Annotated in this window: 54 protein-coding genes, 1 tRNA gene and 1 pseudogene (1 of these 56 running past the window's edge); 35 read left to right on the forward strand and 21 right to left on the reverse strand. The window is 71.9% G+C overall.

Annotation, left to right across the window (positions count from 1 at the left end; all coding sequences use genetic code 11):
- The first annotated feature begins 162 nt into the window (after positions 1-162).
- Together ACTT8P_RS01520 and ACTT8P_RS01525 are read left to right on the forward strand one after the other, a co-directional pair.
- Positions 163-915 carry an SDR family NAD(P)-dependent oxidoreductase gene (locus ACTT8P_RS01520; protein WP_442829643.1) on the forward strand — a complete coding sequence of 251 codons (753 nt, stop codon included), beginning with the start codon at positions 163-165 and terminating at the stop codon, positions 913-915.
- Positions 912-1,910: an amidohydrolase family protein gene (locus ACTT8P_RS01525; RefSeq protein WP_442829644.1), complete on the forward strand. Its 999-nt coding sequence runs from the start codon at positions 912-914 to the stop codon at positions 1,908-1,910. Before ACTT8P_RS01520 ends, ACTT8P_RS01525 begins: the two co-directional genes overlap by 4 nt.
- 42 nt (positions 1,911-1,952) lie before the next feature.
- On the opposite strand, the gene ACTT8P_RS01530 is transcribed toward ACTT8P_RS01525, so the two are convergent.
- Positions 1,953-2,516: a DinB family protein gene (locus ACTT8P_RS01530; RefSeq protein ID WP_442829645.1), complete on the reverse strand. Its 564-nt coding sequence runs from the start codon at positions 2,514-2,516 to the stop codon at positions 1,953-1,955.
- Positions 2,517-2,887: 371 nt separating this feature from the next.
- Here ACTT8P_RS01530 and ACTT8P_RS01535 point away from each other — a divergent pair, with 371 nt between their 5' ends.
- Positions 2,888-3,265 carry a peptidoglycan-binding domain-containing protein gene (locus ACTT8P_RS01535; RefSeq protein ID WP_442829646.1) on the forward strand — a complete coding sequence of 126 codons (378 nt, stop codon included), beginning with the start codon at positions 2,888-2,890 and terminating at the stop codon, positions 3,263-3,265.
- 93 nt (positions 3,266-3,358) lie between these two features.
- Here the strand turns inward: ACTT8P_RS01535 and ACTT8P_RS01540 are convergent, their stop codons facing one another.
- The 3 genes from ACTT8P_RS01540 to ACTT8P_RS01550 all read right to left on the reverse strand — a co-directional run bounded on the left by ACTT8P_RS01540 (position 3,359) and on the right by ACTT8P_RS01550 (position 5,907).
- Entirely contained in the window at positions 3,359-3,838 is a 480-nt protein-coding gene (locus ACTT8P_RS01540; protein ID WP_442829647.1) for a MarR family winged helix-turn-helix transcriptional regulator, read from the reverse strand.
- 12 nt (positions 3,839-3,850) lie between these two features.
- The gene (locus ACTT8P_RS01545) at positions 3,851-4,924 is read right to left on the reverse strand and encodes an alkene reductase (RefSeq protein WP_442829648.1); all 1,074 of its coding nucleotides are present in this window, start codon (positions 4,922-4,924) and stop codon (positions 3,851-3,853) included.
- A 62-nt stretch (positions 4,925-4,986) separates the two neighbouring features.
- Positions 4,987-5,907 (reverse strand): NADP-dependent oxidoreductase, encoded by a 921-nt coding sequence (locus tag ACTT8P_RS01550; protein ID WP_442829649.1) that lies wholly within the window; start codon positions 5,905-5,907, stop codon positions 4,987-4,989.
- A 157-nt stretch (positions 5,908-6,064) separates the two neighbouring features.
- Between ACTT8P_RS01550 and ACTT8P_RS01555 the strand changes: the two genes are divergently transcribed.
- The 3 genes from ACTT8P_RS01555 (at position 6,065) to ACTT8P_RS01565 (ending at position 8,328) form a co-directional block, all read left to right on the forward strand.
- On the forward strand, positions 6,065-6,826 hold the full coding sequence (locus ACTT8P_RS01555; protein WP_442829650.1) for a ZIP family metal transporter: 762 nt from the start codon (positions 6,065-6,067) through the stop codon (positions 6,824-6,826).
- Between the two features lie 171 nt (positions 6,827-6,997).
- The gene (locus tag ACTT8P_RS01560) at positions 6,998-7,582 is read left to right on the forward strand and encodes a sigma-70 family RNA polymerase sigma factor (protein WP_442829651.1); all 585 of its coding nucleotides are present in this window, start codon (positions 6,998-7,000) and stop codon (positions 7,580-7,582) included.
- Complete coding sequence (locus ACTT8P_RS01565) at positions 7,579-8,328, forward strand: anti-sigma factor (protein ID WP_442829652.1); 750 nt, start codon at positions 7,579-7,581, stop codon at positions 8,326-8,328. Before ACTT8P_RS01560 ends, ACTT8P_RS01565 begins: the two co-directional genes overlap by 4 nt.
- Positions 8,329-8,443: 115 nt before the next feature.
- On the opposite strand, the gene ACTT8P_RS01570 is transcribed toward ACTT8P_RS01565, so the two are convergent.
- The 3 genes and pseudogenes from ACTT8P_RS01570 to ACTT8P_RS01580 all read right to left on the reverse strand — a co-directional run.
- Positions 8,444-8,803, reverse strand: a complete 360-nt coding sequence (locus ACTT8P_RS01570; protein ID WP_442829653.1) for an STAS domain-containing protein — start codon at positions 8,801-8,803, stop codon at positions 8,444-8,446.
- An 88-nt stretch (positions 8,804-8,891) separates the two neighbouring features.
- On the reverse strand, positions 8,892-9,503 hold the full coding sequence (locus ACTT8P_RS01575; RefSeq protein WP_442829654.1) for an alpha/beta hydrolase: 612 nt from the start codon (positions 9,501-9,503) through the stop codon (positions 8,892-8,894).
- Positions 9,504-9,617: 114 nt separating this feature from the next.
- Positions 9,618-9,854, reverse strand: a pseudogene (locus ACTT8P_RS01580) (FAD-dependent oxidoreductase); the annotation flags it as partial.
- A 216-nt stretch (positions 9,855-10,070) separates the two neighbouring features.
- On the opposite strand from ACTT8P_RS01580, the gene ACTT8P_RS01585 reads away from it, so the two are divergent.
- Together ACTT8P_RS01585 and ACTT8P_RS01590 are read left to right on the forward strand one after the other, a co-directional pair.
- Complete coding sequence (locus ACTT8P_RS01585) at positions 10,071-11,660, forward strand: molybdopterin-dependent oxidoreductase (protein ID WP_442829655.1); 1,590 nt, start codon at positions 10,071-10,073, stop codon at positions 11,658-11,660.
- Between the two features lie 68 nt (positions 11,661-11,728).
- Positions 11,729-12,400, forward strand: coding sequence for a fasciclin domain-containing protein (locus ACTT8P_RS01590; RefSeq protein WP_442829656.1), 672 nt, complete (start codon positions 11,729-11,731; stop codon positions 12,398-12,400).
- Positions 12,401-12,479: 79 nt separating this feature from the next.
- On the opposite strand, the gene ACTT8P_RS01595 is transcribed toward ACTT8P_RS01590, so the two are convergent.
- The 3 genes from ACTT8P_RS01595 to ACTT8P_RS01605 all read right to left on the reverse strand — a co-directional run bounded on the left by ACTT8P_RS01595 (position 12,480) and on the right by ACTT8P_RS01605 (position 14,560).
- Positions 12,480-13,319, reverse strand: a complete 840-nt coding sequence (locus ACTT8P_RS01595) for a PIG-L family deacetylase (protein ID WP_442829657.1) — start codon at positions 13,317-13,319, stop codon at positions 12,480-12,482.
- A 358-nt stretch (positions 13,320-13,677) separates the two neighbouring features.
- A complete protein-coding gene (locus tag ACTT8P_RS01600) occupies positions 13,678-14,286 on the reverse strand; it encodes a hypothetical protein (protein WP_442829658.1) in 609 nt (202 codons plus the stop codon).
- A gap of 200 nt (positions 14,287-14,486) precedes the next feature.
- Positions 14,487-14,560, reverse strand: a tRNA-Gly gene (locus ACTT8P_RS01605).
- A gap of 248 nt (positions 14,561-14,808) precedes the next feature.
- Between ACTT8P_RS01605 and ACTT8P_RS01610 the strand changes: the two genes are divergently transcribed.
- From ACTT8P_RS01610 to ACTT8P_RS01620, 3 genes are all read left to right on the forward strand, one after another.
- Positions 14,809-15,009, forward strand: a complete 201-nt coding sequence (locus ACTT8P_RS01610) for a hypothetical protein (protein WP_442829659.1) — start codon at positions 14,809-14,811, stop codon at positions 15,007-15,009.
- A 75-nt stretch (positions 15,010-15,084) separates the two neighbouring features.
- Positions 15,085-15,660, forward strand: coding sequence for a dCTP deaminase (dcd, locus tag ACTT8P_RS01615; protein ID WP_361158297.1), 576 nt, complete (start codon positions 15,085-15,087; stop codon positions 15,658-15,660).
- A 27-nt stretch (positions 15,661-15,687) separates the two neighbouring features.
- Positions 15,688-16,197 carry a phosphoribosyltransferase gene (locus tag ACTT8P_RS01620; RefSeq protein ID WP_442829660.1) on the forward strand — a complete coding sequence of 170 codons (510 nt, stop codon included), beginning with the start codon at positions 15,688-15,690 and terminating at the stop codon, positions 16,195-16,197.
- Between the two features lie 248 nt (positions 16,198-16,445).
- Here the strand turns inward: ACTT8P_RS01620 and ACTT8P_RS01625 are convergent, their stop codons facing one another.
- The 5 genes from ACTT8P_RS01625 to ACTT8P_RS01645 form a co-directional block, all read right to left on the reverse strand.
- On the reverse strand, positions 16,446-17,885 hold the full coding sequence (locus tag ACTT8P_RS01625) for a recombinase family protein (RefSeq protein WP_442829661.1): 1,440 nt from the start codon (positions 17,883-17,885) through the stop codon (positions 16,446-16,448).
- A 206-nt stretch (positions 17,886-18,091) separates the two neighbouring features.
- Positions 18,092-19,123: a Yip1 family protein gene (locus ACTT8P_RS01630; RefSeq protein ID WP_442829662.1), complete on the reverse strand. Its 1,032-nt coding sequence runs from the start codon at positions 19,121-19,123 to the stop codon at positions 18,092-18,094.
- 62 nt (positions 19,124-19,185) lie between these two features.
- Complete coding sequence (locus tag ACTT8P_RS01635; protein WP_442829663.1) at positions 19,186-20,658, reverse strand: FG-GAP and VCBS repeat-containing protein; 1,473 nt, start codon at positions 20,656-20,658, stop codon at positions 19,186-19,188.
- 230 nt (positions 20,659-20,888) lie between these two features.
- Positions 20,889-21,140 (reverse strand): GntR family transcriptional regulator, encoded by a 252-nt coding sequence (locus ACTT8P_RS01640; protein WP_442829664.1) that lies wholly within the window; start codon positions 21,138-21,140, stop codon positions 20,889-20,891.
- Between the two features lie 56 nt (positions 21,141-21,196).
- Entirely contained in the window at positions 21,197-21,451 is a 255-nt protein-coding gene (locus tag ACTT8P_RS01645; RefSeq protein WP_442829665.1) for a GntR family transcriptional regulator, read from the reverse strand.
- 139 nt (positions 21,452-21,590) lie between these two features.
- Between ACTT8P_RS01645 and ACTT8P_RS01650 the strand changes: the two genes are divergently transcribed.
- Positions 21,591-21,872 carry a hypothetical protein gene (locus ACTT8P_RS01650; protein WP_442829666.1) on the forward strand — a complete coding sequence of 94 codons (282 nt, stop codon included), beginning with the start codon at positions 21,591-21,593 and terminating at the stop codon, positions 21,870-21,872.
- Positions 21,873-21,953: 81 nt separating this feature from the next.
- Here ACTT8P_RS01650 and ACTT8P_RS01655 read toward each other — a convergent pair whose 3' ends face one another.
- A complete protein-coding gene (locus ACTT8P_RS01655; RefSeq protein WP_442829667.1) occupies positions 21,954-24,245 on the reverse strand; it encodes a heterodisulfide reductase-related iron-sulfur binding cluster in 2,292 nt (763 codons plus the stop codon).
- Positions 24,246-24,517: 272 nt separating this feature from the next.
- On the opposite strand from ACTT8P_RS01655, the gene dnaK reads away from it, so the two are divergent.
- The 4 genes from dnaK to ACTT8P_RS01675 are packed head-to-tail and all read left to right on the forward strand — an operon-like array spanning position 24,518 to position 28,712.
- Positions 24,518-26,371, forward strand: coding sequence for a molecular chaperone DnaK (dnaK, locus tag ACTT8P_RS01660; protein ID WP_442829668.1), 1,854 nt, complete (start codon positions 24,518-24,520; stop codon positions 26,369-26,371).
- Positions 26,368-27,039, forward strand: a complete 672-nt coding sequence (gene grpE / locus ACTT8P_RS01665; RefSeq protein ID WP_442829669.1) for a nucleotide exchange factor GrpE — start codon at positions 26,368-26,370, stop codon at positions 27,037-27,039. The genes dnaK and grpE overlap by 4 nt, the downstream gene beginning before the upstream one ends.
- A gap of 33 nt (positions 27,040-27,072) precedes the next feature.
- The gene (dnaJ, locus tag ACTT8P_RS01670; RefSeq protein ID WP_442829670.1) at positions 27,073-28,254 is read left to right on the forward strand and encodes a molecular chaperone DnaJ; all 1,182 of its coding nucleotides are present in this window, start codon (positions 27,073-27,075) and stop codon (positions 28,252-28,254) included.
- Between the two features lie 5 nt (positions 28,255-28,259).
- The gene (locus tag ACTT8P_RS01675) at positions 28,260-28,712 is read left to right on the forward strand and encodes a heat shock protein transcriptional repressor HspR (RefSeq protein WP_442829671.1); all 453 of its coding nucleotides are present in this window, start codon (positions 28,260-28,262) and stop codon (positions 28,710-28,712) included.
- A 65-nt stretch (positions 28,713-28,777) separates the two neighbouring features.
- Here the strand turns inward: ACTT8P_RS01675 and ACTT8P_RS01680 are convergent, their stop codons facing one another.
- Positions 28,778-30,499, reverse strand: a complete 1,722-nt coding sequence (locus ACTT8P_RS01680) for a fibronectin type III domain-containing protein (protein WP_442829672.1) — start codon at positions 30,497-30,499, stop codon at positions 28,778-28,780.
- Between the two features lie 296 nt (positions 30,500-30,795).
- Here ACTT8P_RS01680 and ACTT8P_RS01685 point away from each other — a divergent pair, with 296 nt between their 5' ends.
- Positions 30,796-31,899 (forward strand): sugar ABC transporter substrate-binding protein, encoded by a 1,104-nt coding sequence (locus ACTT8P_RS01685; protein WP_442829673.1) that lies wholly within the window; start codon positions 30,796-30,798, stop codon positions 31,897-31,899.
- A 78-nt stretch (positions 31,900-31,977) separates the two neighbouring features.
- Positions 31,978-32,988 (forward strand): LuxR C-terminal-related transcriptional regulator, encoded by a 1,011-nt coding sequence (locus ACTT8P_RS01690; RefSeq protein WP_442829674.1) that lies wholly within the window; start codon positions 31,978-31,980, stop codon positions 32,986-32,988.
- Here ACTT8P_RS01690 and ACTT8P_RS01695 read toward each other — a convergent pair.
- Both ACTT8P_RS01695 and ACTT8P_RS01700 read right to left on the reverse strand, forming a co-directional pair.
- Positions 32,969-33,952: a helix-turn-helix transcriptional regulator gene (locus tag ACTT8P_RS01695; RefSeq protein ID WP_442829675.1), complete on the reverse strand. Its 984-nt coding sequence runs from the start codon at positions 33,950-33,952 to the stop codon at positions 32,969-32,971. The genes ACTT8P_RS01690 and ACTT8P_RS01695 overlap by 20 nt on opposite strands.
- Positions 33,953-33,972: 20 nt before the next feature.
- On the reverse strand, positions 33,973-34,917 hold the full coding sequence (locus ACTT8P_RS01700) for a helix-turn-helix transcriptional regulator (RefSeq protein ID WP_442829676.1): 945 nt from the start codon (positions 34,915-34,917) through the stop codon (positions 33,973-33,975).
- Positions 34,918-35,297: 380 nt separating this feature from the next.
- On the opposite strand from ACTT8P_RS01700, the gene ACTT8P_RS01705 reads away from it, so the two are divergent.
- Complete coding sequence (locus ACTT8P_RS01705) at positions 35,298-35,633, forward strand: hypothetical protein (RefSeq protein ID WP_442829677.1); 336 nt, start codon at positions 35,298-35,300, stop codon at positions 35,631-35,633.
- 163 nt (positions 35,634-35,796) lie between these two features.
- Here the strand turns inward: ACTT8P_RS01705 and ACTT8P_RS01710 are convergent, their stop codons facing one another.
- Entirely contained in the window at positions 35,797-36,168 is a 372-nt protein-coding gene (locus tag ACTT8P_RS01710; RefSeq protein ID WP_442829678.1) for a pyridoxamine 5'-phosphate oxidase family protein, read from the reverse strand.
- Positions 36,169-36,320: 152 nt separating this feature from the next.
- On the opposite strand from ACTT8P_RS01710, the gene clpB reads away from it, so the two are divergent.
- From clpB to ACTT8P_RS01725, 3 genes are all read left to right on the forward strand, one after another.
- On the forward strand, positions 36,321-38,918 hold the full coding sequence (gene clpB / locus ACTT8P_RS01715; RefSeq protein WP_442829679.1) for an ATP-dependent chaperone ClpB: 2,598 nt from the start codon (positions 36,321-36,323) through the stop codon (positions 38,916-38,918).
- A gap of 104 nt (positions 38,919-39,022) precedes the next feature.
- Entirely contained in the window at positions 39,023-39,553 is a 531-nt protein-coding gene (locus ACTT8P_RS01720) for a YbjN domain-containing protein (RefSeq protein WP_442829680.1), read from the forward strand.
- 188 nt (positions 39,554-39,741) lie between these two features.
- The gene (locus ACTT8P_RS01725) at positions 39,742-41,850 is read left to right on the forward strand and encodes an acyltransferase family protein (RefSeq protein ID WP_442829681.1); all 2,109 of its coding nucleotides are present in this window, start codon (positions 39,742-39,744) and stop codon (positions 41,848-41,850) included.
- Here ACTT8P_RS01725 and ACTT8P_RS01730 read toward each other — a convergent pair.
- Entirely contained in the window at positions 41,840-43,021 is a 1,182-nt protein-coding gene (locus ACTT8P_RS01730; protein WP_442829682.1) for a pyridoxal phosphate-dependent aminotransferase, read from the reverse strand. The two genes, ACTT8P_RS01725 and ACTT8P_RS01730, sit on opposite strands and share 11 nt — an antisense overlap.
- A gap of 158 nt (positions 43,022-43,179) precedes the next feature.
- Between ACTT8P_RS01730 and ACTT8P_RS01735 the strand changes: the two genes are divergently transcribed.
- From ACTT8P_RS01735 to ACTT8P_RS01795, 13 genes are all read left to right on the forward strand, one after another.
- Positions 43,180-43,641: a pyridoxamine 5'-phosphate oxidase family protein gene (locus ACTT8P_RS01735; RefSeq protein ID WP_442829683.1), complete on the forward strand. Its 462-nt coding sequence runs from the start codon at positions 43,180-43,182 to the stop codon at positions 43,639-43,641.
- Between the two features lie 915 nt (positions 43,642-44,556).
- Positions 44,557-45,138, forward strand: coding sequence for a DUF2617 family protein (locus ACTT8P_RS01740; RefSeq protein WP_442829684.1), 582 nt, complete (start codon positions 44,557-44,559; stop codon positions 45,136-45,138).
- Positions 45,139-45,217: 79 nt separating this feature from the next.
- On the forward strand, positions 45,218-46,828 hold the full coding sequence (locus ACTT8P_RS01745; protein WP_442829685.1) for a polyamine aminopropyltransferase: 1,611 nt from the start codon (positions 45,218-45,220) through the stop codon (positions 46,826-46,828).
- A gap of 207 nt (positions 46,829-47,035) precedes the next feature.
- Positions 47,036-47,878 carry an SRPBCC domain-containing protein gene (locus tag ACTT8P_RS01750; protein ID WP_442829686.1) on the forward strand — a complete coding sequence of 281 codons (843 nt, stop codon included), beginning with the start codon at positions 47,036-47,038 and terminating at the stop codon, positions 47,876-47,878.
- A gap of 56 nt (positions 47,879-47,934) precedes the next feature.
- Positions 47,935-48,723 carry an aldose epimerase family protein gene (locus tag ACTT8P_RS01755; protein ID WP_442829687.1) on the forward strand — a complete coding sequence of 263 codons (789 nt, stop codon included), beginning with the start codon at positions 47,935-47,937 and terminating at the stop codon, positions 48,721-48,723.
- A gap of 20 nt (positions 48,724-48,743) precedes the next feature.
- Positions 48,744-49,292, forward strand: coding sequence for an orotate phosphoribosyltransferase (gene pyrE, locus ACTT8P_RS01760; protein WP_442829688.1), 549 nt, complete (start codon positions 48,744-48,746; stop codon positions 49,290-49,292).
- A gap of 111 nt (positions 49,293-49,403) precedes the next feature.
- The gene (gene fbaA, locus ACTT8P_RS01765) at positions 49,404-50,435 is read left to right on the forward strand and encodes a class II fructose-bisphosphate aldolase (RefSeq protein WP_442829689.1); all 1,032 of its coding nucleotides are present in this window, start codon (positions 49,404-49,406) and stop codon (positions 50,433-50,435) included.
- Positions 50,436-50,561: 126 nt separating this feature from the next.
- Positions 50,562-50,975: a DUF3151 domain-containing protein gene (locus tag ACTT8P_RS01770; protein ID WP_442829690.1), complete on the forward strand. Its 414-nt coding sequence runs from the start codon at positions 50,562-50,564 to the stop codon at positions 50,973-50,975.
- 154 nt (positions 50,976-51,129) lie between these two features.
- Positions 51,130-51,948 (forward strand): tryptophan 2,3-dioxygenase family protein, encoded by an 819-nt coding sequence (locus tag ACTT8P_RS01775; protein ID WP_442829691.1) that lies wholly within the window; start codon positions 51,130-51,132, stop codon positions 51,946-51,948.
- Between the two features lie 186 nt (positions 51,949-52,134).
- The gene (locus ACTT8P_RS01780; protein ID WP_442829692.1) at positions 52,135-52,995 is read left to right on the forward strand and encodes an alpha/beta hydrolase; all 861 of its coding nucleotides are present in this window, start codon (positions 52,135-52,137) and stop codon (positions 52,993-52,995) included.
- A 165-nt stretch (positions 52,996-53,160) separates the two neighbouring features.
- Entirely contained in the window at positions 53,161-54,114 is a 954-nt protein-coding gene (locus ACTT8P_RS01785) for an alpha/beta hydrolase (protein ID WP_442829693.1), read from the forward strand.
- Complete coding sequence (locus tag ACTT8P_RS01790; RefSeq protein ID WP_442829694.1) at positions 54,107-55,252, forward strand: acyltransferase family protein; 1,146 nt, start codon at positions 54,107-54,109, stop codon at positions 55,250-55,252. Before ACTT8P_RS01785 ends, ACTT8P_RS01790 begins: the two co-directional genes overlap by 8 nt.
- Positions 55,249-55,334, forward strand: the start of a protein-coding gene (locus tag ACTT8P_RS01795) for a sensor histidine kinase (RefSeq protein WP_442829695.1). It continues 1,207 nt past the right edge of the window; only the first 86 of its 1,293 coding nucleotides appear in the window; it begins with the start codon at positions 55,249-55,251; its stop codon lies beyond the right edge, outside the window. Before ACTT8P_RS01790 ends, ACTT8P_RS01795 begins: the two co-directional genes overlap by 4 nt.

Consider the following 55,334-nt stretch of genomic DNA (forward strand, 5'->3'; position numbering starts at 1 on the left):
GCAACGTGAGCTAGTCACCGCACGTGAGCCAGTCACCGCAACGTGAGCTAGTCACCGCACGTGAGCCAGTCACCGCAACGTGAGCTAGTCACCGCACGTGAGCCAGTCACCGCACGCGTGGCCACCGCAGTACCACCGCAGTGATCGCATCGAGAGGTCATCATGAACGCATTCGCAGGAAAAGCCGCACTCGTCACGGGCGCCGGCAGCGGCATCGGCCGCGCCACGGCCATCGAACTGGCCCGGCAGGGCGCCGCCGTCACGGTCACCGACATCGACGAGGCCACGGCCGTCGAGACCACCGAGACGATCAGGAAGGCCGGCGGCCGGGCGCAGGCACTCCGCGTCGACATCGCCGACGAGGACGACGTGCGGACGGCCGTCGAGCGCACGGTCGCGGCCTACGGCGGTCTCGACCTCGCCGTGAACAACGCCGGCCTGGACTCGCACCACCGCAGGCTGGACGAGATGACCCCGGCCGAGTTCGAGCGCGTCGTCCGGGTCAACCTGACCGGCACCTTCCTCTGCATGAAGTACGAGCTGCCCGCGCTGCGCGCCCGCGGCGGCGGCGCGATCGTCAACGTGGCCTCCAACGGCGGCCTGTACGCGATCCCCACCGCCCCCGCCTACGTGGCCGCCAAGCACGGCGTCGTCGGCCTCACCAAGGTCGCCGCCGTGGACTACGCGCCGCAGGGCATCCGGGTCAACGCCGTCTGCCCGGGTCCGACCCGCACCCCCGGCTTCGAACGGGTGGCGGCCGGCACCGACATGATCGCCATGCAGTCGGCGATGACCCCGCTCGGCCGGATGGCCACCTCCGAGGAGGCCGCCGCGGCCGCGGTCTGGCTCGGCTCGGACGCCGCGTCCTACGTCACCGGCGTCGCGCTGTCGGTCGACGGCGGGCGGCGGGCATGAGGATCGTCGCGGTCGAGGAGCACCTGGCCACCGAGGCGTTCCTGCGCGTCGCGCACGGCCTGGAGGTCGGGCCGGACGACGCGACCGAGATGCACGGCATGCGCACGATGGAGCGCGCGCCCGCGTTCCGCGCCCGGCTCGTCGACCTCGACGCCCGGCTGCGGGAGATGGACGCGCTGGGCCAGGACATGGCGGTACTGAGCCTGAATCCGCCCGGGGTGCAGCCGTACCCGGCGACCGACGCGGTGCCGCTGGCCCGGGACTTCAACGACGCGCTGGCCGCGATCGTACGGCGGCACCCGGGCCGCTTCGGCGCACTGGCCGCGGTGGCACCCCAGGACCCGGCCGCCGCGGCCGGCGAGATCGAACGGGCGACGGGACCGCTCGGCCTCAACGGCATCATGATCAACTCGCACACCGGCGGCCGCTACCTGGACGAGCCGGAGTTCGCCCCGCTGCTGGCGGCGGCCGAGGCGAGCCGGGCGCCGGTCTACCTGCACCCACGGGTGCCGAGCATGCTGGCCGCCTACCGGCCCTACGGGCTGCTCGGGGCGGTCTGGGGCTACCAGGCCGAGGCCGGCCTGCACGCCATGCGGCTGATCCTCAGCGGCACGCTGGACCGCCATCCGGGCCTGACCCTCGTCCTCGGCCACCTCGGCGAGGGCATCCCGTACTGGCTGCGCCGCATCGACAACCGGCAGGCGTTCGCCGCCGCGACGGCGGGCGCGGCCACCCCGATGCCACGGCTGTCGCTGACCCCGAGCGAGTACTTCCGGCGCAACTTCGTGCTCACCACGAGCGGCATCGACGACCCGGACGTACTGGGCCTGGCCCTGCGCGCGGTGGGCGAGGACCGCGTGATGTTCGCGATCGACTCCCCGTACGAGGACCCGAAGGCGGCCGTCGACTTCCTGCGGAACACCCCGCTGACCGACGCCCGGCGCACGGCCATCGCCCACCGCACGGCCGACCGGGTGTTCGGCCTCGCCGGGTGAGGTCCGGGCCGGCGAGGTGCCGGCCCCGCGGCCGCCGGGCCGTCACCCCATGCTCTTGGCTCCGTCGAGGGACTCGCGGATGATGTCGGCGTGACCGGCGTGCTGGGCCGTCTCGGCGACGATGTGCAGCAGGACCCGGCGGGCCGACCACCGCGCGTCGGAGTCGAACCACGGCGCCTTGGGCAGCGGCCAGCCGGCGTCCAGGTCGGGCAGGGTGGCCACCAGTTCGTCGGTACGGCGGGCCACGTCCGCGTAGTCGGCCAGCACCCCGGCCAGCGTCTCCTCGGGCAGCAGCCGGAATCCGTCCTGCCGACGCGCCCAGTCGGCCTCGGTCATCGCCGTGAAGTCGGGCATGGCCGAGGGGCCGTGCAGGATGAAGCCGCCCCAGCCCCGTTCGACCTCCGTGACGTGCTTGATCAGACCGCCCAGACACAACTCGCCGGCGGTGGTCCGCTGCCGGGCCTGCTCGTCGGTGAGGTCCCGGGCGGGGAAGCGCAGGAAGTGCCGCTGCTTGGCCAGTGCCTCCAGCAGGTCGGCGCGCTCCCCGCTGACAGCCGGGCGCCCGCCCAGGTCGGGCCCGCGGCCGGTCGACTCGTCGCCACTCATGGTCTTCGCCTCTCGATGGTCCTGCTCGGTCGGTCAGCACCACGCTAGAGACGATCGAGGTCAGATCTTGTCCTACTTCAATCTTGTCCTACTTCCGTCCTACTCCCGTCCTACTTCCGTCCCGTCCCGTCCCACTCCCGTCGCGCGTCCGGTGCTCGCGCCGGGCAACCCGGGGTACCGGCCATTCCGCCTGCGGAGTTCTGCCTGCTGGCCGGCGCACGCATGAGAAGGACGAGGGAAGGGGGGCAGCTCATACGGCGGTCATGAGCACGGACGGACGGGCTGGAAGACACCTATTGCGGCACATCGGGCCTTGTTAGCTTTACCTCGCAATGCATGGACATGACCAATCTATGCAGTTGGGAGACACTGTGAGGTTCGTCCGACGCTCCGCCGCATCACTCGCTGTCGGTGCCCTGATCTTCACCGGGGCCACCGCACTGACCAGCGGTTCCGCTTCCGCCGCGGCCGCCACCCCGGCGGTCGAGGCGGCTCCGGCCGCCTACTACTGCGGCTACCACGGCGCCGTCACCCCGCCCACCATCTCCGTCGGGAGCACCGGCAACGCCGTGCGCGAGGCCCAGTGTCTGCTGATCTTCTGGGGCTTCTCCGTGGGTTCCACCGGCGTCGACGGTCAGTTCGGCAACAACACCAGGGCCGGTGTCGTGGACTTCCAGCGCACCTGCGGCATCTCCGCCGACGGCATCGTCGGCCCGGTCACCTGGAACAGGCTGCGCAACGGCTGCTGACTGTCGCCGGCGCCCCGCCCGGACCGGAATTCCCGGTCCGGGCGGTCCCCCTTTTCCGAAACCCACGGGCCGGTCAGGACCCGCTGTTCGCGGTCACGGCCCGGATCGACCGCCCGGATCGACTGCCCGGATCGACTGCCCGATCGCGTACGCGGACGCGGTGAACGCCTCGATCTGCTCCGCCGTGAGACCGCGTACCGAGATCTCCTCCAGCGTGCGCCACATGTCGGCGATCGGCTCGCGCAGGGCGCGGCCCGCGTCGGTCAGCCGGACCACCATGACGCGCCGGTCGTGGGGCGACGGCTCCCGGGTGAGGAGTCCGGCGTCCTGCATGCGGCGCAGCGACTTGGAGACGGTGGAGTGGTCCAGGCCGACGGCTTCCAGCAGTTCGGACTGGGTCTGCCCGTCGCGGTCGAAGAGCTGCATCAGCAGCAGTTCCTGGCCCGGATGCAGGTTCATGGCGCGCAGCATGGCGGCGGCGTGGCCGCGGTGGGCGCGGGCGAGCTGGAAGACGGCGTAGCTGAGACGTCCGTCGCGGGCCGTGCTCGGGGGCCTGAACACGGGGTCGGTCATCGCTGCTCCTCATCAGGCGGCGTGGGTCGGGTAGTCGGTGTAGCCGGTCGCGCCGCCGCTGTAGAAGGTGGCCGGGTCCGGGGTGTTCAGCGGCGCTCCGGAGCGTATCCGGTCGACCAGGTCGGGGTTGGCCAGGGCGGCCGCGCCGACGGTGACGACGTCGGCCCGGCCGTCGGCGACGTCCTTGGCCCGGACGGCCAGGTCGGCGCCGGCGCGGTTCAGCACCAGCGTGCCCGGCCACAGCGCCCGCAGGGCGTCCAGCAACTGCTCGTCGCCGCTGTGGATCAGGTGCAGGTAGGCGAGGTCCAGCGGGGCGAGGGCGCGTACCAGGGCCGGGTACAGCTCGTGCGGGTCGTCCTCGCGGATGTCGTCGTACGGGTTGCCGGGGGACAGCCGGATGCCGGTGCGGCCGGCGCCGATCTCGTCCGCGACGGCGGTGGCGACCTCGACGGCGAACCGGATGCGGTTGCCGACCGGGCCGCCGTAGCGGTCGGTGCGCGTGTTGGTGTTGCCGGACAGGAACTGGTGGAGGAGGTAGCCGTTGGCGCCGTGGATCTCCACGCCGTCCGCCCCGGCGGCGACCGCGTTCGCGGCGGCGCGCCGGAAGTCCCCGACGGTCGCGGCGATCTCCGCGGCCGACAGCGCCCGGGGCCGGGGCATCTCCCGCGGTCCGGACGCGGTGAACATCACGCCCGCCGGACGCACCGGTGAGGGCGCCACCGGCTGCCGTCCGTGCGGGGTGTTGGCGGGGTGCGCGATCCGTCCCACGTGCATCAGCTGTACGACGACCTGTCCGCCGGCGGCGTGCACCGCGTCGGTGACCTCGCGCCAGCCGGCCACCTGCGCCGGGGAGTGGATCCCGGGCGTCAGGAGGTAACCCTGCCCGTCGGCGGAGGGCTGGGTGCCCTCGGTGACGATCAGGGCGTGGGCGGCGCGCTGGGCGTAGTACTCGGCGTTCAGCTCCGTCGGCACGCCTTCCGCGGTACTGCGGCCGCGTGTCATCGGGGCCGTGGCCAGCCGGTGCGGCAGCCGGAGCTCCCCGGCGCGGGCGGGCCGCCACAGGGCGTCCAGGTCGGTGCTGGGCATGGGGCGTCCTTTTCAAGCAGGGAAGGGGAGGGGGTTCAAGCAGGGAGAGGGCGGGGGCGGGATCAGCCGGCGTCCACGACCAGGACGATCTTGCCGCGGCCGTGCCCGGCGTCACTGGCCTGCTGCGCCTTCGCCGCGTCGGCGAGCGGGAAGGTCGCGCCGACCGTGGTCACCAGCGCACCGGTCGCGGCCTGCTGGGCGAGTTCGGCCAGCCGGGCGGCCGAGCGGCGCTGCGGGCCCTCGGCGAAGACGACGCCGAGTTCGCGGGCGCGGAAGTCGGCGGTGGTGACGATCCGGTCGGTGGTGCCGCGCAGGGCGATGGAGTCCTCCAGCGCGCCCTTGCCCGCGGCGTCGAACACGGCGTCCACGCCGTTCGGGGCGAGCGCGCGGACCCGCTCGACGAGACCCGCCCCGTAGACCAGCGCGGTGGCGCCGAGCGAGGTGACGTACTCCTGGTTGGCCGGGCCCGCGGTACCGATGACGCGGGCGCCCCGGGCGACGGCGAGCTGGACGGCGACGGTGCCGAGCGCGCCGGACGCGCCGTGGATCAGCAGGGTCTCGCCGGCCTTGACGTCGAGCAGGTCCAGGACCCGGTCGGCACCGTCGCTCGCCACCGGCAGCGCGGCGGCGTGCGTCCAGTCCAGACCGGCCGGCTTGGCGGCGAGGACGGTCTCGGTGGCCAGCGCGTACTGGGCGTAGGAACCGGTGTCGGACCAGCCCAGCACCGCGTCGCCGGCCTTCAGCCGCTCGACGCCTTCGCCGACGGCGTCGACGACCCCGGCGATCTCCCCGCCGGGTACCGCGGGCAGGGTGGTGGGGAAGATCGCCTCCATGCCCCCGGAACGGATCTTGCCGTCCACCGGGTTGACGCCGACCGCCCGGACCCGCACCCGGACCTGGCCGGGACCGGGCCGGGGTACCTCGATCTCCGCCTCGTGCAGGACTTCGGTGCCGCCGAACGTGTCGAAAACGATGGCCTTCATGACTGAGGTCTCCTTCGTGAGCCGAGCTGCCCACCCCGTTTAGGTGGCCAGCCACATGAAAGCTAGCACCTATTGTGTGGCTAGCCAAGTATTCCGAGTGGTCCTCGCTGAGTGACCCCGCCGAGTGATCCCCACCGGTCCGGGTACCGGTGCCGTCATGGGTGACGTGGTGCAGGCGGGGCTGTGGGGACTGGTGGCGGGTTCGGCGCTGCTGTTGGGCGCCGGACTCGGCTACGGGCTGCGCGTGCCCCAGAAGGTGATCGCCTCCGTGATGGCCTTCGGGGCCGGGGTGCTGCTGTCGGCGGTCTCCTTCGAACTGGTCGGTGAGGCGTACGACCAGGCCGGACTCGGGCCGGCCGCCATCGGCACCCTCGCCGGCGCCGCCGCCTACACCCTGGGCAACATGTGGCTGGCCCGGCGCGGTGCCCGGCATCGCAAGCGGTCCGGCAGCCGGTCGGGCGAGGTGCAGCCGTCGGAGAGCGAGCAGGGCGGTTCCGGGGCGGCGCTGGCGCTGGGGGCGCTGCTGGACGGGGTCCCGGAGTCCGCGGTCATCGGGGTGAGCCTGCTGGACGGCGGGGCGGTGAGCCTGGTGACGGTCGCGGCCGTGTTCATCAGCAACGTGCCCGAGGGACTGTCGAGTTCGGCGGGGATGAAACGGGCGGGGCGCGGCAAGGCGTACGTCTTCGGCGTGTGGGCGGCGATCGCGGCCGCCAGCACCGTCTCCGCCGTACTGGGCTACACGGTCATCGGCGCGTTCTCCCCGGCCGTCATCGCGGCCGTGACGGCGGTGGCCGCCGGCGCGATCCTCGCGATGATCGCCGACACCATGATCCCCGAGGCGTTCGAGGACGCCCATCTGGCGATCGGGATGATCACGGTGTGCGGCTTCCTGGTGTCCTTCGCCCTGTCCCACAGCTGACCGGCCCGTGGGCCGGCATCACGTGGGCAGAAAGCAGCGGTCAAGAGCAATCCTCCAGGATCTCAGGTCCGGATTCCCGGTGTGACGCATGGCGAGGAATGCCTCGGACCGCTGGTCGTGCCACGCGGGACCGTGGCCGTGGGCCGTCTGGCTCGGACAAGGACGGATCTGGTGGAAGAACCCGTGTTCATCGGCCGCGCCCCGGCGCGACAGCCGGACCTGCAAGCGCTGATGGGATCGGTGGCCTGCGGGGACGGCGATGCCTTCGCGGCGCTGTACGACGCCGTCGCGGCCCCCGTGCTGGGGGTGGTCCGCGCGGTGCTGCGTGACGTGGCGCAGTCCGAGGAGGTCGCCCAGGAGGTGCTGGTGGAGGTCTGGCGCACCGCGCCCCGCTACCGGCCCGAGCGCGGCACCGTCATCAACTGGGTCCTCACCCTCGCCCACCGGCGGGCCATCGACCGGGTCCGCTCGGCGGAGGCGTCCGCGGCCCGGGACCACCGGGCGGCGCTGCTGGACCGGGTGCCCGAGTACGACGAGGTGACCGAGCAGGTCGAGCACCGGCTGGAGCGTGAGCAGGTACGCCGCTGCCTGCGGACCCTGACGGACCTCCAGCGCCAGTCCGTCACGCTCGCCTACTACCGGGGGCTCACGTACCGGGAGGTGGCGGCCCAGCTGTCCGTTCCGCTGGGAACGGTCAAGACCCGTCTGCGCGACGGGCTGATCCGGTTGCGTGACTGCCTGGGAGTGAGCGCATGACCGCCACCGACGCCGATCTGCACACCCTCACCGGTGCCTACGCCCTGCACGCCCTGTCGGACGAGGAACGCGCCCGGTTCGAACGGCACCTGGGCGCCTGCCGGTCCTGCGCGCAGGAGGTGGCCGAGTTCACCGCCACCGCCGCACGGCTCGCGGGGGCGGTCGCCGTGGCCCCCCGTTCCGGCCTGAAGCAGGAGGTCCTGGACCGTGTCGCCACGGTCCGGCAGGTGCCGCCGCCCACCCGCCTGCCCCGGCCGGCCGGGGCGTTCCGGCGCCGGCTGCCCCGGCTGGCGCTGGCCGCCTGCCTGGTCCTGGCCGCGGGGCTCGGCGGGGTCGCCGGGTGGGAGCACGACCGGGCACAGGACGCCGCGACCGAGGCCCGGCAGGTGCGGCAGCGCACGGACGAGCTGATCGCCGTACTCGGCGCACCCGACGCCGTCACCCGGCGCGTCCCGCTGGACGGCGGGGCGCACGCCAGGGTCGTCGTCTCCGCCGCCCGGGACCGGGCGGTCCTGGTGGCGTCCGGCATGGCGGACCCGCCCGGCGGCAAGGTGTACCAGCTCTGGTACGACGTGGGCGGCACCATGCGGTCGGCGGGCCTGCTGGACGCCGACCGCGCCGAACAGGCCGTCGTGCTGGCCGGCTCCGCGAACTCCGCCTCGGCCGTGGGCATCACCGTGGAACCGGCGGGCGGCTCGCCCCGGCCCACCAGCACGCCGCTGGCCCTGGTGGCCCTGCCCGCCTGAGCACGGTCGTCGTCCCGCGCCCCGGCGACCGTTGCCGGGCACCCGTCCGGGCGGGGCCGGTCCGTCGGCCGGCCCCGCCATCGGGGCCGGCCGGCCCCGCCATCGGTGTCAGGCGTCAGGTGCCACCGGCTCCGATCCCGGCTTCGGCCTCGGCGACACCGTCGTACACGCGCAGCACGGTGTCCAGACCGGTCAGTTGCAGCATCCGTACCAGGTAGGGCGGCACCCGGGCCAGCACCAGCGCGGCCCCGACCGCGTCCGCCTGACGCCAGGCCCGGATCAGGACGCTCAGGCCGGCCGAGTCGCAGAACGACACCGCGGACAGGTCCAGCACCACGTCCCGCCGGCCACGGGCGATCTCCTCCCCGATGCGGCCGTGGAAGAACGGCGCGGTCCGGTAGTCCATCGGGCCGCCGACCTGGACAGACAGGCAGGTGCCCGACGACGCGGTCCGGACTGAGGGTTCCTCGGTCATCACACTCTCCCAACCGTCTCGGCGGGCGACGCGACCGGTCGCCACGACGAGCGCATTCGGCTCCTCGGGCCGCTCACCCCGGCACGGATCACAGGGTGAGCGGCCATGTCGACAAGGCGGTGCGGGCGGATATGACGGCGGGCACCGGCTCGCTCGGGGTGTCCGGCGGCGCGCCCGCCGGCATCGGCGGTATCGCTTCGGAGCGCAGGACACCGCAGACGGCCGCGGCGGTGAGCCGGTGCCAGGTGCCGGCGCCGCGCAGCATGGTGTGCCGCCTGTGCGGCACGGCGACGCCGCGGCACGCCACCCCCTCCGCCCGGGCCCGGCGCACGAGGCGCCAGGTCTCTTCGGCGTCGGTGACGGTGTCCGCCGGGTCGTGCAGCAGCACCACCCGGCGGCCGGCGGGCTGGGCGACGGGTTCTCCGGGCGGGCACCACGGGGCCAGGCCGATCACGGCCCGCACCAGCGGATGGCCGGCCACCCGCAGGGCCGCTCTGCCGCCCATGGAGTGCCCGATCAGTACCGTCGGCAGGCCCGGACGCGAGGCGGCCAGCTCGTCCAGGGCCCGGCGCGCGTCGTGGGCCGGGCCGGCCCGGGAGCCGTTCCAGCCGCGGTGGCGGTAGCGCACCCGCGCGACCAGCAGTCCGCCGGGCAGTCCCGGGGACGCCGCCGCGCGGACGGCCCGGACCACGGGTGCCATGCGCAGGGCGGGGAGGTTCAGCCGGGGCGGCGGGGGGCGCGGGCAGGGCGGCCGTACGGGCCGCGCGGCCGCCGGTCCGGGAGGAGGTGGAGGAACTCACTTCATGCCTTCGTACAGCCCGTGGTGGTCCAGGAACCGGAACAGGTAGCGGGCCGGGTAGCGCATCGCCGTCCCCGGCGGACAGGACCACACCGCCGACACCAGCGGGACGACGAAGTGCGAGACGAAGTACTGCCCGCCGGGCCGGTCGTCGGCCTCGTACAGCACGACCTCGGAGGACCGCCGCAGCACATGGGCGGCGGTGAGGCCGGCCACCCCGGCGCCGATGACGGCCACTCGTCCGCGTACCACTGTGCAGTTTCCCTTCGGCCGGGTGCTGTCCGTAGTGCCGGTCGAGGCCGGCACGGGTAGTCCGAAGCGGGACGCGCACCGGATTGGTCCGGTCACCCGATGACCTGGCCGCGCGGGCTCCTACGGAGCCGACCAAGCCGCGGATTGGTCCGGAAAAAACTCGATTCACCACCGTTCCGGGCCAATCCGGCCGCCGGCGGGGGCCGGATTACCCCCGTGAGCGACGAAGAGCGGGAGACACGGAAGCCGGCCCGGGCGGTACGGCTCGCCCTGGGCGGGCTGAGCGGTCTGCTGGCCGGATGCGCGGCGCTCGCCGTCGCGGAACTGGTCGCGGCGGCGGTGCGCCCCGAGGCCGGACCGGTCGTCGCGGTCGGCGGCGCGGCCATCGACCGCACGCCGGTCGCGGTGAAGGACTGGGCGATCCGGTCCTTCGGCACCCACGACAAGCTGGTCCTCCAGCTCGGCATCCTCGCCGTGCTGGCGCTGTTCGCCCTGGCTCTCGGCATGCTCGCCACCCGGCACCGGCGGCCGGGCGCGGCCGGTGTGCTGGTCTTCGGCGCGGCCGGCGCGGTGGCGGCCACCGGGCGCCCGGACTCCACGAGTCTCGCCGACGCCGTGCCCTCGGTGGCCGGGGCGGTCGCCGGGGCCGCACTCCTGTACTTCCTGGCCGGCCGCCTGCCGGCTCCGCACCGTGCGTCCGGGACGCCGGGACGGGACTGGGACCGGCGCGCATTCGTCATCGCGGCGACCGCCGCCGCGGCCGCCTCGGCGGGAGCCGGCGCGCTCGGCCGGGCCCTGAACGGTTCGAGCGGCCGGGACGCGGTCGCCTCCCGCGACGCTCTGGACCTGCCGGCCCCGGACTCACCCGCCCCCGCCGTACCCAAGGGGGCACAGCTGCGCGTCGCGGGGGTCAGCTCCTTCCGCACACCGAACAAGGACTTCTACCGGGTGGACACCGCGCTGGTGGTCCCCAAGGTGGACGCCACGGCCTGGCGGCTGCGGGTCCACGGCACCGGCGTACGCCGCCCGGTGACGCTGTCCTTCGCCGACCTGCTGCGCCGGAAGCCGGTCGAGCGGGACATCACCCTCACCTGCGTCTCCAACGAGGTCGGCGGCCCCTACGTCGGCACCGCCCGCTGGATCGGCGTACGCCTGGCCGACCTGCTGGCCGACTGCGGTGTCGTACCGCCGTCCCGGGGCGGACCCGCCGACCAGCTCGTCGCCCGCTCCGTGGACGGCATGACCATCGGCAGCCCGGTCGAGGACGTCATGGACGGCCGCGACGCCCTGCTCGCCGTCGGCATGAACGGCGAACCGCTCCCCTTCGCCCACGGCTTCCCGGTCCGCATGGTCGTCCCCGGCCTGTACGGATACGTCTCCGCCTGCAAATGGATCCAGGACCTCGAACTGACCACCTTCGACAGCTACGACGCCTACTGGGTCAAGCGCGACTGGGCCCGCGAGGCCCCGGTCAAGACCCAGTCCCGGATCGACACCCCGAAGCCCTTCGCCCGCCCGAAGACGGGGACGGTCATGGTGGCCGGGGTCGCCTGGGCCCAGCACCGCGGCATCGACAAGGTCGAGATCCGCGTCGACGACGGCCCCTGGCAGGACGCCACCCTCGCCGCCGAGGACAGCCGCGACACCTGGCGCCAGTGGTCCTACGCGTGGCGGGCCGGCCAGGGCGGCCACACCCTCACCGTGCGCGCCACCGACCGCACCGGCCGGACCCAGACCGAGAAACGCACCCGGACCGTCCCCGACGGCGCCAGCGGCTGGCACTCGGTCGTGGTGACCGTCGAGTGACCCCTACTTCCTGACCCCTTACCCCCTGTTCAGGCGGCAACTGCCGCCCTCACTCCAGGAGAAACATCATGATGCAGACCCGTATGCCTGGTATGCGCCGTATCGCCCTGACCGCCGCCGCGGCGGCCGTGCTGCCGCTCGCGCTCAGCGCGTGTTCCGACGACGGCGGCGACTCGGCCTCGTCGGATTCCAGCAGCAAGGCGTCCGCCGCCGCCACGGCGTCGGACGACTCCATGGCCGGCTCCGGCAGCACCGACTCGGCCATGAGCGAGCCGTTCGGCCCCGCCTGCTCCTCCGTGCCGAAGGACGGCGCGGGCTCCTTCGACGGCATGGCCCAGGACCCGGTGGCCACCGCCGCGTCCAACAACCCGGCGCTGTCCACCCTGGTCACCGCCGTCAAGAAGGCCGGCCTGGTCGACACCCTCAACAACGCCGAGAACATCACCGTGTTCGCGCCGACCAACGACGCCTTCGCCAAGATCCCGAAGGCCGACCTGGACAAGGTCCTCAACGACAAGGCCCAGCTCACCAAGATCCTGACCTACCACGTCGTGGGGCAGAAGCTGGCCCCCGAGGACCTGGCGGACGGCTCCTTCGACACCCTGGAGAAGTCGAAGGTCATGACCTCCGGCTCCGACGAGGACTACACCGTCAACGACTCCGCCAAGGTGGTCTGCGGCAACGTCAAGACCGCCAACGCCAACGTCTACATCATCGACAGCGTCCTGATGCCGTCCTGATGCCGTCCTGACGCCGTCCTGATGCCGGAAAACTGACGGCCCGGCCGGACCGGTGGAGCACCCCGCCGGCCGGGCCGGATCAGCGCAGCCCGGCGAAGAGATCGTTCTCGGGCAGCGCCGCACCGGTGGCGTCCTGGACCCGTACGAAGGTCTCCACGCCCATCAGCTCGCCGAAGCTCTCCTTGCCCATCCCGAGGAAGAAGATGTTCTCGCCCTGACTGGCGTGCGCGGCCAGCGCGTCGAACTTCTGGCCGCTGAACCCGGTGGTGTCCACCCACGTGGTGATCTCGTCGTCGGGGAGGCCGATCTCGGCCGTCGCGGCGGCCTCGGCCGGGTCCGGCTCCGGCAGGTCCGGGTGCAACTCGCGGATGATCTCGCCGAAGCGCCGCATCGTCGAGCGGGGCATCGTGGTCCAGTACACCTTCGGTGTCAGCGCGGGCCCGGTCATCTCCAGCGCCGCCATCGTGATGCGGTGGGCCTGGATGTGGTCGGGGTGGCCGTAGAAGCCGTTCTCGTCGTAGGTGACGACGACGTCAGGCCGGTAGTGCCGCATGAGTTCCGCGAGCCGGGCCGCGCCTTCCCGCACAGGGGTCTGCCAGAAGGACCCGGGGGCGTCGTTGCTCGGCCAGCCCACCATCCCGGAGTCGGCATAGCCCAGCATCTCCAGATCACTGATCTTCAGGACGCCGCAGCTCTCCTCCAGCTCCTGACGGCGCATCGAGGCGACCGCCGCCGGATCGTGTCCGGGCTCGCCCGGTTTGACACCCCCCGGTCCGTCACCGCAACCGCCGTCGGTACACGTCACGAGCACCGTGCGGATGCCTTCCGCCGCGTACCGCGCGAGGACCCCTCCGGTACCGGTGGCCTCGTCGTCGGGGTGGGCGTGCACAGCCATGAGCGTCAAGGGCCGGTCAGTCATGAAACAGTCCTCCTGCGGAGAGCCCAGTTCTCGGTGATGGGGGGCGCCCCCCGGTCGGTGCAACCGCGCCGGACGCGCCGGCTGTTCCCGGCCCGGCCAGGGAATCGAGCCATGACCGACGAAGAGCAGGGACGACGGGGAGACGATCGCCGACAGCACCGACCAGCCGGCCGTCGGCCAGGACCTCACCCCGGCCCCCGGACGATGAGCCGGTACGCCACGACACCCGCCCCCGGCCTGCCCAGCAGGTCGCGGAGGCGCTCGCGTGGGCGTCCGGCTGCCTTCACTCCGCGATCGTCTTTCACCCCGCGCCGGCGCTTCGGCGTTCTCTCAGCCGAAACCGGGAGACAACGTCCCCTCAGATGGTGGGGGTGTCGTCAACAACCGGCCGGTGAATCTCGATGACCGGCTTCCACCCCGCGGAGAACTCGATGAAGTCCGCCCGAGTGGGATAGGTGTCGATCGCGCGACGATCACGCTTGGGGCTGTCGCTCGCCTTGCGGCCCCGGGGGATCTGCTCCTCGAAGATGTCGACCTTCACGTCGGGAACCTCCTTGAGGCCCTGGCGCCAGATCTGCACGACGTCGGCGCCGAACGCCTGCCGGGCCGCGGCGTAAAGGGCCGTGAGGGCCCCCTTGTCCCCACCGGGGACGAACAGCGCCAGGTCCAGTACGACACCGGAGGACTGGAGGACCTCGATGGTCACCGAGTCCTTCTCGGCGGCCACGTATATCCCGGCTCCATTTTCGTCGTCGGGAAGGCAGGTGACCTCTTCCTGGAATACGGTTCGCGCTGTGACCGAGCCGCCCTCGAAATCGTCGCCGGGCTTGGTCAGAAAAGCGGGGACATAGCAGTCGGGAAGCTTGAGTTCTGCCGTGTCGGCGGAGACGAATACCCTGTCCTTGACACCGAGCTTCGTCACCTCTTCCAGTGAGAGGCGGCGAGCGGTGATCTTCTCCGTGTTCACGATTTCCCTTTCAGGTTGCACTGTCCCTCCGAACAATTACGCTACCACGAAAGCCCGAAGTCAACTGCCCAGTAATCACCCAGGTGTTGGGGATCAGCCGGCGGTTGCATTACGGCAGGTATCGCCCATATGGCCTTCGCGGAAAGAGGCCCGACGCCAGACAGCAAAAAGGCCCGGGTCGACGACCTGGGCCTTCTTCATGGAGCGGGTGACGAGAATCGAACTCGCGCTCTCAGCTTGGGAAGCTGATGTTCTACCATTAAACTACACCCGCGTAAGCGTCACGGAGCCGGTGGGGACCGGCGTCCGGATGCTCGGTCACTCTACCTCATGCCAGGCTCCCGGTGTTCGGGCCGTGCGTTTTCGGGGGGTCTTCGTGGGGTGGGACGGGGCTGCGGAGGGCTGGAGTCGGGGCGTACGGTGGGGGTGTTGGAGAGGGGTCGGGCGGGGCGGAGTGCCGCCTGGAGAGTCGTTCCTTTCATCCCGTACTGTGGCTTTTGTCGTCGATGTCGTCAGGTAGACATGATCAGACGCGGCTCTTGGGGAAGGGACTTGAAGGACTTGATGGAGCGCACCGTCGTCCGCTGTGCCGATGGGCACGTGTTCAGCACCTCTTCGTTCCCGATGCAGCAGGCCGAGCGGCTCGGTCCCGGGCGGCTCGTCCGGTGTCCGAGGTGTGCGCGGCTGCGCAGCGTCGTGCCGGTGAGCTACGAGAAGCGGTAACGGAAGAAGCCGCAGCACACGGCGCGTGGGGTGGCCGATTGCGGTCGCTTCGCGCGCCTTGCGTATCCTCGGGGCGTGCTTCTCTCAGACAAGGACATCCGGGCCGAGATCGACGCCGGGCGGGTACGGATCGACCCCTACGACGATTCGATGGTGCAGCCGTCCAGTGTTGACGTACGTCTCGACCGGTTCTTCCGGGTGTTCGAGAATCACCGCTATCCCCACATCGACCCGTCGGTCGAGCAGGTGGATCTGACCAGGCTGGTCGAGCCGGACGGGGACGAACCGTTCATCCTGCATCCCGGTGAGTTCGTGCTGGCCAGTACGTACGAGGTCATCTCGCTGCCCGACGACCTCGCCTCGCGGCTGGAGGGGAAGTCCTCGCTCGGGCGGCTCGGGCTGGTCACGCACTCCACCGCCGGGTTCATCGACCCGGGGTTCTCCGGGCACGTGACGCTGGAGCTGAGCAATCTCGCCACGCTGCCGATCAAGCTGTGGCCCGGCATGAAGATCGGGCAGCTGTGCATGTTCCGGCTCAGTTCGCCGGCCGAGTACCCGTACGGCAGTGAGCGGTACGGGTCGCGTTATCAAGGGCAGCGGGGGCCGACCGCCTCCCGCTCCTTCCTCAATTTTCATCGGACCCAGGTGTGAGCGCGGACAAAGGTAGCGGACAAAGATATGAGTGACGTTCGGGAGAATCTCAGCTACGAGCAGTTCGGTGTCGCCGTGCGGGAGCTCGCGCAGGCGGTGGCGGACGACGGGTTCGAGCCGGACGTCGTACTGTCCATCGCCCGGGGCGGGGTGTTCGTGGCGGGCGGACTGGCGTACGCGCTCGACTGCAAGAACATCCATCTGGTGAATGTGGAGTTCTACACGGGGGTGGGGACGACCTTGGAGATGCCGGTCATGCTGGCGCCGGTCCCCAACGCCATCGACTTCTCCGACAAGAAGGTCCTCATCGCCGACGACGTCGCTGACACCGGCAAGACGTTGAAGCTGGTGCGGGACTTCTGCCTGGACACCGTCGCCGAGGTGCGCAGTGCGGTGATCTACGAGAAGACCCAGTCGCTGGTGAAGTGCGAGTACGTGTGGAAGCGGACCGACGAGTGGATTAATTTTCCCTGGTCCGTTTTGCCTCCATGCCGTAAGTCCGGCACGCCGATCACGCCTTCGAAAGATGCTCTGTGAGCCACTTCGGACACTGACCCGTACTGGCCGCACTCGCAATGGTCGGCAGGAGTGTCGGAGCGGGCAAGCACCTCGGGGACCTTCGCGGGTCCGCCCGTCTTGGGTTGCCCAGTCGCCGACGTATCCAGTGCCCCAGCTGGCTTCTGTCACATCCCGGTGCGAGGTTCCCCCGAGCAATGGGGGAACCTCGAGTGAGCAGCGTCAAACAGAGGACGGCCCCAGACTCATGATGTCTGGGGCCGTCCTGGTCAGTCCCGCCAGACGGGTTCGATCAGGTCAGGATTGAAGATCCGCTTGCCGCGCCCGGCCGGGTGGATCACCACAGCCGACAGGCTGTGCAGGATGATCTCTTGTTGCCGCTCGATGGGAAGCTCCCTCAACTCCTCACGGCTCCTGATCCCCTCGCTGACGGACTCAGCTCGCTTGATCTCTCGCTGGAAGCGGCCACGTTCCAGCTTCAGTTCGTCCCGTCGGCGCTCCAGATCCGGCAGGAGCTGAAGTAGCGAGGACATGGTGATCTCGCGGTTGTTCGCGGCCGTGGTCAGGGCCTTGATGTCGTCCGACACGGCCTTGAACTCGGCCACCCTGGGCCACTCCGCAGACGTAGGGCTGCCATCCTCAGCCGCCCTCCTGCGCTGCTCCTCCAGGACGAGGTCAATGATCAGGTTCTCCATGGGTTCCCCGACCCGTCCGACCTTGCCGCAACCGCCGTTCACGACGGAGCACTGATAGCTGTACTTCGACGCCTTCGATCCGGGCTTCCACAGTCGGTTGCTCTGACCCCTGATCTTGTTGTGGCACAGCCCGCAGCGGGCGATACCGGAGAGCAGATACTTGCGCGCGACCGGCCTACCGGCGGCAGGGTTGGCCTGCTTCCGCTCGGCAACGGCGGCGCAGACCGCTTCCCACTCCTCCGGCGTGTTGATCGTGTTCCACTCGCCGATCACGGGTTCCCCACTGTCGTTGAGCAGGATCTCACCGTGATAGGTGCGGTAGCCGCACAGTCGGGGGCTGGTCACCATCAGTTCGACGTGGTGGTGTGCCATCCGCTTGGTTCCCTCGCGCGGTCGGCCGATCCCCTCTTCCTGCCACCGCTTGCGGATGGTGCCGATGCGCACTCCGGCCAGGATCTCCTTCTGTGCCTCACGGATGTGCCGTGCCGCCTCGGGGTCGACGCTGTTCGGGTCGTCCTTCTTCCACCCGTACGGCGACGGGCCGCCGCTCGACTTCCCGTTCATCGCCAGTTCGAGGTGCTTGCGCTTGATGCGGCGGGCGGTGTCGTGTGACGACTTGTTGGCGAAGGCCACCATCACGCGGGCCATGGTCCGTCCGTCCGCCGACGACAGGTCGATGTCGTTCGTGACGGTGACGAACGTCAGACGCTTCCGGGTCTCGAAGACCTCGATCAGACGTTCAAGATCCTTCGGCTGCCGGGCCAGCCTGTCCAGGTCGTAGGACACCACGCCGTCGATGAGCCCGGCCGCCAGATCAGACAGCATCAGCTCGAATTCGGGGCGGCGGACGTTCCGTTTGTACGCGGAGACGTCGTTGTCCTCGTAGATCCTCGCCACGCTCAGTCCGCGCAGGTCGGCCAGTCGTTCGCAGTCCTGCCGCTGACGGGTGACGCCGAGGCCGTCGCCCTCGTCGTCTCGTGAGATCCGGGTGTAGATGGCCACCTTGCGTGCCACGCTTGGTTCCTCCCCCACCCCGGCGGGCCTCTGCCGGAGTGAAGCAAGGTTACTACCCTCATACAGGTCACTGAGCTTGGTCCGTCGAGCCGCCGGTGGTCAAGCGGGCCGGGCAGGTGCTCGACGCCTGAGCGGAAGCGAGAGCAAGGGGCTCCCCGCAGTGCGGGGAGCCCCTTTCGCGTTCAGGCGGTGCGTGCGTGCGTCCGTCAGAACGTGCCCAGCTTCACGATCGACAGCAGGGCGACCAGCTGGATCGCGGACGCGCCCAGCGCCTTCGGCCAGGGCAGGTCGTGCGAGCGGCTGACCATCAGGGTGAGCAGCGCGCCGGCCGCGACCCAGGTGATCCAGCCGAGGATCTGGACGAACGGCGCGTCGCCGCCCGCGAACATGGCGACGATCAGACGCGGCGCGTCCGTCAGCGACATGATCAGCATGGAGAGGCCGACCGTGGGCTGCCACGCCCCGTCGCCGCCGAGCTGACGGGCCAGGGTGTGGGTGACCACGCCCAGGATGAAGGCGGAGAGGACCATCGCGACGGCCGTCACCAGCACGATCGGGATGGCGTTCGACAGCGTCGCGTTGATCGCGTCCTCGCGGGCGCCGTCGAAGCCGAACACCGCGATCATGCCGTAGACGAAGGTCACGATCAGGGCGGGGCCCCACATCGTGTAGTCCCGCATCTGCAGGAAGGTCTGGTTGGGGGCGGTGACGACGCCCTTCAGCAGGTCCTTCCAGCGCAGCCGGGGGCCGACCGGGCCGGGCGGCGGGGTGGCCGAACCGGCGCGGTAGGTGCCGCCCTGGGTGTACGGGTCGTCGCCGACCGAGAACGCCTGGGTGTGGCCGGGGTTGTTGGCGGCGTACGGGTCGTGCGGCGCGGCGCCGGGCGGGCCGCCCCGCGGGTAGCCGGCGTCGTCGCCGAAGTACTCCGGCTCGCCGTGCCCGCCGGGTGCCTGGCCGCCGTAGCCGCCGCCGTTCGGCTGCGGCCACTGCCCGCCGCCGGCGCCGCCGGTGTACGGCGGCTGCGGTGGGTACGGCTGCGGCGCCGGGGGATAGCCGTACGGCTGTCCCTGCGGCGTCTGCTGCCCGTGCGGGGGGTGTTGCGGTCGCGTCTGAGGAGCGCCGTTGTCCCGGCCGCGTCCGATCCTGAATCCAGCCACGCTTCCGAACGTACCTGGTCCCGCTGAGTGACGTGCCGGGCCCGGGCTTGTGGACCCGGCTTTGCGGCCGAGCTGTGACATCCCTTACGGGATCGGACCGCATCCCCTTAAGGGGGCGGCCCGATCCCGTAAGGGGCGGTCCGTCAGTCCGCGAAGTTGGCGCCGAAGTACGGCGTTCCGGTCGTCGAGACGCCGGAGGTGCTCGGCGAGACGGTGCGGGAGCCGGAGGTGGTGATCTTCGTGCCGTTGGAGGGCAGGTAGACCAGCGCGCCGTTGCCGGCGTTCTCCTCGGAGCTGACGACGAGGTCGGCGCGGCCGTCGCCGGTGACGTCGTCGAGCTTGAGGTCGGTGCCGAAGTAGTCATTGCTCTCGTTGGCGCCGGGGACGCCCGCGGTGTTCTGGGAGAAGGACTGGGCGCCGGAGGCGGTGTTCAGCCCGGCGGCGGTGCCGTAGAGGACGGTGACCGTGCCGGTGTTGACGGCGCTGCCGATGTTCTCGCCGGCCACGCCGATGGCCAGGTCGAGGAAGCCGTCGGCGTTGATGTCGCCGAGGTCCAGCTCGTAGCCGAAGAAGTCGTTGCCCTCGGCGGCGCCGGGGACGTTGCCGGTGTTCTGGGTGATGCCGGTGACGGAACCGGGGCCGGCGGCCGCGCCGTACGTCACCCAGACCTTGCCGCCGTTGGCGGAGTCCGGGACCGCGGTGCCGTCCTCGGTCTTCGTGTTCCAGTAGGCGCCGCTGACGATGTCGCCGTAGCCGTCGGCGTCGATGTCGCCGATCGCGGTGATGACGCCGGGCTTGAGGGGCTGCGCGGCGGACGCCGTCAGGCCGGTCGCGGAGCCGGGGAGGTAGTAGTTGCGGTTCCAGCCGTACTCGGTGGCCGTCTCGTAGCCGTCGACGACCAGGTCGGTGCGGTGGTCGCCGTTGATGTCGCCGGTGGTGAGGTTGAGCGGGCCCATCGCCTCGGTGCTGAGGATCGGGGGTTCGACGGTGTACTTGCCGCCGGGCTTGCCGGTGCTGCTGATGCCGCCCTTGAGGACGTACACGGTGGCGTTGTCGCTGCCTACGGCCAGGTCGGCCCTGCCGTCGCCGTCGAAGTCGCCGGCCGCGAGGTTCTTGCCCCAGTAGTCGTGCGCGGAGGCCGCCGGGTCGGCGACGGCGGCGCCCTTGCCGGTGATGCCGGACTTGGAGCCCCACAGGATGGTGACGCTGCCGCCGTCCTTGTCGTTGCCGACGTCCTCGCCGGGGGAGCCGACGGCGACGTCGTCGTAGCCGTCGCCGTTGAAGTCGGCGTAGGCGCTCTCCGCGCCGAACATGTCGCCCGTCTCGGCGCCGCCGGGGGTGCCGGTGGTGTTCTGGCTGATGGTGTGGCGCTTGGCGGACGAGACGCCGGTGGCCGTGCCGTAGAGGACGACGAACTGGCCGGCGCTCTTCTTGCCGGCGACGTGGGCGCCGCTGGCGGAGAAGGCGACGTCGCCGCGGCCGTCGCCGTTGAAGTCGGCCTGTGGGACGACGGTGGCGTCCGCGGCGGTGGCCGTCACGGCGACGGCACTGAGCAGCCCGCCGGTCAGCGCGGCGGCGGTGGCGGTCGCGAGGGCGAGCCGCAGGGGTCTGTGCACGCGGGGTCTCCTGCTGCATGCGGATGCCGGTCGGCATCGCGTCGGTTGAGTGCCGGTTGCGGTGATTTCGCCGGGAGTTGGGGGCGGGTTCACCGGCAAGCCGGCGTTCAGGAGACCTTCGGTGGGGCGGGAGGGTTGTACGTGTGTTCGGGGCCGGCTTCGGGCGGGTGGCCGGTTCGGTCAGGTGCGGAGCGGGGGGTCAGGGGGGTGGGTGCGGTCGAGGGCAGGGGTCATTCGGTGGGCGTCTCGTCTTTGCGCCGGGAGACGAAGGAACCGAGGCCGGGTTCGGTGTAGGTCAGCCCTTCCTCGCGCAGCGCGCGCAGCACCTTGTGTGCCGTCGCGTTGGCGATGCCGAACTCCGCCGTCAGTTGCACCACCGAGGGCACTCGGGTGCGTGGGGCGTAGGTGCCGTCCGTGATGCGACTGCGGATGACCTTGGCGACCTGGCGCCAACGGGGGATGTCGGGAGCGAATTCGATCACAGCAGCCAGCATGTCCATGGAGTACCTGGCATGCCTGGGACAGTCGAAGACGGGGCTCAATCGGTTGACGTGTCGCCTGCTTGTTCGGCGACGAACGAGCCGAGACCTACCTCGGCGCGGATGAGGCCCGCCGCTTTGAGGTGACTCAGAGCCTTCTGTGCCGTCGAGGCGGCGATGCCGAACTCGGCGGACAGTTCAACGACCGAGGGGACACGGGAGCCCACGGGGTACTGACCTTCGGCGATGCGGCTTGTGATCGCCGCGGCGACCTGACGCCAGACGGGCCGGGTGCGGTCGAGGTCGGGAGTCATGCGGTTGACGCTAAAACCCTGCGGTCTACCGTGCGACCGCAGTAGACTTCGGTAGACCGCAGGCCCGCAAGCCCCGGCGACGGATCGCAGCCGTCCCGGGGCGTGGCCACCAGCCGCCCACTCACTCGGAGCTGATGACATGACCGACCATATCCGCCTGCTCCCCTGGACGGCCGCCGAAGGCGGCAAGGCCTGTTACCTCATCACCGACCAGGGGGGCGGCACCGTGTCCCGGCTGGCGGACGTCACCGAGGCCGTGCAGTTGGAGATGGGGGAGCGGCTGCTCGTGCACGCGCGCGGGATGCTGCCCAGCGCTCCGGACGGGGAGCTGCGGTATCTCGCCGTGCGGCTGGGCGAGTCCCTCAATGACGCCCTGCGGGTCGCCGAGAGCCGGGGGCAGCGGCTGGAGCTGCTCAACTGAGCGGGCTCTGAACAGGCCGACGCCCCGTGTCATCCGTTTGCGGCGGACACGGGGCGTCGGCGGCAGCCGAAGGGCCGGGAGTTACTTCACCGGCTCCGGTTCCGGCGTCGGCTCCGATTCCGCCTCGCCCGCCGGGTCGGCCGGGGTCCGCACCGAGTCCAGCAGGAGCTGGGCGACGTCGACCACCTGGATCGACTCCTTCGCCTTGCCGCCCGCGGCGGAGCCGCTGTCGGATTCAGCCTTCTTGCCGTTGATCGAGTCCGTGAGCATGACCAGGCAGAACGGGCAGGCCGTCGAGACGATGTCCGGGTTGACGGACAGGGCCTCGTCCACGCGCTCGTTGTTGATGCGCTTGCCGATCCGCTCCTCCATCCACATCCGCGCGCCACCGGCACCGCAGCAGAAGCCGCGCTCCTTGTGCCGGTGCATCTCCTCGTTGCGGATGCCCGGCACCGCGGCGATGATCTCGCGCGGCGGCGTGTAGATCTTGTTGTGCCGGCCCAGGTAGCAGGGGTCGTGGTACGTGATGATGCCCTCGACCGGCGTCACCGGGACCAGCTTGCCCTCGTCCACCAGGTGCTGGAGCAGCTGGGTGTGGTGGATGACCTCGTAGTCGCCGCCGAGCTGCGGGTACTCGTTGCCGAGCGTGTTCAGGCAGTGCGGGCAGGTGGCGACGATCTTCTTCGCCGACTTGGGCTTCCTGGTCTCCGGGGACTCGTCGTCCTCACCGAAGGCCATGTTCAGCGAGGCGACGTTCTCCATGCCCAGTTCCTGGAACAGCGGCTCGTTGCCCAGGCGCCGCGCCGAGTCACCCGTGCACTTCTCGTCGCCGCCCATGATCGCGAACTTCACGCCCGCCATGTGGAGCAGCTCCGCGAACGCCTTCGTGGTCTTCTTCGCGCGGTCCTCCAGGGCGCCGGCGCAGCCGACCCAGTAGAGGTACTCGACCTCGGTGAGGTCCTCGATGTCCTTGCCGACGACCGGGACCTCGAAGTCGACCTCCTTGGTCCACTCCAGGCGCTGCTTCTTCGCCAGCCCCCAGGGGTTGCCCTTCTTCTCCAGGTTCTTGAGCATCGTGCCCGCCTCGGACGGGAACGACGACTCGATCATCACCTGGTAGCGGCGCATGTCGACGATGTGGTCGACGTGCTCGATGTCCACCGGGCACTGCTCGACACAGGCGCCGCAGGTGGTGCAGGACCACAGCACGTCCGGGTCGATGACGCCGTTCTCCTCGAGGGTGCCGATCAGCGGGCGCTCGGCCTCCGCGAGAGCCGCGGCCGGCACGGCGGCGAGCGCCTCCTCGGACGCCTTCTCCTCGCCCTCCATCGACTTGCCGCCACCCGCCAGCAGGTACGGCGCCTTGGCGTGCGCGTGGTCCCGCAGGGACATGATCAGCAGCTTCGGGGAGAGCGGCTTGCCCGTGTTCCAGGCCGGGCACTGCGACTGGCAGCGGCCGCACTCCGTGCAGGTGGAGAAGTCGAGCAGACCCTTCCAGGAGAAGTGCTCGACCTGCGAGACGCCGAAGACGTCGTCCTCGCCGGGGTCGGTGAAGTCGATCGGCTTGCCGCTGGACGTCATCGGCAGCAGGGCACCCAGCGAAGTCCCGCCGTCCGCCTTCCGCTTGAAGAAGATGTTCGGGAAGGCCAGGAACCGGTGCCAGGCCACGCCCATGTCGGTCTTCAGGGCGACCGTGATCATCCAGATGAAGGAGGTCGCGATCTTCAGGCCGGCGAAGAAGTAGGTGAGGTTCTGGAGGGTGGACAGGTCCATGCCCTCCAGCCAGGACACCACCGGGTACGAGATGAAGAACGACGCCTCGTAGCCGTCCACATGGTGCTGGGCGCCCTCCAGCGCGTGCAGCATGAAGATGCAGACGCCGACGATCAGGATGACCGCCTCGACGAAGTACGCCTGGCCGAAGTTGGAGCCGGCGAAGCGGGACTTGCGGCCCGGCTTGCGCGGGTGGGACAGCTGCCGGATGCCGATCAGGACCAGGATGCCGAGCACGGTCATCGTGCCGATGAACTCGACGAAGACGTTGTACGGTGCCCAGTCGCCCAGGATCGGCAGCAGCCAGTCGGCCTGGAAGAGCTGGCCGATCGCGTTGACGATCGTCAGCAGCAGGGAGAAGAAGCCCACCGCCACGAACCAGTGCGCGACGCCGACCACGCCCCAGCGGTTCATCCGGGTGTGCCCGAGGAACTCCCTGACCACCGTGAGGGTGCGCTGCCCGGGGGCGTCGGTGCGCGTGCCGGCCGGCACCGGCTGGCCCAGTCGCATATAGGTGACGATCTGCAGGACGGCGCGGGCGAACAGTGCCACGCCGACCACGATCAGGACCAGCGACACGATGATCGCGGCGAGTTGCATTTCGGGGCTCCTCGGGCCTGCGAGGTTTCGAGGGGGGCGGTATTACTGAGCGGTAGCTTATGCAGTCTGTATGAGGGTACCCCCCATTCTCCGCCGCACTGTAGTCGGCCGTGTCGTGATCTGTGTCGCTGAGGCGACCCTGACCGTCGACGCGTCGTTGCGCGTAAGGGGCGGATAAGAGTTGAGTCGACTCGGCTCATGTCTGTTGACCCGGCGGACGTCGTCGTGCACACTTGAGCCTGTTCCACTCAAGTCAGCTGGAGGAAATCACCATGGCACGTGCGGTCGGCATCGACCTGGGCACGACTAACTCCGTCGTCAGCGTTCTTGAAGGCGGCGAGCCCACCGTCATCACCAACGCAGAGGGCGCCAGGACCACGCCGTCCGTCGTCGCCTTCGCCAAGAACGGCGAAGTCCTCGTCGGCGAGGTGGCCAAGCGCCAGGCGGTCACGAACGTCGACAGGACCATCCGGTCGGTCAAGCGCCACATGGGCACCGACTGGAAGATCAACCTGGACGGCAAAGACTTCAACCCGCAGCAGATCAGCGCCTTCGTGCTGCAGAAGCTGAAGCGGGACGCCGAGGCGTACCTGGGCGAGAAGGTCACCGACGCGGTCATCACCGTCCCGGCGTACTTCAACGACTCGGAGCGGCAGGCGACGAAGGAGGCCGGCGAGATCGCCGGTCTGAACGTCCTGCGCATCGTCAACGAGCCGACCGCCGCCGCGCTGGCGTACGGCCTCGACAAGGACGACCAGACGATCCTGGTCTTCGACCTCGGTGGCGGCACCTTCGACGTGTCGCTGCTGGAGATCGGCGACGGCGTCGTCGAGGTGAAGGCCACCAACGGTGACAACCACCTCGGTGGTGACGACTGGGACCAGCGCGTCGTCGACTACCTGGTCAAGCAGTTCCAGTCCGGTCACGGCGTGGACCTGAGCAAGGACAAGATGGCGCTCCAGCGCCTGCGCGAGGCCGCCGAGAAGGCGAAGATCGAGCTGTCCTCGTCCACCGAGACCTCGATCAACCTGCCCTACATCACGGCCTCCGCCGAGGGCCCGCTGCACCTGGACGAGAAGCTCACCCGGGCCCAGTTCCAGCAGCTGACCGCGGACCTGCTGGAGCGCTGCAAGACGCCGTTCCACAACGTGATCAAGGACGCGGGCATCCAGCTCAGCGAGATCGACCACGTCGTTCTCGTCGGCGGCTCCACCCGGATGCCGGCCGTCGCCGAGCTGGTCCGCGAGCTGACCGGCGGCAAGGACGCCAACAAGGGCGTCAACCCGGACGAGGTCGTCGCGATCGGCGCCGCCCTCCAGGCCGGTGTGCTCAAGGGCGAGGTCAAGGACGTCCTGCTGCTCGACGTCACCCCGCTGTCCCTCGGCATCGAGACCAAGGGCGGCATCATGACCAAGCTGATCGAGCGGAACACGACGATCCCGACCAAGCGGTCCGAGATCTTCACCACCGCCGAGGACAACCAGCCGTCCGTGCAGATCCAGGTCTACCAGGGCGAGCGCGAGATCGCGGCGTACAACAAGAAGCTCGGGATGTTCGAGCTGACCGGGCTGCCGCCGGCGCCGCGCGGCGTCCCGCAGATCGAGGTCTCCTTCGACATCGACGCCAACGGCATCATGCACGTGACCGCGAAGGACCTGGGCACGGGCAAGGAGCAGAAGATGACCGTCACCGGTGGCTCCTCGCTGCCGAAGGACGAGGTCAACCGGATGCGCGAAGAGGCCGAGAAGTACGCGGAGGAGGACCACGCCCGCCGCGAGGCCGCCGAGACCCGCAACCAGGGCGAGCAGCTCGTCTACCAGACCGAGAAGTTCCTCAAGGACAACGAGGACAAGGTCCCCGGTGACGTCAAGACCGAGGTGGAGACCGCCGTCGGCGAGCTGAAGGAGAAGCTCAAGGGCGAGGACACCGCCGAGATCCGCACCGCCACCGAGAAGGTCGCGGCCGTCTCGCAGAAGCTCGGCCAGGCCATGTACGCCGACGCCCAGGGCGCGCAGGCGGCCGGCGGCGAGGCGCCGGGCGGCGCCGGTGCCGGTCAGTCCAAGGCCGACGACGACGTCGTGGACGCCGAGATCGTCGACGACGAGCGCAAGGACGGTGCCGCGTGACGGAGGAGACCCCGGGTTTTGACGAGAAGCCCGACGTCCCCTCCGGCGCCACCTCCGAAGACGCCGAGCCGAAGGCCGCCCCCTCCTCCTCGGAGGCGGGGGCGGCCCCGGCCGGGGACGCGAGCCAGAACGCGGGCCTGGTGGCCCAGCTGGACCAGGTGCGCACCGCGCTGGGCGAGCGCACCGCCGACCTCCAGCGGCTCCAGGCCGAGTACCAGAACTACCGCCGCCGGGTCGAGCGGGACCGGGTCGCCGTCAAGGAGGTCGCCACCGCGAACCTGCTGACCGAGCTGCTCCCCGTCCTCGACGACATCGGCCGGGCCCGGGAACACGGCGAACTGGTCGGCGGTTTCAAGGGCGTCGGCGAGTCGCTGGAGGCGGTCGCCACCAAGCTGGGCCTTCAGCAGTTCGGCAAGGAGGGCGAGCCCTTCGACCCGACCATCCACGAGGCCCTGATGCACAGTTACGCGCCGGACGTCACCGAGACGACCTGCGTGGCGATCCTCCAGCCCGGGTACCGGATCGGCGAGCGCACCATCCGCCCCGCGCGGGTGGCCGTCGCCGAGCCCCAGCCCGGGGCGCAGACGGTCAAGCCGGCCGAGGAGAACACCGAGCCGACGGCGGACGCCGCCGAGGACAAGGAGAGCGGTGGCCCGGACGAGGGCTGAGCTTGTGAGCGGCAGGAAGGAGGGACGTCGGGGATGAGCACCAAGGACTTCATCGAGAAGGACTACTACAAGGTCCTCGGCGTCCCCAAGGACGCCACCGACGCCGAGATCAAGAAGGCGTACCGGAAACTCGCCCGCGAGAACCACCCGGACGCCAACAAGGGCAACGCCAAGGCGGAGGAACGCTTCAAGGAGATCTCCGAGGCGAACGACATCCTCGGCGACCCCAAGAAGCGCAAGGAGTACGACGAGGCACGCGCGCTCTTCGGCAACGGGGGCTTCCGCCCGGGGCCGGGAGCGGGCGGCGGCACCTTCAACTTCGACCTGGGCGACCTCTTCGGAGGCGGCGCGCAGGGCGGCGGACAGGGGGCCGGCGGCTTCGGCGGCGGCATCGGTGACGTCTTCGGGGGCCTGTTCAACCGGGGCACCGCGGGCGGCACCCGGACCCAGCCCAGGCGCGGCCAGGACATCGAGTCCGAGGTCACGCTGAGCTTCACGGAGGCCATCGAGGGCGCGACCGTGCCGCTCAGGATGTCCTCGCAGGCGCCCTGCAAGGCGTGTTCGGGCACCGGCGACAAGAACGGCACGCCCCGGGTGTGCCCGACCTGCGTCGGCACCGGCCAGGTGACCCGGGGTTCGGGCGGCGGGTTCTCGCTGACCGACCCCTGCCCGGACTGCAAGGGCCGCGGTCTGATCGCGGAGCACCCCTGCGACGTCTGCAAGGGCTCCGGACGCGCCAAGTCCTCCCGGACCATGCAGGTCCGCATCCCGGCCGGGGTCTCCGACGGGCAGCGCATCCGGCTGCGCGGCAAGGGCACGCCGGGCGAGCGCGGCGGTCCGGCGGGCGACCTGTACGTGGTGGTGCACGTCAAGGACCACTCCGTCTTCGGCCGCAAGGGCGACAACCTCACGGTCACCGTGCCGGTGACGTACGCGGAGGCGGCGCTCGGCGGGGAGGTCAGGGTGCCCACCCTGGGCGGCCCGCCGGTCACGCTGAAGCTGCCGGCCGGCACGCCCAACGGGCGGACCATGCGGGCCCGCGGCAAGGGCGCGGTCCGCAAGGACGGCACCCGCGGCGATCTGCTGGTCACCGTCGAGGTGAGTGTTCCGAAGGACCTGACGGGGAAGGCTCGTGAGGCACTGGAGGCGTATCGCGAGGCGACCGCGGACGAGGATCCGCGGGCGGAGCTGTTCGAGGCCGCGAAGGGAGCTTGACGGAGATGGACGGTCGTCGACGCAATCCGTATGAACTGACCGAGGAAACCCCGGTCTACGTCATCTCGGTGGCGGCCCAGCTGTCCGGCCTGCACCCGCAGACCCTGCGTCAGTACGACCGTCTGGGCCTGGTCTCCCCGGACCGCACCGCCGGCCGGGGCCGGCGCTACTCGGCCCGGGACATCGAACTGCTGCGCACGGTGCAGCAGTTGTCGCAGGACGAGGGCATCAACCTGGCCGGCATCAAACGCATCATCGAACTGGAGAACCAGGTCGCGGCGCTCCAGGCCCGGGTGGCCGAGATGGAGGCCGCCCTGGACGGCGCGGCGGCGGCGATGCGGCAGCGCGAGGCCGCGGTGCACGCCTCCTACCGCCGGGACCTGGTCCCGTACCAGGAGGTCCAGCAGACCAGCGCGCTGGTGGTGTGGCGGCCCAAGGGCCGGCAGTCGTCGGACTGACCGCGCGTGAACGCCAAGAAGCCGGGCCCGCCTGAACAGGTGGGCCCGGCTTCTCTCATGCGGGGTCAGGGTGCGGTGACCGCCCAGTCGCCCGCCGGCACGGACTCCGTGCCGTCCGCGGCGACCGCGGTGACCCAGTAGTACGACGTGGTGCCGCGCCGGGCCCCGGTGTCGAAGTACCGGACGGCGCCCGCGCCGAGGTCGGCGATCTTCTCGTACGCCGAGGCGGCCGGGTTCCAGCGGTAGACGCGGTAGCCGCCCGCCTGCTCGGGCGCCGACTCGCCGAGCCCGTACCACTCCAGCAGATTGCCCTCGTCGCCCTCGGCGCCGGTGGCGGTGAGGGTCAGCGGGGAGCCGTCCGGGGTGGCGGTGGCGGGTGTGGTGTCCAGCTCGGTCGCGGTGACGACCTGCGCCTCGCCGGTCCACTGGAAGGCCGAGTTGCCGGCGGTGTCGACGGCGTCCACGACGAAGCAGGACTCCTCGCCGTCCGGGAGGGTGGTGTAGTCGTAGGAGGTGGTGTCGGCGAAGACGTAGTAGCCGGCGCTCAGGGAGCAGATCCGCTCGCCCTCGTCGCCGAGCAGTTCACCGCGGCGGACCACGTAACGGGCCAGGTCGGGGGTGGGGTTGGCGTCCCAGCTGAGCCGGAAGCCGTACTCGGTCGCGGTCGCGGTCACCCCGGTGACGGCGGACGGCGGGGTGAGGTCACGGCGCTTGCCGCTCACGGCGGCGGAGCGCGCGGACTCGTTGCCGGCCGGGTCGAGGGCGGTCACCCGGTAGAAGTAGGTGGTGCCCTCGACGGCCGAGGTGTCCAGGTGGGAGACCTGGCCGGTGACGGTCGCGAGCCGGGCGTAGGTGCCGTCGGCGCTCGCCGCGCGGTACACCCGGTAGGAGGCGGCGTCGGCGACCGCGCTCCAGGTCAGGCGCAGACCGGTCGCCTCCGAGGCGGTGACCGGCGCGGCGGGCGCGGCGGGCGCGGTCGTGTCGGCGGTGGTGACGCCCTGGTCGGCCGTGCCCGCCGACTCGTTGCCCGCCTTGTCGTAGGCGCGGAGCTCGTAGTAGTACGTCTCGCCGGTCTTCGGCAGGGTGCTGTCCGTGTACGACGTCGAGGTGGTCGTGGCGAGCGGCTTGGTGGCGTACGAGGTGCCCTTCAGGCGGCGGTAGACGCGGTAGCCGGCGAGGTCCATCTCCTTGTTCTTCGTCCAGGTGGCCTTCGCCTTGCCGGTGGCCTTGTCGTAGGTGACCGACGCCCCGGTGGGGGTGAGCGGCTTGGCCTTGTCGGCCGAGGACGAAGTGCGGGGCGCGTAGGAGAACGCGACGTTCGCCTTGCCGGTCCAGTTGACGAAGTCGATCCGCAGGGTGTGCTTGCCCTTGGGGATGGTGACGTTGGCCGTCTTCTTCTGCGTGGACGACACGTTCTTCCACACGTCGACCTTGCGGGTGCCGTCGAGATAGACCCGGATGCCGTCCTGGGTGGCGGCGGTGAAGGCGAACGGGCCGCCGGAGCCGAAGTCCCGGGTCACCGACCAGCGGACGCCGAAGTTGTTGGCCGGCAGGCCGGCGGCGGGGGCGCCGGTGCCCCAGTTCTGGTCGATCACCGAGTCGCAGTCGGTCTTCTTCGCGGTCCCGGCGAACGTGGTGTTCGCGAAGAACTGCCGCTTGAAGACGGGGGAGGCGCAGCTGACGGCTGCGGAGGCGGGCGCGGCGGCGACGGTGAGCAGTCCGCCCGCGGTGGCGAGCACGACGGCGGCCGAGGCGGCGGCCGTGGTCGTGCGACTGGCTGAGTTCATTCGGTCCTCTGCTCGAAAACAGCGGAGGCGAGGAGCAGCCTCCGTGATCACGACTCGTGAGGATTGGAGTTGGTTGTACGGATCTTGTGCGGCCGGTTGCGGAGGCCCGACGGCCTTTGTGTGAAGGAAAGTTGAGGGAATGATCACTGACACTTCATGCCGGGTGCGCAGTGTGATGTTGCGATCTCGTTAAGTGGTATCGCTTGACGGCCGGGTAGGACTGCGCGTTGTCTTTTCAGTCACCTGGGTCGCAATGCGGCCACCGCGTCCGGAAGGCACCAGAAGTGATCTCCTGCATGCGTCGTATCGCCATATCCGTGGCGACGTCCACGATGACCGTTTCGCTGACGGCCTGCGGAGCGCTGAACGTGTCGGGCGGCAGCGACGACGCCAGCCCGACCAAGGGCGACGACCTCACGGTCGGTCTGCTGCTCCCGGAGAAGGACAACACCCGTTACGAGCAGTTCGACCACCCCATCTTCAAGAAGAAGGTGGACGAGCTGACCGGCGGCCGGGGCACGGTGGAGTACGCCAACGCCGACGCGAGCGCCGGCAAGCAGGCCCAGCAGCTGCAGCGGATGGTCGACGACGGGGTCGACGTCATCGTGCTGGACGCGGTCGACTCGCACGCCATCGCGAGCGGAGTGAAGAAGGCCAAGGCGGCGGGCATCCCGGTGATCGCATACGACCGGCTGGCCGAGGGGCCGATCGACGCGTACATCTCGTTCGACAACGAACTGGTGGGGGAAGTGCAGGGCCGCTCCCTCCTCGAGGCGCTCGGCAGCGACTCCGCCACCAGCACCATCGTCATGATGAACGGCTCCTCCACCGACCCCAACGCCCGCCAGTTCAAGGCCGGCGCGCTGACCGAACTGGCCGGGAACGTAGTGGTCGGCGCCCAGTACGACACCAAGGACTGGAAGCCGGAGAACGCCGAGCAGAACATGACCGAGGCGATCGACAAGCTCGGCGTGGACCAGATCGCCGGGGTCTACTCCGCCAACGACGGCATGGCGGGCGGCGTCATCAAGGCGCTCAAGGCGGCCGGCGTCACCGAGCTGCCGCCGGTCACCGGGCAGGACGCCGACCTGGACGCGGTGCGCCGGATCGTCACCGGCGAGCAGTACATGAGCGTGTACAAGTCCTACCCGCAGGAGGCGGAGAACGCCGCCGAGATGGCGGTGGCCCGGGTGCAGGGCAAGGACATCCAGTTCGACGCGCTCACCACCGACAAGGTGGACAGCCCCACCGACCAGGACATTCCCGCCCAGTTGGTCACCGTCGTCGCCCTGACCAAGAAGAACATCAAGCAGACCGTCATCACCGACGGCATCTACCAGGTCTCCGACATCTGCACCGCCGCGTACCAGGACGCCTGCGCGCGGGCCGGTCTGAAGTAGGCCGCTTGTTGCACAGCCGGTCCCGGCCGCGCATAGTTGCGCTGCGGAAGGGCGCGGGACGCGGGGGTGGGCTGGGCGATGGCCGGGCACGGGACGGACGGGCATCCACACGGTGCTGACCGACTGTGCGAGGCCGGGGACCACGTGTACGCCCAAGCGGTGCGGCGGGGCCGGGTGCCGCGCCGGGACGCCGAGGCGGTGCCCTGTCTGCTGGACCTGGCGCTGCTGCACCCCGACCCCGACGACATGGACTGGCTGGTGCCGACCGCGCCGCGGGAGGTCATGTCCCGGCTGCTGCGCGAGGTGTACGACGAGGTCAGCGCCGGGCAGCGGCGGATGGGCGCGGCGGTCGCCGCCTTCGAGCGGTACGCCGGTCTGGGCGCGGAGCGCCGGCCGGTGGCGGCCGAGGGCACGGCGGCGATCCGGGTGCTGGACGGGCTGGGCCGGATCCAAGCGGCGATGGACGAGGCGACGCGGGCCTGCACGACGGAGGTGCTGACCGTGCAGCCCGGCGGCATCCGGCGCGAGCACGAACTCTCCGAGGGGCTGCACCGGGCGCTGGCGCTGCGCGGGCGCGGGGTGCGGATGCGGGACCTGTACACGCATGTCGCCCGGCACGGGCAGGGGCTGCTGCACTACATGGAGCTGATGGGCGACGCGGTGGAGGCGCGGACGCTGGACGAGGTGATCGACCGGCTGATCCTGTTCGACCGCACGGTGGCCTTCGTACCCGCCAACGCGGAGCGCACGATGGCCCTTGAGCTGCGCCACCCGGCGCTGGTGGAGTACCTCGTCACCGTCTTCGAACGGCTGTGGCGGCTCGCGCTGCCGATCACCGCGCCGCTGCCGGACACCGGCATCGAGGGCATCTCGCACCGCGAGCGGTCCATCGCGGCGCTGCTGGCCGAGGGCCACCAGGACGCGGTGATCGCGGAGCGGCTGGGGATCAGCGTACGGACCTGCCGGGCGCACATCGCCCGGCTGTCGGAGACGCTGGGCGCGGCGAGCCGTACCCAGCTGGGCGTGCGGCTGGCCCAGGCGGGACTGGACGGGCCGCAGCCGCCGCCGGTCAGTCCGCCCGGTCCATGATTCCCGACCGGGCGATGAGATAGCCGAGCTGGGCCCGGCTCTCGCTGCCGAGCGTGGCGGACAGCTTGGCGATGTGCTCCCGCGCGGTCCGCACGTTCAGCCCGAGCCGCTCGGCGACGACGGCGTCGGTGTGCCCCTCCACCAGCAGCGCGGCGATGGCCCGCTGCCGGGGGGTGACACCGTCCAGGGTGGGCGGCTGCACGGCGTTCGGGTACATGGGGGTGGCCAGGCGCCAGAGGCGGTCGAAGACGGTGGCGAAGTAGGAGACGAGGGCGGGGTGGCGGATCTCCAGGGCGAGGGTGCGGTCGGCGTTGGCGGGGATGTAGACCACCGTGCGGTCCAGCAGGATCAGGCGTTCGGTGACCTCGTCCAGGGTGCGGGCCTGTACGTCGCCGGTGAGCCGCTCGTAGCGGGCCAGGACGGTGGGGGCGTACCGCAGGGTGTGCTGGTACAGGGTGCGGATGCGGCCGCCGCGGTCGAGGAAGGCCTGGTCGCGTGCCAGGGCGGGTTCGTGCACCTGGGGCGGCGGGCCGATGTGCGCGGTGTGCGGCTGGATGGTGAGGACCTCGTCGGTGGCGTCGGCCATGGCCTCGCCGACGGTCCGGTCGATGCGCTCCTTGCCGCTGAGCATTCTCAGGACCGGGGTGCCCTCGCCGGCCGAGTCCGGGTGGCCCAGCCGCAGCAGCGGGGCGAAGGTCTCCGCCAGCCGCTCCTCCCGCCGCCGCTCGTGCGCGACGCGCGTCTCGGCGGCGCGCAGCAGCCGGTGCAGGGCGACGGCCGGGGCCACGGGCTCCAGCCGGTCCGGGGCCTCGACGGCCGGGGACAGCAGACCGGTGTCGATCAGACAGGGGGCCGCCTCGGCCGCCGCGGCGGGGACCTGGCCGTCGTGCAGCGCGCGGGTGTACAGGTCCAGGCCGGCCGGACAGAGTTCTTCGCCCCCGTGGTCGTGTGCCGTCGCCCTCACGCGTGACTGCCCCCTCGGCGTCAGTGGTCCTGGTTCAGTATCCCGGACTGGGCTATGAGATAGCCGAGCTGGGCCCGGCTCCCGCTGCCCAGGGCCTGGGCGAGCTTGGCTATGTGGGCGCGGCAGGTGCGTACGTTCATGCCGAGCCGCCGGGCGATCGCCTCGTCGACGTGGCCCTCCACCAGGAGCTTGGCGATGGAGTGCTGGATCTCGGTGATGCCGTCGGGGGCGGTCTCGTAGGGGGCGCCGGTGCTCAGCGGCACGGCGCGGGCCCACATGAACTCGAAGACCTTGATGAGGTAGCGGACGAGACCGGGGTGGCGCAGCTCCAGCGCGACCTGGCGGTCGTCCCGGGTGGGGATGAAGGCGACCGTCTCGTCGCAGATGATGAGGCGTTCCACCAGTTCGTCGATGGTGCGGTACTCGACCTTGCCCTCGGAGAACTGGGAGACGTAGCCGAGGGTCTCGGGACTGTAGCGGGCGGTGTGCTGGTACAGGGTCCTGATCCGCACCCCGCGTTCGATCAGCGGCCGGTCGCGCTCCAGCCCTTGCAGGAGGGTGTGTTCCAGCCGCCGGCTGGAGGGCTGGACGGTGAGCATCTCGCCCTGGCACTCGGCGGTGGCCAGGTCCAGCGCCGAGTTGATCCGGTCCAGCCCTTCCAGCACCGTGATGGAGTGGGTGCGGGAGGTGGTCTGCGCGCTGAGCGCCATGAAGGGTTCGAAGGTCTCGGCCATCGCGACCGACAGCCGCCGGCGCTCGGCGATCTCCCGCTCGATGGGATTGAGCCGCTGGGCCAGGGCGATGGACGGCGGCACCGGGCGCAGCCAGCCCGGATCGTCCGGGTCGGGGTGGAGCAGGCCGTCCTCGATCAGGCACGGGGCGTGTTCGGCCTCTTCACGTGCGACGCGGCCCGAGCGCAGAGCGGTCGCGTAGAGCCGGGCGCCCTCCTCGCACAGTTCGGACATCGCATGGGGATGTGATGCTTTAGTCCGATTCGATATCAAATCTCCACCCCCCAGGGTCCTGAACATGCAGGAACATGATGCACTGATTGTGTGGCCATGACGTGCCCGAATGAGCCATCGTCTTGTTCGACGGGGGAAGAGGGGACCTTCAAGTGAGGACGAAGCCGACTATGCGAAAGAGAATGCTTCGCTCGGTGCTTGTCGCCGCCTTCTCCGCCGTTGTGGCCATGGGGGCAGCCAGTGGCCTCGTGGGCGCGAGCAGCGATGCCAAGGTGGCGGACAGTACCTGGGGAATGGCTCACTCCACTGTTGCCGTGGGCGACGGCGCGGCTGTCACCACCGCTGCGCTCGGTGAAGCCGACAGCACGTGGGGATGACCGATGACCACTCCACCGGACGACCGCTCGTTCCGTCGTGAGATGGCCACCGCCTACCGGTCCGGCTGGCACTTCATCGACCTGGTCACCGCCATCCCCCACAGCGGTGACTCGCTGATGGTGACCGTGTTCGGCGAACCGGTCGTCGTCACCCGGGACGAGGACGACGACGTGCGGGCGTACCGGTGTCTGCGGCGGCCCCGGGGGGCGCCGCAGCCGGTCCGGTGTGCCATCCGGTACGGAATGATCTTTGTGAACCTTGATCAGCGGGACCACCGGCTCGTGCCGTCGGAGGACTCCGATCTGAGGACCATCTCTGCCACCCCCCGCAGTGCCTGACGCGATTCCCCCGTCGTAAAAGATCGCTCAGGTGCTTCCCCCGGCAGCGGCGTCACCGTGACCTGAACACGGTGACGCCGCTGCAGTTTTTCATGGTTTTCCGGGGCCATCGCCCCGTTTCGGCCGACCTGGCCCGGCGGCGGCCCCCCGCCCGTGCGGCCCCTCACCCGTGCCCCAGCGCCCGCTCCACCGTGATCTCGATGACCACCCGGGTCGGATTCGGCCGCGGTGGCCGGTACCGCTCCGTGTACCGCCGCACCGCCTCGGCGACCTCCTCGGGCCCGGTGCGGACGACGGCCCGCCCCTCCAGCGTGGCCCACCGCCCGCCGTCCACCTGGCAGACGGCGGCCCGCACCCCCGCCGCCCCGCCCGCCAGCACGTACCGCGCCTTCGCGCTCGCCCGGTCCGTGATCACCCGGACCAGCCGGGCCGCCGGATCGTAGGTCGCCCCCACCGGCACCACGTGCGGGGAGCCGTCCGGCCGCAGCGTGGTCAGGGTGCACAGGTGCCGTTCCCGCCAGAAGTCGAGGTCCATGGAACGGGAACCTATACGGGGGGTCGGGTACTCGTTCCGGTTGGCATCGCCGCCAGTCCCCCGAACGCCCCTTGAGTGGAATAGACTCAACTTTACGTATGTTGCTTCAGTCAGGACCTTGCTGAGTCAGTCGCCAGGAGGAGAACCCGAACGTGGACGCCGAGCTGACCAACCGGAGCCGGGACGCGATCAACGCGGCCAGCAACCGGGCCGTGACCGAGGGACACCCGGACCTCACCCCCGCCCACCTGCTCCTGGCCCTGCTCCAGGGTCAGGAGAACGAGAACATCACCGACCTGCTCACCGCCGTCGACGCCGACCAGGTCGCCGTCCGCACCGGCGCCGAGCGGGTGCTGGCCTCGCTGCCCAGCGTGACCGGGTCCACGGTCGCCCCGCCGCAGCCCAGCCGTGAGATGCTCGCGGTCGTCGCCGACGCCCAGACGCGGGCCACGGACCTCGGCGACGAGTACCTCTCCACCGAACACCTCCTGATCGGCATCGCCGCCAAGGGCGGTGCGGCCGGTGAGGTGCTCAAGGAGCAGGGGGCCACCGCGAAGAAGCTTCAGGAGGCCTTCCAGAAGGCGAGGGGAGGGCGCCGGGTGACCACCGCGGACCCGGAGGGCCAGTACAAGGCGCTGGAGAAGTTCGGCACCGACTTCACGGCCGCCGCGCGTGAGGGCAAGCTCGACCCGGTCATCGGCCGGGACACCGAGATCCGCCGCGTGGTGCAGGTGCTGTCCCGCCGTACCAAGAACAACCCGGTGCTGATCGGTGAGCCGGGCGTCGGCAAGACCGCCGTCGTCGAAGGGCTCGCCCAGCGCATCGTCAAGGGCGACGTGCCCGAGTCGCTGAAGAACAAGCGGCTGGTCGCGCTGGACCTCGGCGCGATGGTGGCGGGCGCGAAGTACCGCGGTGAGTTCGAGGAGCGGCTGAAGACCGTACTGGCCGAGATCAAGGACTCGGACGGTCAGATCATCACTTTCATCGACGAGCTGCACACCGTCGTGGGGGCCGGCGCGGGCGGCGACTCCGCGATGGACGCGGGCAACATGCTCAAGCCGATGCTGGCCCGCGGCGAGCTGCGGATGGTCGGCGCGACCACGCTGGACGAGTACCGCGAGCGGATCGAGAAGGACCCGGCGCTGGAGCGCCGCTTCCAGCAGGTGCTGGTGGCGGAGCCGTCCGTCGAGGACTCCATCGCGATCCTGCGCGGCCTCAAGGGCCGCTACGAGGCCCACCACAAGGTGCAGATCGCGGACAGCGCGCTGGTGGCCGCCGCCACCCTCTCCGACCGGTACATCACCTCCCGCTTCCTGCCCGACAAGGCCATCGACCTGGTCGACGAGGCGGCCTCCCGGCTGCGCATGGAGATCGACTCGTCCCCGGTCGAGATCGACGAACTCCAGCGCGCCGTGGACCGGCTGAAGATGGAGGAGCTGGCCATCGGCCGGGAGACCGACGCCGCCTCCCTCCAGCGGCTGGAGAAGCTGCGCCGCGACCTCGCCGACAAGGAGGAGGAACTGCGCGGCCTCACCGCCCGCTGGGAGAAGGAGAAGCAGTCCCTCAACCGGGTCGGCGAGCTGAAGGAGAAGCTCGACGAACTGCGCGGGCAGGCCGAACGCGCCCAGCGCGACGGCGACTTCGACTCCGCCTCCAAGCTGCTGTACGGCGAGATCCCGAACGTGGAGCGGGACCTGGAGGCCGCCTCCGCCGCCGAGGAGGAGGTCGCCCGGGACACGATGGTCAAGGAGGAGGTCGGCGCCGACGACATCGCCGACGTCGTCGCCTCCTGGACCGGCATCCCGGCCGGCCGCCTGCTGGAGGGCGAGACGCAGAAGCTGCTGCGCATGGAGGACGAGCTGGGCAAGCGGCTCATCGGCCAGACGCAGGCGGTCCGCGCGGTCTCCGACGCGGTACGCCGCTCCCGGGCCGGCATCGCCGACCCCGACCGCCCCACCGGCTCCTTCCTCTTCCTCGGCCCGACCGGCGTCGGCAAGACCGAACTGGCCAAGGCGCTCGCCGACTTCCTCTTCGACGACGAGCGGGCGATGGTCCGCATCGACATGTCCGAGTACAGCGAGAAGCACAGCGTGGCCCGGCTGGTCGGCGCGCCGCCCGGCTACGTCGGCTACGAGGAGGGCGGCCAGCTCACCGAGGCGGTGCGCCGCCGCCCGTACAGCGTCGTCCTGCTGGACGAGGTGGAGAAGGCCCACCCCGAGGTCTTCGACATCCTGCTCCAGGTACTGGACGACGGCCGGCTGACCGACGGGCAGGGCCGCACGGTCGACTTCCGCAACGCCATCCTGGTCCTCACCTCCAACCTGGGCAGCCAGTTCCTGGTGGACCCGGTCAGCACCGAGGCGGAGAAGAGGGAACAGGTCCTGGAGGTGGTCCGGGCCTCCTTCAAGCCGGAGTTCCTCAACCGCCTCGACGACCTGGTCGTCTTCTCGGCGCTCAGCAAGGAGGAACTGGGCCGGATCGCCCGCCTCCAGATCCAGGCCCTGTCCCGCCGGCTGGCCGAGCGGCGCCTCACCCTGGAGATCACCGACGAGGCCCTTCAGTGGCTCGCGGACGAGGGCAACGACCCGGCCTACGGCGCCCGCCCGCTGCGCCGCCTGGTGCAGACCGCCATCGGCGACCGGCTCGCCCGGGAGATCCTGTCCGGCGAGATCAAGGACGGCGACGCGGTACGGGTGGACCGGTTCGGGGACGATCTGATCGTGGGGCCGGATACCGGGAAGACGCTCTGACGCCACCCTGATTCCACCGCCCCGGGGCACAGGCGCGCCGGGGCTTGCCACCCCCCTCCCCGCATGGGGGAGGATGGCGGAATCCGTACGAAGGGAAAATCACGGTGAGCATCGACCCGTCCTCGATTCCGAACTTCGGGGGCAAGCCCGAGCCCGAGCCCCAGGGCCCGGCGGGCCCCGTCGTCCCGGATCAGGACCTCGTGAAGCAGCTCCTCGACCAGATGGAGCTGAAGTACGTCGTCGACGACGAGGGTGACCTCGCGGCGCCGTGGGAGCAGTTCCGTACGTACTTCATGTTCCGCGGCGAGGGGGACCAGCAGGTCTTCTCGGTGCGGACGTTCTACGACCGGCCGCACCAGATCGAGGACAAGCCGCAGCTGCTGGAGTCCGCCGACGACTGGAACCGGCGCACCCTGTGGCCCAAGGTGTACTCGCACACCCATGACGACGGCACGGTCCGCCTGATCGGCGAGGCCCAGATGCTGATCGGCACCGGCGTGAGCCTGGAGCACTTCGTCTCCTCCACGGTGAGCTGGGTGCGCGCCGCCATCGAGTTCGACCGGTGGCTGGTGGAGCAGCTCGGCCTGGAGCAGGAGGTCGACGGGGCGGAGAAGCCCGAGGAGGACGACGAGTAGTCGTCGTCGCCAGCGGTGCGGGGGCCCGGCCGGGAACGTTCCGGCCGGGCTTTCGTGTGCCGCGAGGTGCCGCACGTACCCGATGTTGCGGCCGCGTTCACCCGCGAGGCCGCCTGGCGGCCGGACAGCACCCGGACAGTACAGGGACAGGAACACGACCGTCCCGTCCGTGAGGAGCCGTCCCGCCGATGCCCAGCGTCACGCTCTCCGACGTCCGCCCCGCCCCGCCGGACGGCACCGCCGGGCCACCGCCCCGCCGCCCCGCCCCGCGCCCCGACATACAGGGGCTGCGCGCGGTGGCCGTCGGGCTGGTGGTGCTCTCGCACGCCGGGGTGGCCGGGGCCGAGGGCGGGTACGTCGGGGTCGACGTCTTCTTCGTGATCTCCGGCTTCCTCATCACGTCCCTGCTGCTGCGCGAGCCGGCCGCCACCGGCCGGGTCTCGCTGCGCGCCTTCTACGCCCGCCGGGCACTGCGGCTGCTGCCCGCGGCGGTGCTGGTCATCGCCGTCACCCTGGCCGGGACCTGGCTGTTCCTGTCGCCGACGCGGCTTTCGGAGTACGCGGGCGACGCCCTCGGCAGCGCGCTGTACACGGTCAACTTCCGGCTGGCGGCGGCCGGCACCGACTACCTCGCGGGGACCGGCCCGCCCTCACCGTTCCAGCACTTCTGGTCGCTCGCGGTGGAGGAGCAGTTCTATGTGGTGTGGCCGGTGCTTCTGCTGCTCGGGGCGCGGCTGGCGGGCGGCCGGCGCCGGCCGCTGGCGGTGGGGCTCGGGGCGTTGTGCGCGGGGTCGTTCCTGTTCGGCGTGGTGGCGACGGAGACCTCGGCGCCCTGGGCGTACTTCGGCTCCCCGGCCCGCGGCTGGGAACTGGGCGCGGGCGCCCTGCTCGCCGTGTGCGCGGCCCGGCCGGCCCGGCTGCCCGCCGCCGTCGCCGCCCCGCTGAGCTGGCTCGGCCTGACCGGCATCGCCCTGGCGGCCCTGTGGTACGACGACACGACCCCGTTCCCGGGCGGGTACGCCCTGCTGCCGGTGCTGGGCGCGGTACTCGTCCTGGCCGCCGGCTGCGGCTCCGCTCGGCACGGCGCGGGCCGGCTGCTGGGGTGGCGGCCCCTGGTCCGGCTCGGCGGCCTCTCCTACGGCTGGTACCTGTGGCACTGGCCGCTGCTCGTCATCGTCCCGGCGGCGCTGGGCCGCACGGACGCAACCGCCGGACCGCTCCTCGCGCTCACCCTGTGCGCGGTGGCGCTGGTCCTGGCCTGGCTGACGCTGCGCCTGGTGGAGAACCCGGTGCGGTTCCACCGGGCGCTGACCGGACGCCCGCGCCGGGGCCTGGCGCTGGGCGCCGCGCTGTCGGCCGGGACGGCGGTACTGGCGCTGACGGCGGCGGCCTTCCCGCCGGCCATCGCGACCGGCCCGCCCGCGCCCGGACTGGCCCGGACACTGGCCACCGCCCCGGACCCCGCGGCCCGGCTGGCCGGCCTGCTCGCGGCGTCCCCCGGCGTGCTGCCGGGCAACCTCTCCCCGGCACTGCCCGAGGTGCGGTCCGCCCGGTCCGCGCTCTACCGGGACGGCTGCCACGCCGACTACGCCGCCACCCGGGCCACCCCCTGTGTCTACGGGGACCAGGCCGGCGCCCGGACCGTCGTGCTGTTCGGCGACTCGCACGCGGCGCAGTGGTTCCCGGCCCTCGACCGGCTCGCGACCGCCCGCGGCTGGAAGCTGGTCTCGCTGACGAAGGCGTCCTGCAAGACCGCCGAGGTGACCATCGTCAGCGGCGGCAGGCCGTACACGGCCTGCGACACCTGGCGCACCGACGCCGTCGCGAAGACCGTCGCCCTGCGCCCGGACCTGGTCGTCGTCTCCTCCTCCGACGCGGGCGACCCGGCCCGCCCGGCCGCCGACCGACGCGGCCAGTGGATGACCGGCCACGCGGAGGTCTTCCGCGACCTGCGGGCCTCCGGCGCCCGGGTCGTCGCCCTGCTGGACACCCCGTGGCCCGAGGGCGACCCGGTCGACTGCGCCGCCGGCAACCCCCGCCAACTGCACGCCTGCGCCGCCCGCCGGCCGGCCGCCGTCCGCGACACCACCCGGCACGAAGCCGTCCGCGCCGCCGCCACCACCACCGGCGTCCCGATCCTCGACCCGGCCCCCTGGCTCTGCGCCCCCCGCACCGGCCTGTGCCCCGTGATCGTCGCCGACACCCCCGTCTACCGCGACGACAGCCACCTCTCGGAGGCGTACGCCGCCGCCCTCACACCGGTGCTGGGGCGCGCCCTGGACCGGCTCAGGCCGTGAGGCCGCGCAGCCGTTCGGCGGCCTCGCGCAGGACGTCGACGCGTTTGCAGAACGCGAACCGCACGAACGGCGCGCCCTGTTCCCGGTGGTCGTAGAAGACCGCGTTGGGGACGGCGACCACGCCGGCGCGTTCCGGGAGGGCGCGGCAGAAGGCGAAGCCGTCGTCGTGGCCCAGGGGGCGGATGTCGGTGGTGACGAAGTACGTGCCGGCCGGGCGGTGCACGCCGAAGCCGGCTTCCGTCAGGCCGGTCGCGAGCAGGTCGCGCTTGGCGCGCAGGTCGTCGCGGAAGGCGGTGAAGTAGGCGTCGGGGAGTGCCAGGGCCTCGGCGACCGCGTACTGGAAGGGGCCCGCCGACACGTACGTCAGATACTGCTTGGCCGAGCGGACCGCCGTGAGCAGGGCGGGGGCGGCGGTGATCCAGCCGACCTTCCAGCCGGTGAAGGAGAAGGTCTTGCCGCTGGAGGAGATGGTGACCGTGCGTTCGCGCATGCCGGGGAAAGAGGCCAGCGGGACGTGTTCGGCGGCGTCGTACACCAGGTGCTCGTAGACCTCGTCGGTGACGACCAGCAGGTCGCGTTCCACGGCCAGTTCGGCGATCGCCGCGAGTTCGGCGCGGGTCAGGACGGTGCCGGTGGGGTTGTGCGGGGTGTTGACGAGGAGGAGGCGGGTGCGGTCGGTGACCGCGTCGCGCAGTTCGTCCAGGTCGAGGCGGAAGGCGCCCTCGCGCGGGCGCAGGGTGACCGGGACGCGGGCGCCGCCGGCCATCGCGACGCAGGCGGCGTAGGAGTCGTAGTACGGCTCCAGGGCGATCACCTCGTCGCCGGGTTCCACCAGGGCGAGCAGGGCCGCGGCGATCGCCTCCGTGGCGCCGGCGGTGACCAGGACCTCGGTGTCGGGGTCGTAGCACAGGCCGTACCAGTGCCGCTGGTGGGCGGCGATCGCGGCGCGCAGTTCGGGGACGCCGGGGCCCGGCGGGTACTGGTTGCCGCGGCCGTCGCGCAGCGCCCGTACCGCCGCCTCCCTGACCTCCTCGGGACCGTCCGTGTCCGGGAAGCCCTGCCCGAGGTTGATCGCGCCGGTCCGCACGGCCAGGGCGGACATCTCGGCGAAGATCGTCGTCCCGAACTCGGCGAGCCGGCGGTTGAGCAGGGGGCGTGCGCTGGAGGTCATCCGGTCATCCTGCGCCGAAGTTCCGGCCTTCATCAACTCACGTCCGGGGTGAGTCGAGGCGCGCCAGTACGTGGTCGGCCGGGTGCCCGCATCGGTCGCCGGGCGTAGGTCCCGCGCCCGAGGCGCGGCGCGCGCCCGGCTGGCTAGGGTCGGCCGTCATGGACACCCCGGAGACCGTTCGCCGTCGGACGGCGGAGCGTACGCGCGACGCCCTGGAGCGGCTCGGCACCGAGCGGGACGTATGGGTGTCGACGGCGCACCCGGAGCACGGGCCGCACCAGGTGCCGCTGTGGTTCTGGTGGGACGGGCGAGCGGTGTGGATGTGCACCGGCGCGGCGTCCGTGACCGCGCGGAACGTCCGCGCGGAGCCACGCGTCCGGCTGGCGCTTCCGGACACCTTCGACGTGCTGCTCCTCCAGGGCGAGGCGGAGTGCTTCGCGGACCGGGAGGTGGCCGGGGAGGCGGCGCGGGCGTACACCGTCAAGTTCGGATGGGACCCGCGTGCGGAGGAGGGCTCGTTCGTGTACGTGCGCGTGGTGCCGAGGATCGTGCGCGCGTGGCGCGGTGAGCCGGAACTGCGGGGGCGGGTCATCATGCGGGACGGGGTGTGGCTGGCGTAGCGTCCCCGGGCCGCCGAACCTCTGGAGTTGCTCAACTCTGCTTTGCGCCGGGCCGGCCCCGGGCATCTCCGGTGCACGCGACGAGCGAGACACCCGCAGCGAGGCACCCACGGGGGGTTGCTCATCGGGGTCGCTCAACGGAAGGAGGGTGGCGCCATGATCATCGGCATCATCCTGGCAGTGGTCGTGATTCTGGTTCTCGCCAGGGGCGTGTCCGTCACGCGCCGGGGCGTGCGCTCCGGCGGGGCGCGGGGGCGTGCGCGCGGGCGGGGCGGCTGGGCCGCCGGGGGCGGTGGTGTCGCCGCCGGTGGTGGTGACAGCGGTGGAGGCAGCTGGTGGGTGGGGGGCTCGGACGGCGGTTCCTCGTCGGACGGGGGGCATTCGGGAGGTCACTCCGGTGGGCATTCGGGCGGTGACTCCGGGGGGCACTCGGGGGGTCACTCCTGCGGCGGCGGCTCGTCCTGCGGGGGCGGCGGCGGCGGTTGCGGGGGCGGGGGTGGCTGACCGGGGGAGCGGAGGCGGCTGACGCGGGGAGCGGAGGCGCGGCTGACACGGGGCAGCCGAGCTCCGGGGAACCTCGCGGGGCGGCCCCGCATCCAGCGCCCGCCGGGCAGTACGCCCGGCGGGCGCTCTCGCGTACCGGCGTGCGCGGTGCGGGCAGGGCGTGCGCTGTCGTTGAACAGTTGAGCTGTTGAGCCCCCTGAGGGATGGAAATACCACGAAGTTGGGTAAAAACGCTGTGGCGCCGTCACCGTCCATGATTGCCTCTCATTCGCCCAAGCAGCCCAACGGGCGCGTCCTGCGGACTCCTCCTGACCGGCCGGCCGGGCTGTGACAGGGCCGCACCCCTCGGCGCGGCCGGGACATACGCGGGACCCTGCCCTCCTTCCCCCTGTGTGCTTGCGGAGCCCATCCATGCTCACGACCCTGAACACCGCCTACACCGACACGCGCGCGGCCGACCTCGCCTGGGCCCTGGGGCGGGAGCCGCTGCCGGCCCTCGCCACCCTTGATGTCGAACTGGCGGACGCCGCACTTCAGTTGAGACTCCTCGGCGCCTCCCACCAGGTCCTCCTGGAGGAGGAGCGGGGGACCTGTTCGGAGACGGTCGCGTGCATCCCGGGCAGCCGGACCCCGCTGCCGCTGGGTGTCGCCAAGCGGGTGGGCGACTGGGAGTACGAGTTCGCCGCCCATGTCGAGGTGCTCTCGCCCGGCGCCTTCGCGGGCCGCGCCCAGGAGTTGCTGGCCCTGGTCGCCGACCATCCGCACGGGCTCGTCGGGGTCTTCCCGGGCAGTCCGCACGCCTTCACGGCCCTGCTGGCCCAGGGCCAGCAGGGCCAGGTGTCCTGGCGCACCTGGCACGCCTATCCGCAGGAAGGCCGCCTGGTGGCCACCCGGACCAGGGTCGGGGCCTGCGCCGAGACGGCCCGGCCCGGCCGGTCGGGCGGGGGCGGCCGGTCCGGCGTCGGCGGCCGTTCCGGTGTCTTCACCGGATAAACCTGCGGCGGCCGGGTGTACGACAGTTCCACACGTGTGGGTGACGAAGCGCACCGCCGCAGTAACGTAACGTCACAGCGTGATCGAACGGCACGCGCCCGCCCCGCCCGGCTCCCCGCCGCCCTGGGGCGGTCCGGGCGGCCGTCGCGCCACCCCGCCCCCGCTGCCCGTGCGACCGGGCACCGGACGGTTCCTGGTACTGGCGGGCGTCTTCGTCTGCGCCGCCTGCGGTCTGGTGTACGAACTCGAACTGGTCGCCGTCGCCTCCTACTTGACCGGCGACTCGGTCACCCAGGCGTCCATCGTGCTGTCGGTGATGGTGTTCGCGATGGGCATCGGGTCGCTGGTCGCCAAGCGGCTGCGGCGGCTCGGCGCGGCCGGCTTCGGGGCGGTCGAGGCGGCCCTCGCCCTGGTCGGCGGGTGCAGCGCGATGATGCTGTACGCGGTGTTCGCCTGGACCGGTGACTGGGGCGGGCTGTGGGCGGACGCGCCGCGGGTGCTGCTGGTCGCCTTCTCGCTCACCATCGGCCTGCTGATCGGCGCCGAGGTGCCGCTGCTGATGGAGCTGATCCAGCGGATCCGCCGGCAGGACGTGGGCGGCGCGGTCGCCGACCTGTTCGCCGCCGACTACACCGGGTCGCTGATCGGCGGACTGGCCTTCCCGTTCCTGCTGCTGCCGTTCCTGGGGCAGTTGACCGGGGCGCTGGTCACCGGGACCGTCAACGCGGTCGTGGGCGCGGCGCTGGTGCTGGGGCTGTTCCGGCGCGACCTGACCGGGCGGGCCCGGCGGCTGCTGCTGACCGCCAACGTCGTCGTCATCGCCGTCCTCGCCACCACCGCCGTCCTGGCCGACGACTTCGAACAGGCCGCCCGGCGCGCCATGTACGGCCAGGACGTCCGGGTGGCGGTGCGCACCGACGTGCAGGAGATCGTCGTCCTCGGCGACTTGGACGGCCGTCCCCTCGACCTCTTCCTGGACGGCCGGCTGCGGGTCGGCAGCGGTGACGAACGCCGGTACCACGAGGCGCTGGTGCACCCCGCCATGACCGGTCCGCACGCACGCGTGCTGATCCTCGGCGGCGGCGACGGGCTGGCCGCCCGGGAGGTGCTGCGCCACCCGGGGGTGCGGCGGGTGGAGATCGTGGAGGTGGACCCGGAACTGTGCCGGCTGGCGCGGCACGACCCCGGCCTGGCCGCGCTCAACGAGCACGCCTACGGCGATCCGCGGGTCCGGGTCACCACGGACGACGCGTTCCACCGGCTGCGCGGGGCGCCGGTCGCGGCGTACGACGTGGTGATCTCGGACCTGCCCGACCCGGGCGTCACGGCCGGCACCAAGCTGTACTCGCAGGAGTTCTACGGCCTGGCCCGGCGCGCGCTGGCGCCCGGCGGACGGCTGGCGGTGCACGCCGGGCCGTTCGCCTCGCGGCCCGGCGTGTTCCGGACGGTGCAGTCGACGCTGCGCGCGGCGGGGCTGCGCACCGTGCCCTACCGGATCACTGGTTCCCCGGCCGGCGACTGGGGGTTCCTGCTCGCCGCGCGCGGCACACCGGCGCTGCGCCTGGATCCGCGCGGCCCGCGCCCGGGGACCCTAGCCCCCCGGTCGCTGGCCCGCGCCGCCGCGGACGCGGCCGGCCCGGCCGCCGTACCGGATGTGCCGCCGTCGACGCTGACACATCCGCGGTACTGAGGCCGTCCCGGGCGGGTGCCTGGGCTTGGGCCTGGGCTTGGGGCGGACGGGTGCCTGGGCTTGGGGCGGTGCGCTCCGGATGCGACGCGCTGTTCGGGCCCGCGTTCACCCGTATGGCGCACAGGGCGGCGGCGAGGGCGGGCGGCGGCGGATGACTTCCGGCCGATGGGGCGTGTTCCCGCCGCCCGCTGGGTAGGCTCGGCTGACATGGAGCATGAGGTGTTCGTTCCGGTTGTGGCCGAGCGGCTCAGGGAGGCGCTGGCCGACCCCGCCCGGGTCGCGGCCGCGGTGCCCGGGCTCCAGCAGGAGGCCGGCGCCGAGCCCGTCACCGGGCGGCTGAAACTGCGCGTCGGCAGCCACTCCGTCACCTACCGGGGTGCGGTGCGGGTGTCCGCGCGAGGCGACGGTACGTACGCCGTCCAGGGCGACGCGGGCGAGGCGCGCGGGCCGGGCCGGGTGACGCTGGCGCTGACGGTCCGGGTGGCCGGGGCGGCGGGCGGCGCCACGCTGACGTTCGGGGGGACGGTCACGGCCGAGGCCGACGGGCGGCTCACCGAACTGCCGCCGGACGCGGTGCGCGCGGCGGCCACGCGGTTGCTGACACGGTTCGCGGAGAACCTGGGGCGGGGGGCCACGGCAGAGACGTCCGCTCCTGCCACGGCCCCGGAGGTCCCCCCCACCGTCTTCGACACCGAGGTCCCCGAGTCCGCACTCGGACCGGAGGCCGCACCCGCGCCCGACGAAGGCGCGACGGCCGACGCACCGGCCGAGGCGGCCGACGCACCGGCCGAGGCGGCCGACGTACCCGCCGAGGTGACTGCCGAGGCAGCCGGCGACGGCCCGCCCGCCGAAGCCGCGCACGCGCGCCGCACGATGATCGGCCGCAGCGCCGAGGAGGTCGACCACGCGCCGCCGCGCGGCCGGTACGCCCCCGTCCCCGCCCCGCAGGCCGCCTCCGCCGCCACCCCGCTGCGCTGGGCCGCCCCGGCCGCGGCGCTGGCCGTCGCCTCGGCCATCGTGGTCGGCCGCGCACTGCGCCGGCGGCGCTGATGCCGGGCCGGACGGCCCGCAGTCCCGGTCCCGGAGTGTCCCAGTAGGGTCGGAGCGTGAGTAACGAAGAGATCACTCTGTCCGCGGGCGACGCGCGGGTGGCCGTGCGGCCCGGCAACGGCGGGCGGGTCGGCTCGCTGCGCGTCGGCGGCGTGGAGCTGCTCCGCCAGGGCGACCGCTACGGCTGCTTCCCGATGGTCCCTTGGTGCGGCCGGGTCCGCGACGGCCGGTTCCGGGACGGCGCCGACGTCCACCAGATGCCGCTGAACTCCCCGCCGCACGCCATCCACGGCTTCGCCCGCGACGCCCCCTGGACGACCGCGCGGGTCACGGAGACCGAGGCCGTCCTCACCTACGACCTCACCGACCCCTGGCCGTACACCGGCCGCGTCACCCAGCAGGTCGCCCTCGCCGCGGACGCGCTGACGCTGACCATGGCCGTGGAGACGTACGACTCGTCCTTCCCGGCGCAGCTCGGCTGGCACCCCTGGTTCAACCGGACCGTCGAGTCAAGCGCCGTCGAGATCGGCTTCGACGCCGCCTGGCAGGAGGAGCGCGGCGCCGACCACCTGCCCACCGGCAAGCGGATCGACCCGCTGCCCGGCCCCTGGGACGACTGCTTCGGCATGCCCGACGGCGTCGACGTCACCCTCACCTGGCCGGAGCGGCTGGAGCTGAAGGTGAGCAGCCGGCAGGAGTGGGTCGTGGTGTACGACGAGCAGGAGGCCGCCGTCTGTGTGGAGCCGCAGACCGGACCGCCGGACGGGCTGAACACCCTCCCGCGCCTGGTCACGCCGCTGGAGCCGCTGGAGGCGACGACGACCTGGAGCTGGCGGCGGCTTTAGCGCCGTTTAACCTGACAGACATGAGTGACGTACGCGGCGCGCTGCTGCAGCAGATCAAGGACAAGGCCGTGGTGCACGGCAAGGTGACGCTCTCCTCCGGTCTGGAGGCCGACTACTACGTCGACCTGCGCCGCATCACCCTGGACGGCGAGGCCGCGCCGCTGGTCGGACAGGTGCTGCTCGACCTGACCGCGGACCTGGAGTTCGACGCGGTCGGCGGGCTGACCATGGGCGCCGACCCGGTCGCCGCGAGCATGCTGCACGCCGCCGCGGCGCGCGGGCAGCGGCTGGACGCCTTCGTGGTCCGCAAGGCGGCGAAGGCGCACGGTCTCCAGCGCCGCGTCGAGGGCCCGGACATCGCCGGCCGCCGGGTGCTGGTCGTCGAGGACACCTCCACCACCGGCGGCTCCCCGCTCACCGCGGTCGAGGCGGTGCGCGAGGCCGGTGCCGAGGTCGTCGGCGTCGCCACCATCGTCGACCGGGCGACCGGTGCCGCCGAGAAGATCCAGGAGGGGGCGGGTGTGCCGTACCGGTTCGCCTTCTCCAAGGACGAGCTGGGCCTGGACTGAGCGGTCTGGGAAGATGGGGCCGACAATGGCGTCGCCCCCCAGGTCAGGGCCGTAAGCACGTAAGCACGTACGCACGACACAGCCCACCCGCACATATCAAGGAGCGGACTCATGCCCATCGCAACTCCCGAGGTCTACAACGAGATGCTGGACCGGGCGAAGGCGGGGAAGTTCGCCTACCCGGCCATCAACGTGACCTCCTCCCAGACGCTGCACGCGGCGCTGCGCGGTTTCGCGGAGGCGGAGAGCGACGGCATCGTCCAGATCTCCACCGGCGGCGCCGAGTTCCTGGGCGGCCAGCACAGTAAGGACATGGTGACCGGCGCGGTGGCGCTGGCCGAGTTCGCGCACATCGTCGCCGAGAAGTACGACGTGAACATCGCGCTGCACACCGACCACTGCCCCAAGGACAAGCTGGACGCGTACGTGCGTCCGCTGATCGCGCTGTCCGCCAAGCGCGTCGAGGCCGGTCTGAACCCGCTGTTCCAGTCCCACATGTGGGACGGTTCGGCGGAGACGCTGGCCGACAACCTCGCCATCGCCACCGAGCTGCTGGCGCAGGCCCGCGCCGCGAAGATCATCCTTGAGGTCGAGATCACCCCGACCGGCGGCGAGGAGGACGGCGTCTCGCACGAGATCAACGACTCCCTCTACACCACCGTCGACGACGCGCTGCGCACGGCGGAGGCGCTGGGCCTGGGCGAGCAGGGCCGCTACCTGCTGGCCGCCTCGTTCGGCAACGTGCACGGCGTGTACAAGCCGGGCAACGTGGTGCTCCGCCCCGACCTGCTCAAGGAGCTGAACGTGGGCGTCGCCGCGAAGTACGGCAAGCCGGCCGGCGCCCAGCCGTTCGACTTCGTCTTCCACGGCGGCTCCGGCTCCACCGCCGAGGAGATCGCCACCGCGCTGGACAACGGCGTGGTCAAGATGAACCTCGACACCGACACCCAGTACGCCTTCACGCGGCCGGTCGCCGGTCACATGTTCGCCAACTACGACGGCGTGCTGAAGATCGACGGCGAGGTCGGCAACAAGAAGACCTACGACCCGCGCACCTGGGGCAAGCTGGCCGAGGCCGGCATGGCCGCGCGCGTCGTGGAGGCCTGCGGTCACCTGCGCTCGGCGGGCACCCGCATCAAGTAACACCGGGGTACGACGTAACACCGGGGTACGACGTAACACCGGCGTACGACGGGCCCGGCACCCCGCGCGGCGGTGCCGGGCCCTCGCCGTGCCGTGGAGCGGACGCGATGCCGCAGACTGGACCGCATGGCCATTCACGAGAACCTCCTCGGGGGACCGCCCCCGACCCTCCTCCCCGACGACCCCGAGCCGCGCGAGCTGCTCGCAAGCGGCACCTCGCCCGCCGAGGTCGCCGCCCAGTACCCGACGTCCTCGCTGGCCTGGGCGCAGCTCGCCGACGACGCCTTCGAGCGGGGCGGTGTCGTCGAGTCGTACGCGTACGCCCGGACCGGCTACCACCGGGGGCTCGACGCCCTGCGGCGGAACGGCTGGAAGGGCCACGGCCCGGTGCCGTGGGACCACGAGCCGAACCGCGGCTTCCTGCGCGCCCTGCACGCCCTCGCCCGCGCCGCGCAGGCGATCGGCGAGAAGGAGGAGTACGAGCGCTGCGCGCAGTTCCTGCGCGACTCCTCGCAGGAGGCGGCCGACGTCCTCGGCTGAGTCCCCGGACTCGCGCCGTTCCCTTGGGGCCCGTCCGGACGGGCGGGCCTCGCGCGCGCCTGGGACGACTGCGGAGGATGCTGGTTCGGGGACCGGGGCCCCGTGCCGGTAACGGCAGGGCGGACCGCTACCCAAAGTGCCACAGGAGACAGCGATGTCCCACGACGCCCCGAATCTCGACTTCGCGGGTGGCACGCCGTACGAGGACTACGTCAAGGCGGACGTGCTCACCCATCTCCAGCAGACCGTCTCCGACGACCCCGGAGAGATGGTCTTCCTGGTCACCACCCAGGTCATGGAGCTGTGGTTCACGGTCGTCGTCCACGAGTGGGAGACCGCGGCCGGCGCTCTGCGCGAGGACCGCGTGGATGTGGCGCGGGACGCGCTGAAGCGGTCGGTACGGGAGCTGGAGGCGCTGAACGCCTCCTGGAGGCCGCTGGCCGCGCTGACCCCGGCCCAGTTCAACTCCTACCGGGGCACCCTCGGGGACGGCTCCGGTTTCCAGTCGGCCATGTACCGCCGGCTGGAGTTCCTGCTCGGCGAGAAGTCCGCGGCCATGCTGGTCCCGCACCGCTGCACGCCGCGCGCCCATGCCGAGCTGGAGAAGGCACTGCACGAGCCGAGCCTCTACGACGAGGCGATCCGGCTGCTGGCGCGGCGCGGGTACGCGATCCCGGAGGAGGCCGTCCTGCGACGGGACGTCTCCCAGCCCTACGAGCCGTCGCCCGAGGTCGAGGCCGCCTGGACGGCCGTGTACCGCGGTGACCAGAACGGCGAGCCGGCCCGGCTCGGCGAGGCGCTCAGCGATGTCGCCGAGCTGGTGTGGCGCTGGCGCAACGACCACCTCGTCGCCACCCGCCGCGCGATGGGCGCCAAGACCGGCACGGGCGGCTCCGCCGGGGTGGCCTGGCTGGAGAAGCGGGCCCGCAAGAACGTGTTCCCCGAGCTGTGGACGGCGCGGTCGTACGTCTGACCCGAGGGGTGCGGCCCGGGAGCCGGCCGCGGCCGATCCCCCCGCCGGGTCGCGGGACCGGGTTGCCCTCACCCTGCGTGACAACCCCGTGTTCACGCACGTCACGGGCCTGATACCGTCCCGCCAACGGCCGGTCCCGGTTTCCTCGGGTCGGTCAACGCCGTTACGCCGCTGAGAGGTTGGAGCATGCCGGACACCACTGCGGGCAACGACGCGGAGGAGAAGTCCGCCTTCTCGCATCCGGCGGTCGACCCTGACAGCAGCGCCGCGTACGGCGGCCTGCCCGACCAGGTCATCGACTTCTACGCGCCGCGCGGTCCGGGGGGCCCGGGCGGCGCGGCACCCGTGGTGGTGGCTCTGCACGGGGGCGCCTGGCGGGCACCGTACGACCGGCGGCACCTCAGCCCGTTCGCGAGCTTCCTCGCCCACCGCGGGTTCGCCGTGGCCAGCGTGGAGTACCGGCGCGGCGGCCAGGACAAGGAGACCGCCGGGCGGTGGCCCGACACCTTCGACGACGTGGCCGCCGCACTGGACGCGCTGCCCGCGCTGGTACGGGAACACCTCCCCGGGGCCGACCCGCAGCGCACGGTGCTCACCGGTCACTCGGCGGGCGGCCACCTCGCGCTGTGGGCGGCGGCCCGGCATCTGCTGCCCGCCGACGCCCCCTGGCGCACCGACCGGCCCGCACCGCTGCGCGGCGTGGTCGCGCTCGCCCCGATCGCCGACCTCACGGTCGCCGCGCGGCTCGGCGTGTGCGGCGACGCGGTCCGCCAACTCCTCGGCGCCGATGCCCTGTTCACCGAGCGGCAGCCGTACGCCGACCCCGCGCTGCTGCTGCCCACCGGCATCGCGACCACCCTGGTGCAGGGCCGTACCGACGTGGACGTGCCGCAGGAGGTCGCCGAGGCGTACGCCGACGCGGCGGCCAGGGCGGGTGAGGTGGTGGGCGTGACGCTGCTGGAGGACGTCGGCCACTTCCCGCTGATCGACCCGGCGGCGGACGCCTGCGCGGTGGTGGCGGAGGAGATCGCCCAGCTGGCGTGGTGATCGGCCGTGAGTGGGCGTGAGCGGCCGTGAGCGGCCGTGCTACCCGTCATACCTGGGAGCCACCCCGCGGGTGAGCTCTCCGGTGTGACGCCGGTTACGTACGACGCTCCGTAACTTCCTTCCTGACCGGGCCCGATGGACGGGCCGGGGGTGGGGGGAGTGGTCATGAGGAGGCGTTTCACGGGGCGCTGGTGGCGTGGCGGCCTGGCCGCGCTGCTCACCGGCGCGGTCGTCGTTCCCCTCTCCGGTGCCGCGCGGCCCGGAATCCCTGCCCCGGCCCCCGCCGTCCTGGCCCCGCTGTCGGCGGCGACGCTGGAGGCGGCGTACACCGCCAACCGGGCGGGCGCCGCAGAGGCGTCCCGGACGGCCGCCGCCCACGGTTTCCGTCACCGGGCGGCGGCCGACCGCGCGCTGGCCGCCCCGGACCGGCGGCTCCTCGCCTTCGACGGCCGGGGCGCCGGACTGGCCACCGAGGTGTTCGGCGACCTGGCCCACGCCGAGCGGATCGCCGTCCTGGTGCCGGGCTCCGACACCGGCCTCGACACCTACGACCGCTTCCGCGCCACCGCCGTCGCCCTGTATCAGCGGCTCACTGACGGCCGTACGGCGGTGGTGGCCTGGCTCGGCTACGAGACACCCGGCACCGTCAGCGCGACGGTCGCCACCACCGGCCGCGCCGAGGAGGCCGCCCCCGCGCTGCGCGCCCTCGTCACCGCCCTGCACACCATCAGCGGGCCCGGCGCGGACGTCTCCCTCCTGTGCCACTCCTACGGCACCGTCGTCTGCGCCCGCGCCGCCCCCGGCCTGGACGTCACCGACATCGCCCTGATCGGCAGCCCCGGCACCGGCGCCGGCAGCGCCGCCGGGCTGCGCACCCGGGCCCGGATCTGGGCGGCGCGCGGCGCCGGCGACTGGGTGGCGCACGTGCCGCACGTCAGCGCGGACCTGTTCGGCACGACCGTCGGCCTCGGCACCGACCCGGTCTCCCCGGCCTTCGGCGCCCGGGTCTTCGCGGCCGGCCCGGGCGGCCACAGCGACTACTTCGACCCCGGCTCCCGCTCCCTCACCAACCTGGCCCGGATCGTACGGGGCGAGACCGCGGCGGTGTCCCGTGACTGACCTGACCGTACGCACCGGCCTTCGCGCGCGCCTCGACGCCGCCACCCCCGCCGGCCGGGACCGGGCCGTGGACGCCCTGCGGGCCGCCGCGATCCTCGGTGTCGTGCTCGGCCACTGGCTGGTGACTGCCCTGGTCACCGACGGCACCGCGCTGCGCGCCGCGAGCCCGCTGGGGGAGCTGCCGTGGCTGGCCCCGGTCTCCTGGGTCTTCCAGACCCTCGCCGTGTTCTTCCTGGTCGGCGGCCATGTCGCCACCCGCTCCTACGCGAGCGCCCGCGCCCGCGGCACCTCCTACCGGCGCTGGCTGGGCGCCCGGCTGGCCCGGCTGCTGCGGCCGGTGCCGGCCGTCCTCACCCTGTGGACGGTGGTGACGGCGCTGCTGCTGCTGACCGGCGCGGAGTTCACCACCGTCCACACCCTGGTGAAACTGGCGCTGTCCCCGCTGTGGTTCCTGCTGGTCTTCGCCGTCCTGACGGCGCTGACCCCGTTGGTGGCCCGGCTGCACCCGCTCTGGCCGCTGGTCGTCGTCCTGCACGTGGACCTGCTGCGCTTCGGCCTCGGGGCCCCCGACCGGCTCGGCTGGCTCAACCTGGCGGCGGGCTGGCTGGTCCCGTACACTCTCGGCGCCGCCTGGACCCGCGGCGAACTGGAGCGCCGCCGCGCCGGGGCGCTCCTCCTCGCCGGCGGTACGGCGGCCACGGCCGCGCTGGTCGCCTTCGGCGGCTACCCGGCGTCGATGGTCGGCGTGCCCGGCGCGGCGGTGTCGAACCTCTACCCGCCGACGCTGGCCGCCGTCACCTTCGGCCTCGCCCAGTGCGGCCTGGCGCTGCTGCTGCGCGAGCCGCTGCGCCGGGCGATGCGGCGGCCGGCCGCCTGGGCGGCGGTGGCACTGGCCAACCTGTCCGCGATGACGCTCTTCCTGTGGCACCAGACGGCCCTGATGGCGACCACGGCCGCCGCTCTGCCGGCCGGCCGCCTGCCCGGCCTGCACACCCGCCCCGACGGCCTGGACTGGGTGGCGGCCCGGCTGGCCTGGCTGCCGGTGTTCACGCTGGTGCTGGCGGTGTGCTGGGCGGTGTTCCGGACCTGGGAACTGCCGGGCCCGTCCCGGACGGCCGGTTCTAAGGTGGACGCGTGACTTACGGGGGGAACCGGGTCCGGCACTGGGCGGCGGTGCTGCGCGACGACCTGTGGACCGTACGGGCGGACCCGCTGCCGCC

The organism is Streptomyces sp. JW3 (assembly GCF_052216785.1).
Taxonomy (GTDB): Bacteria; Actinomycetota; Actinomycetes; order Streptomycetales; family Streptomycetaceae; genus Streptomyces.

Bases quoted from the DNA above. Each gene is read 5' to 3' on its own strand.
- ACTT8P_RS01735 (WP_442829683.1), top strand. From the start codon at position 43,180: ATGGACACCCCGGAGACCGTTCGCCGTCGGACGGCGGAGCGTACGCGC.
- dnaJ (WP_442829670.1), top strand. From the start codon at position 27,073: ATGAGCACCAAGGACTTCATCGAGAAGGACTACTACAAGGTCCTCGGC.
- ACTT8P_RS01685 (WP_442829673.1), top strand. From the start codon at position 30,796: ATGCGTCGTATCGCCATATCCGTGGCGACGTCCACGATGACCGTTTCG.
- ACTT8P_RS01545 (WP_442829648.1), bottom strand. From the start codon at position 4,924: ATGCCCAGCACCGACCTGGACGCCCTGTGGCGGCCCGCCCGCGCCGGG.
- ACTT8P_RS01595 (WP_442829657.1), bottom strand. From the start codon at position 13,319: ATGACTGACCGGCCCTTGACGCTCATGGCTGTGCACGCCCACCCCGAC.
- ACTT8P_RS01655 (WP_442829667.1), bottom strand. From the start codon at position 24,245: ATGCAACTCGCCGCGATCATCGTGTCGCTGGTCCTGATCGTGGTCGGC.
- dnaK (WP_442829668.1), top strand. From the start codon at position 24,518: ATGGCACGTGCGGTCGGCATCGACCTGGGCACGACTAACTCCGTCGTC.
- ACTT8P_RS01700 (WP_442829676.1), bottom strand. From the start codon at position 34,917: ATGTCCGAACTGTGCGAGGAGGGCGCCCGGCTCTACGCGACCGCTCTG.
- ACTT8P_RS01620 (WP_442829660.1), top strand. From the start codon at position 15,688: ATGAGTGACGTTCGGGAGAATCTCAGCTACGAGCAGTTCGGTGTCGCC.
- ACTT8P_RS01645 (WP_442829665.1), bottom strand. From the start codon at position 21,451: ATGACTCCCGACCTCGACCGCACCCGGCCCGTCTGGCGTCAGGTCGCC.
- ACTT8P_RS01530 (WP_442829645.1), bottom strand. From the start codon at position 2,516: ATGAGTGGCGACGAGTCGACCGGCCGCGGGCCCGACCTGGGCGGGCGC.
- pyrE (WP_442829688.1), top strand. From the start codon at position 48,744: ATGAGTGACGTACGCGGCGCGCTGCTGCAGCAGATCAAGGACAAGGCC.
- ACTT8P_RS01555 (WP_442829650.1), top strand. From the start codon at position 6,065: ATGGGTGACGTGGTGCAGGCGGGGCTGTGGGGACTGGTGGCGGGTTCG.
- ACTT8P_RS01725 (WP_442829681.1), top strand. From the start codon at position 39,742: ATGCCCAGCGTCACGCTCTCCGACGTCCGCCCCGCCCCGCCGGACGGC.
- ACTT8P_RS01680 (WP_442829672.1), bottom strand. From the start codon at position 30,499: ATGAACTCAGCCAGTCGCACGACCACGGCCGCCGCCTCGGCCGCCGTC.
- ACTT8P_RS01690 (WP_442829674.1), top strand. From the start codon at position 31,978: ATGGCCGGGCACGGGACGGACGGGCATCCACACGGTGCTGACCGACTG.
- ACTT8P_RS01570 (WP_442829653.1), bottom strand. From the start codon at position 8,803: ATGACCGAGGAACCCTCAGTCCGGACCGCGTCGTCGGGCACCTGCCTG.
- ACTT8P_RS01730 (WP_442829682.1), bottom strand. From the start codon at position 43,021: ATGACCTCCAGCGCACGCCCCCTGCTCAACCGCCGGCTCGCCGAGTTC.
- ACTT8P_RS01740 (WP_442829684.1), top strand. From the start codon at position 44,557: ATGCTCACGACCCTGAACACCGCCTACACCGACACGCGCGCGGCCGAC.
- ACTT8P_RS01750 (WP_442829686.1), top strand. From the start codon at position 47,036: ATGGAGCATGAGGTGTTCGTTCCGGTTGTGGCCGAGCGGCTCAGGGAG.
- ACTT8P_RS01780 (WP_442829692.1), top strand. From the start codon at position 52,135: ATGCCGGACACCACTGCGGGCAACGACGCGGAGGAGAAGTCCGCCTTC.
- ACTT8P_RS01785 (WP_442829693.1), top strand. From the start codon at position 53,161: ATGAGGAGGCGTTTCACGGGGCGCTGGTGGCGTGGCGGCCTGGCCGCG.
- ACTT8P_RS01520 (WP_442829643.1), top strand. From the start codon at position 163: ATGAACGCATTCGCAGGAAAAGCCGCACTCGTCACGGGCGCCGGCAGC.
- ACTT8P_RS01710 (WP_442829678.1), bottom strand. From the start codon at position 36,168: ATGGACCTCGACTTCTGGCGGGAACGGCACCTGTGCACCCTGACCACG.
- ACTT8P_RS01705 (WP_442829677.1), top strand. From the start codon at position 35,298: ATGACCACTCCACCGGACGACCGCTCGTTCCGTCGTGAGATGGCCACC.
- ACTT8P_RS01770 (WP_442829690.1), top strand. From the start codon at position 50,562: ATGGCCATTCACGAGAACCTCCTCGGGGGACCGCCCCCGACCCTCCTC.
- ACTT8P_RS01575 (WP_442829654.1), bottom strand. From the start codon at position 9,503: ATGGCACCCGTGGTCCGGGCCGTCCGCGCGGCGGCGTCCCCGGGACTG.
- ACTT8P_RS01650 (WP_442829666.1), top strand. From the start codon at position 21,591: ATGACCGACCATATCCGCCTGCTCCCCTGGACGGCCGCCGAAGGCGGC.
- ACTT8P_RS01550 (WP_442829649.1), bottom strand. From the start codon at position 5,907: ATGAAGGCCATCGTTTTCGACACGTTCGGCGGCACCGAAGTCCTGCAC.
- ACTT8P_RS01565 (WP_442829652.1), top strand. From the start codon at position 7,579: ATGACCGCCACCGACGCCGATCTGCACACCCTCACCGGTGCCTACGCC.
- ACTT8P_RS01525 (WP_442829644.1), top strand. From the start codon at position 912: ATGAGGATCGTCGCGGTCGAGGAGCACCTGGCCACCGAGGCGTTCCTG.
- ACTT8P_RS01540 (WP_442829647.1), bottom strand. From the start codon at position 3,838: ATGACCGACCCCGTGTTCAGGCCCCCGAGCACGGCCCGCGACGGACGT.
- ACTT8P_RS01775 (WP_442829691.1), top strand. From the start codon at position 51,130: ATGTCCCACGACGCCCCGAATCTCGACTTCGCGGGTGGCACGCCGTAC.
- ACTT8P_RS01630 (WP_442829662.1), bottom strand. From the start codon at position 19,123: ATGTCACAGCTCGGCCGCAAAGCCGGGTCCACAAGCCCGGGCCCGGCA.
- ACTT8P_RS01675 (WP_442829671.1), top strand. From the start codon at position 28,260: ATGGACGGTCGTCGACGCAATCCGTATGAACTGACCGAGGAAACCCCG.
- ACTT8P_RS01610 (WP_442829659.1), top strand. From the start codon at position 14,809: ATGATCAGACGCGGCTCTTGGGGAAGGGACTTGAAGGACTTGATGGAG.
- fbaA (WP_442829689.1), top strand. From the start codon at position 49,404: ATGCCCATCGCAACTCCCGAGGTCTACAACGAGATGCTGGACCGGGCG.
- ACTT8P_RS01590 (WP_442829656.1), top strand. From the start codon at position 11,729: ATGATGCAGACCCGTATGCCTGGTATGCGCCGTATCGCCCTGACCGCC.